At 43.5% G+C, this 57671-nt stretch carries 52 protein-coding genes; 15 read left to right on the top strand and 37 right to left on the bottom strand.

Annotated features, from left to right (window positions below):
- Nucleotides 1-180 precede the first annotated feature (180 nt).
- Nucleotides 181-1893, bottom strand: coding sequence for an aspartate-alanine antiporter (aspT, locus tag ACVA58_RS19785; protein ID WP_446512089.1), 1713 nt, complete (start codon nucleotides 1891-1893; stop codon nucleotides 181-183).
- 300 nt (nucleotides 1894-2193) lie between these two features.
- Between aspT and pdxY the strand changes: the two genes are divergently transcribed.
- From pdxY to ACVA58_RS19805, 4 genes are all read left to right on the top strand, one after another.
- Nucleotides 2194-3051, top strand: a complete 858-nt coding sequence (gene pdxY, locus ACVA58_RS19790) for a pyridoxal kinase PdxY (RefSeq protein ID WP_446512090.1) — start codon at nucleotides 2194-2196, stop codon at nucleotides 3049-3051.
- A gap of 213 nt (nucleotides 3052-3264) precedes the next feature.
- Nucleotides 3265-4503, top strand: a complete 1239-nt coding sequence (gltS, locus tag ACVA58_RS19795; protein WP_446512091.1) for a sodium/glutamate symporter — start codon at nucleotides 3265-3267, stop codon at nucleotides 4501-4503.
- Nucleotides 4504-4535: 32 nt separating this feature from the next.
- Entirely contained in the window at nucleotides 4536-4913 is a 378-nt protein-coding gene (locus ACVA58_RS19800; RefSeq protein ID WP_446512092.1) for a hypothetical protein, read from the top strand.
- Nucleotides 4914-5042: 129 nt separating this feature from the next.
- Entirely contained in the window at nucleotides 5043-5936 is an 894-nt protein-coding gene (locus tag ACVA58_RS19805; RefSeq protein WP_446512093.1) for a LysR family transcriptional regulator, read from the top strand.
- Between the two features lie 241 nt (nucleotides 5937-6177).
- On the opposite strand, the gene ACVA58_RS19810 is transcribed toward ACVA58_RS19805, so the two are convergent.
- The 10 genes from ACVA58_RS19810 to ACVA58_RS19855 all read right to left on the bottom strand — a co-directional run bounded on the left by ACVA58_RS19810 (nucleotide 6178) and on the right by ACVA58_RS19855 (nucleotide 14645).
- Nucleotides 6178-6486: a hypothetical protein gene (locus tag ACVA58_RS19810; protein WP_446512094.1), complete on the bottom strand. Its 309-nt coding sequence runs from the start codon at nucleotides 6484-6486 to the stop codon at nucleotides 6178-6180.
- A gap of 151 nt (nucleotides 6487-6637) precedes the next feature.
- Complete coding sequence (locus tag ACVA58_RS19815) at nucleotides 6638-7513, bottom strand: LysR family transcriptional regulator (protein WP_446512095.1); 876 nt, start codon at nucleotides 7511-7513, stop codon at nucleotides 6638-6640.
- A gap of 49 nt (nucleotides 7514-7562) precedes the next feature.
- Nucleotides 7563-8267, bottom strand: a complete 705-nt coding sequence (locus tag ACVA58_RS19820) for a YrhK family protein (protein ID WP_446512096.1) — start codon at nucleotides 8265-8267, stop codon at nucleotides 7563-7565.
- A 1-nt stretch (nucleotide 8268) separates the two neighbouring features.
- Entirely contained in the window at nucleotides 8269-9012 is a 744-nt protein-coding gene (locus tag ACVA58_RS19825; protein WP_446512097.1) for a hypothetical protein, read from the bottom strand.
- A gap of 136 nt (nucleotides 9013-9148) precedes the next feature.
- On the bottom strand, nucleotides 9149-9652 hold the full coding sequence (locus ACVA58_RS19830; protein WP_446512098.1) for a porin family protein: 504 nt from the start codon (nucleotides 9650-9652) through the stop codon (nucleotides 9149-9151).
- 413 nt (nucleotides 9653-10065) lie between these two features.
- The gene (locus ACVA58_RS19835; RefSeq protein WP_446512099.1) at nucleotides 10066-10569 is read right to left on the bottom strand and encodes a porin family protein; all 504 of its coding nucleotides are present in this window, start codon (nucleotides 10567-10569) and stop codon (nucleotides 10066-10068) included.
- Nucleotides 10570-10808: 239 nt separating this feature from the next.
- Nucleotides 10809-12029 (bottom strand): sodium/glutamate symporter, encoded by a 1221-nt coding sequence (gltS, locus tag ACVA58_RS19840; protein ID WP_446512100.1) that lies wholly within the window; start codon nucleotides 12027-12029, stop codon nucleotides 10809-10811.
- A 103-nt stretch (nucleotides 12030-12132) separates the two neighbouring features.
- Nucleotides 12133-13539: an FUSC family protein gene (locus ACVA58_RS19845; RefSeq protein WP_446512101.1), complete on the bottom strand. Its 1407-nt coding sequence runs from the start codon at nucleotides 13537-13539 to the stop codon at nucleotides 12133-12135.
- A 2-nt stretch (nucleotides 13540-13541) separates the two neighbouring features.
- Nucleotides 13542-14414 (bottom strand): HlyD family secretion protein, encoded by an 873-nt coding sequence (locus tag ACVA58_RS19850; protein ID WP_446512102.1) that lies wholly within the window; start codon nucleotides 14412-14414, stop codon nucleotides 13542-13544.
- A gap of 15 nt (nucleotides 14415-14429) precedes the next feature.
- Nucleotides 14430-14645, bottom strand: coding sequence for a DUF1656 domain-containing protein (locus ACVA58_RS19855; RefSeq protein WP_446512103.1), 216 nt, complete (start codon nucleotides 14643-14645; stop codon nucleotides 14430-14432).
- 206 nt (nucleotides 14646-14851) lie between these two features.
- On the opposite strand from ACVA58_RS19855, the gene ACVA58_RS19860 reads away from it, so the two are divergent.
- A complete protein-coding gene (locus ACVA58_RS19860) occupies nucleotides 14852-15556 on the top strand; it encodes an SDR family NAD(P)-dependent oxidoreductase (protein WP_446512104.1) in 705 nt (234 codons plus the stop codon).
- Between the two features lie 244 nt (nucleotides 15557-15800).
- On the opposite strand, the gene ACVA58_RS19865 is transcribed toward ACVA58_RS19860, so the two are convergent.
- Nucleotides 15801-16607 (bottom strand): AraC family transcriptional regulator, encoded by an 807-nt coding sequence (locus ACVA58_RS19865; protein WP_446512105.1) that lies wholly within the window; start codon nucleotides 16605-16607, stop codon nucleotides 15801-15803.
- 204 nt (nucleotides 16608-16811) lie between these two features.
- On the opposite strand from ACVA58_RS19865, the gene ACVA58_RS19870 reads away from it, so the two are divergent.
- From ACVA58_RS19870 to ACVA58_RS19890, 5 genes are read left to right on the top strand one after another with little or no spacing between them, the layout of a single operon-like run.
- A complete protein-coding gene (locus tag ACVA58_RS19870; protein WP_446512106.1) occupies nucleotides 16812-19250 on the top strand; it encodes a DMSO/selenate family reductase complex A subunit in 2439 nt (812 codons plus the stop codon).
- A 3-nt stretch (nucleotides 19251-19253) separates the two neighbouring features.
- Nucleotides 19254-19877, top strand: a complete 624-nt coding sequence (locus tag ACVA58_RS19875; protein WP_446512107.1) for a DMSO/selenate family reductase complex B subunit — start codon at nucleotides 19254-19256, stop codon at nucleotides 19875-19877.
- A gap of 1 nt (nucleotide 19878) precedes the next feature.
- Entirely contained in the window at nucleotides 19879-20688 is an 810-nt protein-coding gene (locus ACVA58_RS19880; RefSeq protein ID WP_446512108.1) for a dimethyl sulfoxide reductase anchor subunit family protein, read from the top strand.
- Between the two features lie 57 nt (nucleotides 20689-20745).
- The gene (locus tag ACVA58_RS19885) at nucleotides 20746-21366 is read left to right on the top strand and encodes a molecular chaperone TorD family protein (RefSeq protein ID WP_446512109.1); all 621 of its coding nucleotides are present in this window, start codon (nucleotides 20746-20748) and stop codon (nucleotides 21364-21366) included.
- The gene (locus tag ACVA58_RS19890; RefSeq protein WP_446512110.1) at nucleotides 21347-21664 is read left to right on the top strand and encodes an antibiotic biosynthesis monooxygenase family protein; all 318 of its coding nucleotides are present in this window, start codon (nucleotides 21347-21349) and stop codon (nucleotides 21662-21664) included. Before ACVA58_RS19885 ends, ACVA58_RS19890 begins: the two co-directional genes overlap by 20 nt.
- 198 nt (nucleotides 21665-21862) lie before the next feature.
- Here ACVA58_RS19890 and ACVA58_RS19895 read toward each other — a convergent pair whose 3' ends face one another.
- The 4 genes from ACVA58_RS19895 to ACVA58_RS19910 form a co-directional block, all read right to left on the bottom strand.
- Entirely contained in the window at nucleotides 21863-23035 is a 1173-nt protein-coding gene (locus ACVA58_RS19895) for a MalY/PatB family protein (protein WP_446512111.1), read from the bottom strand.
- Nucleotides 23036-23044: 9 nt separating this feature from the next.
- Entirely contained in the window at nucleotides 23045-24523 is a 1479-nt protein-coding gene (gene nhaC, locus ACVA58_RS19900; protein WP_446512112.1) for a Na+/H+ antiporter NhaC, read from the bottom strand.
- Between the two features lie 141 nt (nucleotides 24524-24664).
- Nucleotides 24665-25681, bottom strand: a complete 1017-nt coding sequence (locus tag ACVA58_RS19905) for a LacI family DNA-binding transcriptional regulator (protein WP_446512113.1) — start codon at nucleotides 25679-25681, stop codon at nucleotides 24665-24667.
- A 109-nt stretch (nucleotides 25682-25790) separates the two neighbouring features.
- Entirely contained in the window at nucleotides 25791-26531 is a 741-nt protein-coding gene (locus ACVA58_RS19910) for an SGNH/GDSL hydrolase family protein (RefSeq protein ID WP_446512114.1), read from the bottom strand.
- 651 nt (nucleotides 26532-27182) lie between these two features.
- On the opposite strand from ACVA58_RS19910, the gene ACVA58_RS19915 reads away from it, so the two are divergent.
- Nucleotides 27183-27488: a hypothetical protein gene (locus tag ACVA58_RS19915; protein ID WP_446512115.1), complete on the top strand. Its 306-nt coding sequence runs from the start codon at nucleotides 27183-27185 to the stop codon at nucleotides 27486-27488.
- 72 nt (nucleotides 27489-27560) lie between these two features.
- Here the strand turns inward: ACVA58_RS19915 and ACVA58_RS19920 are convergent, their stop codons facing one another.
- A complete protein-coding gene (locus ACVA58_RS19920; protein ID WP_446512116.1) occupies nucleotides 27561-28379 on the bottom strand; it encodes a RecX family transcriptional regulator in 819 nt (272 codons plus the stop codon).
- Nucleotides 28380-28563: 184 nt separating this feature from the next.
- Here ACVA58_RS19920 and ACVA58_RS19925 point away from each other — a divergent pair, with 184 nt between their 5' ends.
- Nucleotides 28564-29229, top strand: a complete 666-nt coding sequence (locus tag ACVA58_RS19925; protein ID WP_446512117.1) for a YoaK family protein — start codon at nucleotides 28564-28566, stop codon at nucleotides 29227-29229.
- Nucleotides 29230-29289: 60 nt separating this feature from the next.
- On the opposite strand, the gene ACVA58_RS19930 is transcribed toward ACVA58_RS19925, so the two are convergent.
- From ACVA58_RS19930 to ACVA58_RS19945, 4 genes are all read right to left on the bottom strand, one after another.
- Nucleotides 29290-30579: an NADH:flavin oxidoreductase/NADH oxidase family protein gene (locus ACVA58_RS19930; RefSeq protein ID WP_446512118.1), complete on the bottom strand. Its 1290-nt coding sequence runs from the start codon at nucleotides 30577-30579 to the stop codon at nucleotides 29290-29292.
- Between the two features lie 259 nt (nucleotides 30580-30838).
- Nucleotides 30839-32017 (bottom strand): M20 metallopeptidase family protein, encoded by a 1179-nt coding sequence (locus tag ACVA58_RS19935; protein WP_446512119.1) that lies wholly within the window; start codon nucleotides 32015-32017, stop codon nucleotides 30839-30841.
- Nucleotides 32017-32466: a hypothetical protein gene (locus ACVA58_RS19940; protein ID WP_446512120.1), complete on the bottom strand. Its 450-nt coding sequence runs from the start codon at nucleotides 32464-32466 to the stop codon at nucleotides 32017-32019. Before ACVA58_RS19940 ends, ACVA58_RS19935 begins: the two co-directional genes overlap by 1 nt.
- Nucleotides 32450-33232, bottom strand: a complete 783-nt coding sequence (locus ACVA58_RS19945; RefSeq protein ID WP_446512198.1) for a DUF3100 domain-containing protein — start codon at nucleotides 33230-33232, stop codon at nucleotides 32450-32452. Before ACVA58_RS19945 ends, ACVA58_RS19940 begins: the two co-directional genes overlap by 17 nt.
- Here ACVA58_RS19945 and ACVA58_RS19950 point away from each other — a divergent pair.
- Nucleotides 33126-33341 (top strand): hypothetical protein, encoded by a 216-nt coding sequence (locus tag ACVA58_RS19950; protein WP_446512206.1) that lies wholly within the window; start codon nucleotides 33126-33128, stop codon nucleotides 33339-33341. The genes ACVA58_RS19945 and ACVA58_RS19950 overlap by 107 nt on opposite strands.
- 627 nt (nucleotides 33342-33968) lie before the next feature.
- Here the strand turns inward: ACVA58_RS19950 and ACVA58_RS19955 are convergent.
- From ACVA58_RS19955 to ACVA58_RS20010, 12 genes are all read right to left on the bottom strand, one after another.
- A complete protein-coding gene (locus ACVA58_RS19955; RefSeq protein ID WP_446512121.1) occupies nucleotides 33969-34556 on the bottom strand; it encodes an HvfX family Cu-binding RiPP maturation protein in 588 nt (195 codons plus the stop codon).
- Between the two features lie 44 nt (nucleotides 34557-34600).
- Complete coding sequence (locus ACVA58_RS19960) at nucleotides 34601-35335, bottom strand: HvfC/BufC family peptide modification chaperone (protein ID WP_446512122.1); 735 nt, start codon at nucleotides 35333-35335, stop codon at nucleotides 34601-34603.
- 23 nt (nucleotides 35336-35358) lie between these two features.
- Entirely contained in the window at nucleotides 35359-36192 is an 834-nt protein-coding gene (locus ACVA58_RS19965) for a DUF692 domain-containing protein (RefSeq protein ID WP_446512123.1), read from the bottom strand.
- Nucleotides 36180-36506 (bottom strand): hypothetical protein, encoded by a 327-nt coding sequence (locus ACVA58_RS19970; protein WP_446512124.1) that lies wholly within the window; start codon nucleotides 36504-36506, stop codon nucleotides 36180-36182. Before ACVA58_RS19970 ends, ACVA58_RS19965 begins: the two co-directional genes overlap by 13 nt.
- A complete protein-coding gene (locus tag ACVA58_RS19975) occupies nucleotides 36496-37452 on the bottom strand; it encodes an MBL fold metallo-hydrolase (RefSeq protein WP_446512125.1) in 957 nt (318 codons plus the stop codon). Before ACVA58_RS19975 ends, ACVA58_RS19970 begins: the two co-directional genes overlap by 11 nt.
- A 294-nt stretch (nucleotides 37453-37746) precedes the next feature.
- On the bottom strand, nucleotides 37747-37863 hold the full coding sequence (locus tag ACVA58_RS19980; RefSeq protein ID WP_446512126.1) for a cytochrome bd oxidase small subunit, CydX/CbdX family: 117 nt from the start codon (nucleotides 37861-37863) through the stop codon (nucleotides 37747-37749).
- Between the two features lie 12 nt (nucleotides 37864-37875).
- A complete protein-coding gene (gene cydB, locus ACVA58_RS19985; protein ID WP_446512127.1) occupies nucleotides 37876-39012 on the bottom strand; it encodes a cytochrome d ubiquinol oxidase subunit II in 1137 nt (378 codons plus the stop codon).
- A gap of 11 nt (nucleotides 39013-39023) precedes the next feature.
- Nucleotides 39024-40607: a cytochrome ubiquinol oxidase subunit I gene (locus ACVA58_RS19990; protein WP_446512128.1), complete on the bottom strand. Its 1584-nt coding sequence runs from the start codon at nucleotides 40605-40607 to the stop codon at nucleotides 39024-39026.
- Nucleotides 40608-41011: 404 nt separating this feature from the next.
- Nucleotides 41012-41569 carry a ricin-type beta-trefoil lectin domain protein gene (locus ACVA58_RS19995; protein WP_446512129.1) on the bottom strand — a complete coding sequence of 186 codons (558 nt, stop codon included), beginning with the start codon at nucleotides 41567-41569 and terminating at the stop codon, nucleotides 41012-41014.
- 46 nt (nucleotides 41570-41615) lie between these two features.
- Nucleotides 41616-42356, bottom strand: a complete 741-nt coding sequence (locus ACVA58_RS20000) for a DUF1499 domain-containing protein (protein WP_446512130.1) — start codon at nucleotides 42354-42356, stop codon at nucleotides 41616-41618.
- A gap of 108 nt (nucleotides 42357-42464) precedes the next feature.
- Nucleotides 42465-45602, bottom strand: a complete 3138-nt coding sequence (locus ACVA58_RS20005; RefSeq protein ID WP_446512131.1) for an efflux RND transporter permease subunit — start codon at nucleotides 45600-45602, stop codon at nucleotides 42465-42467.
- 3 nt (nucleotides 45603-45605) lie between these two features.
- Complete coding sequence (locus ACVA58_RS20010) at nucleotides 45606-46769, bottom strand: efflux RND transporter periplasmic adaptor subunit (RefSeq protein WP_446512199.1); 1164 nt, start codon at nucleotides 46767-46769, stop codon at nucleotides 45606-45608.
- 214 nt (nucleotides 46770-46983) lie between these two features.
- Between ACVA58_RS20010 and ACVA58_RS20015 the strand changes: the two genes are divergently transcribed.
- On the top strand, nucleotides 46984-48192 hold the full coding sequence (locus tag ACVA58_RS20015) for a phosphoribosyltransferase family protein (RefSeq protein ID WP_446512132.1): 1209 nt from the start codon (nucleotides 46984-46986) through the stop codon (nucleotides 48190-48192).
- A 323-nt stretch (nucleotides 48193-48515) separates the two neighbouring features.
- Here the strand turns inward: ACVA58_RS20015 and ACVA58_RS20020 are convergent, their stop codons facing one another.
- Nucleotides 48516-51065, bottom strand: coding sequence for an Ig-like domain-containing protein (locus ACVA58_RS20020; RefSeq protein ID WP_446512133.1), 2550 nt, complete (start codon nucleotides 51063-51065; stop codon nucleotides 48516-48518).
- 575 nt (nucleotides 51066-51640) lie between these two features.
- Between ACVA58_RS20020 and ACVA58_RS20025 the strand changes: the two genes are divergently transcribed.
- Nucleotides 51641-52042, top strand: a complete 402-nt coding sequence (locus tag ACVA58_RS20025; RefSeq protein ID WP_446512134.1) for a DUF1090 domain-containing protein — start codon at nucleotides 51641-51643, stop codon at nucleotides 52040-52042.
- A gap of 115 nt (nucleotides 52043-52157) precedes the next feature.
- Here ACVA58_RS20025 and ACVA58_RS20030 read toward each other — a convergent pair whose 3' ends face one another.
- The 3 genes from ACVA58_RS20030 to ACVA58_RS20040 all read right to left on the bottom strand — a co-directional run bounded on the left by ACVA58_RS20030 (nucleotide 52158) and on the right by ACVA58_RS20040 (nucleotide 57374).
- Nucleotides 52158-54068: a hypothetical protein gene (locus ACVA58_RS20030; RefSeq protein ID WP_446512135.1), complete on the bottom strand. Its 1911-nt coding sequence runs from the start codon at nucleotides 54066-54068 to the stop codon at nucleotides 52158-52160.
- Nucleotides 54069-54512: 444 nt separating this feature from the next.
- Nucleotides 54513-55205, bottom strand: a complete 693-nt coding sequence (locus ACVA58_RS20035; protein WP_446512136.1) for a TSCPD domain-containing protein — start codon at nucleotides 55203-55205, stop codon at nucleotides 54513-54515.
- Between the two features lie 18 nt (nucleotides 55206-55223).
- The gene (locus ACVA58_RS20040) at nucleotides 55224-57374 is read right to left on the bottom strand and encodes an adenosylcobalamin-dependent ribonucleoside-diphosphate reductase (protein WP_446512137.1); all 2151 of its coding nucleotides are present in this window, start codon (nucleotides 57372-57374) and stop codon (nucleotides 55224-55226) included.
- Nucleotides 57375-57671: the final 297 nt, after the last annotated feature.

Raw genomic sequence — 57671 nt, forward strand, 5'->3', positions numbered from 1 at the left:
ACCGTTTGTGCCACTTCAATCAATTTGTCTTTCAGTTCAAATGGGCTTAGGTCTGCAAATTTTGAAAAGTCGATTGTTGTCGTTTCAGTCGTCATAATTTTATTCTCTTTGAAGAGTGTAATTGGCCGACCCAATTACACTCGTAAGTGTTGAGTTAATGTTTTGTCTGAATAAGCCGGGTTACATACCGGCGTTTTTGGTAATGATGCCGATGATAATTGGGCCCCAGAGTGTCAGTAATACGTTTGCTACAGCGTAAGTTACTGTGAAGGTGAATACGGGTGTTGAGTTCCCTGCTTTCTCTAATAGTGCTGCGAAAGCCGGGTTTGCACTGCGTCCACCAGATACACAGCCAAGTGCTTCAATTGGGTTTCTGATCCTCAACACGTAGTAAGAGAAGAAGAAAGAAACGAGTTGTGGAATCATGGTTACCGCGACACCGAGTAACAATAGGCTTAAACCGTTTTCTTTTACTGCGACTACCGCTTGTGGGCCAGCCTCAAGGCCAACGATGCCAACAAATACAGCAAGACCAAAGTCACGGATAAAGTTCGCAGCCCCCATTGGGAATGAAGCCACTCGAGGGTTACGGCTACGTAACCAGCCAACCATTAGGCCTGAGATCAAACAACCTGCACCAGAGCCGATAGTGACCGGAATACCAGCAATCTTGAAGCTGATCATGCCGATCAGCAGACCTAGTACCATACCTAGGCCGAAGAATACGTAGTCGGTGACAAATGCAGATCCAAGGCGTTTGCCGATGTTTTTCTCGACGCGGTTAATGTCTTTAGCAGAACCAGTTAACTGGATGACATCATTTTTCTTCACTACCAAATCAGGGGTAATGTTGATGTTATTGCCTGCATGCTGGTAACCAGTGATATATACGCCACGGGCGACATCGGCATTGGTTTCATTTTTTACTTGTGTAAGCGTTTTACCAATTAGCTTCGAATCGGTCGCAATTAGCTGGCGGTTTTCTTCGATTAATTCGACACCTTTAGGAACTGGCACCTCACGGCCAATCTCTAGGGCAAATTCACGTACTTGGTCTCGACGGCCTGTAACAATAACGACATCACCATTTTGAATTGGAAGGAAATTGTCGATATCAAGGCTTTTGCCGTCACGCTCGATCACTTCAATAGCGATATCAATCAGCTTTTTATTCGCTTGAGCAACTGTTTTACCTTGCAAGCTACTCTTGGTGTCAACTAGGTAAGCACGGGTCACAAGATCTGTCAGGGCATTGAACTCCCCAGGGCCTAGCTCTGGCTGACCACCTGATACCTTTTCTGCTAATTTGATGGCTTCACCGCGGATATCCCATTTCATAATGGTTGGAATAATCCAAGTAACCATCAGAATAGGGCCCAATGAGCCGAAAATGTAGGTGACGGCGTAACCAACTGCGACGTTAGTCTGCATCAACTGAATAGCGTCATCAGATAGGCCTGCCAGCTTGGAAATAGCGTCACCGGCTGTACCAATAATGGCTGACTGGGTTAAACCACCTGCAGCAAGGCCTGCTGCTGTACCACGATCTAAGTCGAAGATATAAGCTGCAGCAAGCACACATAATAAACCGGTCACTGTCATGACTACTGCCGACATAAGAATATTGACAGTTCTGAAGTTGAGCGCGCCGAAAAATTGCGGGCCGCCCTGGAATCCAACAGCGTAAATAAAGAGAGCAAAGAAAATGCTTTTTACGCCCGGGTCAATGTGTACACCAAACTGCCCAATCAATACACCTACTAATAGGGTACCTGCAACACCACCTAGTACAAATCGGCCAATTGTAATTTTACCGATTAAGTAACCAAAAGCTAATGTTAAAAATAGGGCGATAAATGGTGAGCTACTAATTAAGTTTTGAATAATACTCATCGCTTTTACCAATTAAATTGTTTCAAATTAAATATTCAGTGCTATAGAGCTAAGAATAAAAGGAGGAGCGAATTAGACATTGTCCTGTGCTCCGGTTCGTGAAAGATAATATACGTGGTTTTGAAGTATCAATAATCTCTTTTGATGGATGGCACCCTACAATAATTACTCTCACTAACAGTGAAGGGTTTAATCATTCAAACACGATTATTACAATATTCATTAGTTAACTAATCTATGCCCATTCAAGTGAGGGCTGATTTAAGCGTCTCAAAACTTAACGTATATATAGGTGGTAATATGTCTGGCATTCTTTCTATCCAGTCGCATGTTGTGTATGGAAAAGCAGGTAACAGCTCTGCGGTGTTTCCACTTCAGCGGATGGGATTTGATGTTTGGCCTATTCATACAGTGCAATTTTCTAACCATACCCAATATAAAGAAGGCTGGACGGGAAGAGCGTTTAACGCCAATGACATTACCCAATTGATTGATGGAATTGAAAACATCGAAAAACTACAACAGTGTGAGGCGGTACTTTCAGGCTATCAGGGAAATTCTGAGCAATGTATGGCTGTGATGGAAACGGTAAAAAGGGTTAAGCGTCACAACCCTAACGCTATCTATGTTTGCGACCCTGTCATGGGCGATCCTGAAAAAGGGTGTATTGTCGCGCCCGGTGTTGCAGAAGCGCTCATTAATGATGTGATGCCGACTGCTGATGTCATCGTGCCAAATCAATATGAACTGGCACAATTCGTTGGTTTTGATATCAACACAATTAAAGACGCAATTCGAGCTTGTCAGTTGACTCTAGAGAAAGGGCCAAAGGTTGTTTTGGTTAAGCACTTAAATAGTGGCTCAGCAGATATGTTCACTATGATGATGGCAACCGAAGGCGGGGTGTGGTTGGCTGAAAGGCCATATTTGCCATTTACCAAGCAACCAGTGGGTGTTGGTGATCTGATATCTTCATTATTTACGGGGAGTTATCTTTCTACCCATGATGCTCGAATGGCATTTGAACAATGTAACAATGCGAGCTACGCGGTTTTAGACAAAACGTATCAGTGTAATGAATGGGAGTTGCAAACTATCGCCGCACAAGATGGGATTGTCAATCCAAGCAAGAAATTCAAAATAAATAAAATAGCCTGATTAAACTAAATGAAAATTATAAGTACTTTATCAAAACAAACTATACCTGTTGTCATCTTCTCTTTAATGACGTTTTTATTCGCGAGTATAAAACCTTTTCAAATTGTTACTGGTTTTCAATTGATGAAAGTCTTCATGTAAGCAGGTATGCCGGAAAATTATCGGCATATTAATGTGCTTACAAATTATGAGTAGTTAACAGGCTAATGTAATATGGAATCAATTATTTCTATCGGTGTGCTTGAATCCTTTCTGATCGCAATTTGTGTACTGATATTGGGTTTGATTATAAATAAACATGTAACGATGCTTCGTCGTTTTAGTATTCCTGAGCCAATAATAGGCGGCTTAGTTGTTGCCTGCATTATCACTTTCTTGCATTTCCAAGGGGTTCAAGTTGACTTTGAACTTCCATTGCAGAATACCCTGATGTTGATGTTTTTCAGTACTGTTGGGCTGGCAGCGAGCTTCAAGCAACTCGCTAAAGGGGGCGTGAAAGTGTTTTTATTCCTGGCTGTCGCCTCTGCATATATCGTTGTACAAAATGGTGTAGGCGTCGGTTTGGCTGCAATGTTAGGTTTAGAGCCTTTAATGGGGCTGATTGCAGGCTCTATCACACTATCTGGGGGCCATGGGACGGGGGCTGCTTGGGCACAGACGTTTGCCGATAATTTTGGTATTGAGCATGCATTGGAAATTGCCATGGCTGCTGCAACTTTTGGCTTGGTCATGGGAGGGGTAATCGGTAGCCCTGTAGGGAAGCGCCTGATCCAACGAAACCACTTAATCAGTGAAGAAGTAGGGCAACAAGATAGGGAGCAAAACGGTAGCGAAAAGCAGTCAGACATAATCACATACATGGATACCAAGCTAGACCGTGTCACCGCGCAAAAGGTGATCATGAACCTGTTTATGATCATGCTTTGTGTCACAGGGGCAAAATATCTCCATCAATATGTCACTGAACTGGCCATTGATTGGCTGATGATCCCTGATTTTGTTTACGCGTTGTTTATTGGTGTCGTGATAACAAATGTTTTAGATGGAGTTAAAGCAAACCATCTTGATACCGAAACGACAGATATTATTGGAACCGTGTCACTGTACTTGTTTCTTTCTATGGCATTGATGAATCTCAAGCTTTGGAACATCTTTGATTTGGCTATTCCATTTTTGATCATCCTTATCGTACAGACGGTGATATTAGCGGTATTTACCTATGTCGTTACCTTCAAAGTGATGGGGAGAAACTATGATGCAGCGGTTATTTCGGCAGGGCATTGCGGTTTTGGGTTGGGCGCAACACCAACAGCGGTAATGAACATGGGCACGCTGGTTAATAAGTATGGGCCGTCCCCACAGGCATTTGTTGTTATCCCTATTGTAGGGGCATTTTTCATCGATATGGTAAACCTCATTATTTTGCAGGGTTTTATCAGTTTCATTCGCTAGAAGACAACATGAAGTAACGGGGAGGTATAGCTATGATTGATTTCACGAATGATGATATCCAGCACTATGCGAAAGGCGTGTTTCTATCTCAGACCATTGTCGGGTTGGGGACTGTGTTTTTGAGTCTTGTTATAGGTAGCGATATTCATATTAAGTCAGTACTGCTAGGTGTTATTTTGACCATCTTGCCAACTCAACTTGGCATGCAAATGGCGAGTTATAGGGCAAAGCAGTTAGGTGATTTTGCACCTAGTTCTTTAGCGAGAACCAATATCATCACTAAGTGGGTATACACAGCGTGTTTACTTGCATCAATTATTCACTTTTCATCCGTTGATTTAACTGAGTTATTTGTAGCTTATATTGTGACCACTTTTGTCCCGATAATAGCTGCTAGGTTAACCTTGTAAGAGCGAATATCAAATGAAGGTTATACGCCCAGAGTTGGAATCAACTCTGGGCGTTTTCATTGAAGGTGATAAAGCGAATATGAAAATTGGTGCTACTGTTAAAAAATGATTTGAAAAGGGAAAGCAGTTGTGACCTTTAGCATAGAACAACTTACAACCTTTGTGGCAGTCTTTGAAACGAAATCGTTCAGTAAAGCGGCTACTCAGTTGGGAAAACATAGAACAACAACCAGCCAGGTCATTGGTAATTTGGAAGATGATTTGGCTATCCCTCTCTTTGAGCGTGTTGGCCGTAGTGTTGAGGCTACAGATGCAGGAAAAATGCTATATCATTACGCCAAATTGGTGGTTGAGCAAGCGTCGGCATTGAACAAAGTAGCAATGAGTTTGTCCTCCGGTCATTTGCAAGAAATCAGTATCGCATACACCAGTTTTGTTCCTAATAATGTGCTTGTTGCGGTGCGTGATGCACTCGCAGAGGAGTATCCCCTACTTAAAGTGAATTTTTTTATTCGGGCAAGAGAAGAGATTAGGGAAGGCATAGAGAACGGAAGCTTTCATATTGGTTTCGTTAATGTTGACGCGCGAAGGGTCATCACAAACATGGATGCTACGTTTTTAAGAAATATCAGTTTTTCTATATATTGCTCAAAATATAGTGATTTGGCTGATACCTCAGCAGACTTGATATTTGCCAAGCTGAAAACAACACGTCAGTTGGTTCTTAAATCTTTGATTGAAGATGACATGGCCCAGAAAATCATTTTATCCGCGAATTATGATTTGGTGGACAGCATGGCGCTGATGGTGAAACTTGTTAAGGAAGATATTGGGTGGGGGATATTACCCAGAGTGTCAGTGAATGAGAGTTCGATTGATGGTTTAAAAGAACTTAAGTTTGATGAGTTCAAGGATGATATCGTGGTTCCTATTGCAATGTGGTGTACTTATTCCAACGAGATTACAGATATTAAAGAGTCCATTCAAACGGCAATCGCTGAATTTGTTAAAATGTACCAATGAGAAGTAAGACGTCGATGAGATAAAAGTCTTACCAAGAGCGATTGCGATAGAGGTTTGGCTGCGCGTAAGTTTGCTATTGACTGTCTTATTGCAAAGAGAAATAAAGAACAACAATATGATATTCAGATATAATCTGTGTTATCTGGGGGGGGCTATGGTGAGGAATGTTGTTGTGGATTACGCTGGCCTTTTACCATTCAATGAAAAGTTAAATGGCGAAAAGGCCTTCGTGTGTTTTTTGTTACTTTTCTTCTTTTATATAATGTTTCTTTGAAACCGTTTGTCCCTTCATATCAACGGCAGTGAAATCAACACTGCTTGAATGAAGAGCATTGATGAAGATATATGTTTTACCCTCTTCATCAGTAATGAACTCATTATCACCAGTATAATCAGTTGTAATGGTTGCATTTGCGACAGGTTGACCATTATCGGTGACTTTCACCCAAGTCGCATCTTGCTCCGTTGCAAAATGTAAGTCTAACGAGGCGAATGCTGATGTGCTTGCAATGAGTAGAGCTGGAATAATAAACGTTGACAGTTTTTTCATGTTTAATCTCTTAACAAAGAATTGAATTAAAGAAGCCCCCTTGGCTTGATATTGATATTATCAATGCTAGCAAATACTGGTTAATCGTGTTTGTAGGATGGAATCATTCATACGTCAATATAAAACGATGCCTTAAGGAGCTAATATTTAGTTATTCAATCAATTTTATCAGGGAGCGTTTGATGTTACTGATTTGCTTAGAGTGGGGGCAGAGAAGCACAAGTGGCACTTGAGGTTCTAGCTTTATTTCATCCATGACTAACTCAACAAAACAATCAGTGGCGTAGGCCGACTTTATGACTGATTGAGGTAGAAATGCCCACCCTAGACCTTCACGAATAAATTTGATAATTAATGATAATTGCTCAATTACTTCATAATCTGGCGAAAAAATAGTGCTGCTTCCAAGTCCTTCGTCGATCAGTGATTTCAGGACAAACTGGCGACTGGTTTTCAGTTCACTAAGCACTTTTTCTTTTGGGAGCTTGGCCAGCTGGCTATCTTTATGAACAAATGCCTTAAACCTTGCGTAGGTTAAAAAGGTGTAGTCCAAGCTGTCTATGGCCTGAGAGTTCTTACCTAGGGTTAAACCGATATGGATAGTTCCATCATGCAGTGCGTGAACGATTTCGTGTTTGTTCATCACCATAAAATTAACTTTCATCGTTGGAAAATCTGCAAGCAATTTGGCCCGGACTTTTGCCAAAGCCGGATGTGGAATGAAGCTGGTATAACCGATAGTGATGTTTTCGAGCCCACCAAATGCAAGGCTTAGTGCTACCTTATTGAACGTTTTTGCTTGTTCAACGGCTTGCTTAGCATATAGGTATAGCAAGTTACCATCGTCTGTCGGTATCACTGAACGACCTGCTCGTTCAAACAGCGCTATTGCGAGCTGATCCTCAAGGTTTGTGATCACCTGTCCGATGGTCGTTCTATGTTTTTTTAGACTCACTGCTGCTTTACTGAATGATTGGTGTTCACAGACGGAGACGAAAGCTTGCAGTTGTTCATAACTAAAATTCATTGGGCTAATGTCCAAATAAGGAATGTTGTGTTGGTATAAGGTTTTTCCTTCATCTTGATATAGCATCCTGTATCAAAAGATATGAACGGAAGTAATTGAATATGCCACCTAGAAAAAATAAGCTACTTCCCAGCATGTACTGCCAGGCGACGAAGTTGAATATTGTTAGTTGATCCTTTGCAGACTCAAAACGCCATAGGTAGGGGATAGTCGCTAAAGCAAACAGCAAGGAGCCTATAACAAAGCAAATTGCTGTGAGGTTCATGAGTTGTAACTGTTGTACAGAGCTCTCCTTAATAATGAGCAAGACATTTGATAGTGCTCCGAACACAAACAAGATACTGCCACTGATGAAAAGCCAAGTACCAGTAACAGATAAGCCAACAGTTGAAAATGAGCATATCCTGCCACAAACGAAACAGAGTGTGCCGAGTAGGTAGCTGATCCCCGCAAAATACTCCAATTTTAACTGCAGATTGTGAGTTGGTTGTGATTTCCAGTATCGCCTGATTTCAAGCAAATCATGTACGTTCACAATTAAGTAAAGCAGTGAGGCGGTGAGGAAAATGGCGCCTCCTGTACTTGCGTGTTCAGAGCGAGCCGGAAATAAGAAAAAACTACCAATAACAAAGAGGAGGCCGCCAATTTTATACGTGATAGCATTAATCGTGTCCCAGCGAAACTGTTTTTTTAACTCCTCTTTATTTGTTGTTAGATCTTGTATTCTGTATCGATTCGAAAGAATATGCGCCATATCATTTGCGTTTTATAAATTTTTTCAAAATGGGTATGTTATGGTTTTTATAGCTGTTGTTGGTATTGAAATACTTTAACTCATCAATTTCAACCTCATGTTCATGCAGAAGGTTATATTGAAATTGGAACTTTTGGCTCAGGCTGTTAACAACATTATTAATATCCTCTGCTATCTCAATGATATTGTTGTGATAAATTACACTGACCATCGCATGTTTATCTATAACAACCTTGTTGTTAGCCATTTTTACATCGCTATTGTGTTCGGTTTGAATACTAACATCTGCAGTTGTATGCTTAGTGATTAGCGTTGAGAGTCGACACTCTAATGCGGTACAGATATCATTTGAATCAAAAGGTGTTTCAACATAATCAATTTTGATGACAGAACTTGAAACTCTGATATCCAACAGTGATACTTCGAACAAACTATGTAATTCACAGTATAAAGAGGGCGTCGTGATACCGTTAAAATTGACATTGTAATCTTTAATCATTGAGTATTGGTGATTAAAAATAGGGTCGTTAAGCATTTCAAAGTCATTTCTATATTCAATTTTATTTTTATGGGAGCATTTGAGGGTATCAATGCTTAAGTCTGTCATGAAGTAGCTTAGTAAGTTGTCTGTATAACTTCTTTTATACTCAAAACCCTCGTTTTCTACATGTTGATGAAAGACTGAAGATAGGTTGTTATAGTCTTCAGAATCAAGATTATATTCAAATGGATAAATAGAATTCATTTTATCTACCTTTATTTTATATCATTTCATAAATTTATTAAGATAAATTGGATAAACATTATATTAGTGTGTTCATCTGTTGGTTTTATGAAGATAAAAAAGAGGGAAGCATTGCTTCCCCATTTATCATTCTGTCTTAGAAGTGGTAGTCAACAGAGAGAACTACTTGCTGGGAGTTATCGACCTTAGTGTCATTCTTGTCGTAGTCTTGGTCTAGGTAGCGGTATGTTAGGTCAGTAGACCAGTTCTCATTGATTTTATACATCGCACCTACCTGACCACCATAAACAAAGTCAGTAGAGCTATGGTGATTGATATGGCTGTTCGCAACACCTGCTGAAACACCGGCAAAGACATTGATATCTTTATGTACAGGGACCAAGTAGTCATAAGATGCAAGTAAAGTGTTTTGTTTTGACTTGTCCATGTAGCTGTATGTCGCCATTACACGGTGATGTTCATTAATAATCGCACCACCACGAAGTTGAGTTGTTACATCTTCACCATTTTGGTCATGAGAGATATGGTCATTTTGGTAACCTACACCTGCACCGATAAAGTAATCTGTATCAGCTGCGAATACAGGTGATGCAGCCAGAACCGTAAGGGCAAGCGTTGATGCTACAGTAAACTTTTTCATTATCTATCTCCGGAAATTTTCATAATGTATATTGAGCTAATGTTTGAAGCGTTTATTTAGTGAATGACTGCGCTTCGTTGGAATCTATAATATGATGAGTTGATGAATATTCTTAATCGCTTATGTAGGACTGAACCCATCATTAAAAATATATCGAGACAGTATCTGGTTTTTGATAGGGTGATATTTTGTTACTTCATGTTTTATGGCTTGTTTCTGTAGCGTGTTTTAAGTGGATTGTATTGTTGATTCTTATAGGATTTTACTAAATTTTATTTTGACTTAATAATAAAGGAAGGGAAGACAAGAGCGAGGTAAAAAGCAATGAAGAGGGAATGTTATAGGATGGGAATAAGAAAAGGAGAGCCGAAGCCCTCCTTAGTGGTGTTAAATTCACAGTCTATGTTTCGCTGTTAGAAATGGTAGTCAACAGAGAGAACTACCTGCTGGGAGTTCTCGACCTTAGTGTCATTTTTATCGTAGTCTTGATCTAGGTAGCGGTATGTTAGATCAGTAGACCAGTTCTCATTGATTTTATACATCGCACCGACTTGGCCACCGTAAACAAAGTCAGTAGAACTTCGGTGGTTGATATGGCTGTTCGCAACACCTGCTGAAACACCGGCAAAGACATTGATATCTTTATGTACAGGGACTAAGTAGTCATAAGAAGCAAGTAAAGTGTTTTGCTTTGACTTGTCCATGTAGCTGTATGTCCCCATGACACGGTGATGTTCATTAATAATCGCACCACCACGAAGTTGAGTCGTTACATCTTCACCATTTTGGTCATGAGAGATATGGTCATTTTGATAACCTACACCTGCACCGATAAAGTAATCTGTATCAGCTGCTAATACGGGTGATGCAGCCATAACAGCAAGGGCAAATGTAGATGCAACAGTAAACTTTTTCATTATCTATCTCCGGGAATTTCAGAATGTATATTGAGCTAAAAATTGAAGCGACTTTTTGGAGTGAATCACTGCGCTTCGTTGGTACATATAATATGCTGAGTTCAAAAAATAACGTAATCGCTTATGTAGGACGGTATCCACCAAATATTTATGGCGAGATGAATATCAAGCTTGTTTTTAATACTTATAAATAAAAATAGGCCGTTAACAACGACCTATTTAATATTATGTATTAGGACTTAAATACCGACAAAGAAGCCGATCATTAAGGCATTAATAATGTCAATGAAAAAACCACATACAAGAGGTACGACAATAAATGCCTGTGGGCTGGAACCATACTTTCCTGTTACAGCAGTCATATTGACTATCGCCGTTGCTGTTGAGCCCAGAGTGATGCCGCCGAAGCCAGCACAAATGACAACTGAATCATAGTTTCGTCCCATCAGGTAGTAAACGGCAGTGGCAGTGAATGCTATCGATAGCAGGATTTGTGCGGACATAATCACTGAGATATAGCCAAATAGTCCTTCCAAGTCCCAAAGCTTCAGGCCCATTAGTGCCATGGTTAAAAACATACCTAGGCAAATGTCAGAAATCATAGCTAAACCTTTCTGACCTTGAGCAATCTTAGCCTGGGTTTTATTTTTGGTAAACAACACTCGACCGATGTTACCTACGATGATCCCTGCCAGCAGACAACTTACGAATAAAGGAAGATTAGCCCCGCTAGCCTTGAGAAGTTTGTCGATACTGTAGCCAATAGTGATCGTGACATTTAACCATGCCCAAGCCCACAAAACGGCATAATGGCTCAGTTCTACTTTTTGCGCTTCTTTCAGCTGCGAGCCTATCGTCAGGTCTGTATCTTTTGATGGTGCAAGTTTGTGTTTTTTCAGCAGGTAATTTGCAATTGGGCCGCCAATGACACAGGCTGTAATCAAGCCGACGGTATTTGAGGCTACACCCAGTTCCATTGCGTTGGCAATGCCCAGATCTTTGACAAAAGTTGGTGCCCATGCCAGCGTTGTGCCTATACCGCCTACCAAACTGACAGAGCCAGATAGCAGGCCAGCTTTAGGATCAAGACCGAACAGAGAAGCAACACTCATACCGACAATATTTTGCAGAAAGATAAAGCTGGCGGCAAGAATGAGCAAGAAGAACAGAGGCTTGCCACCTTTCAATAAGGTGTTGATTTTTGCCTGTAGGCCAATGCCCGCAAAGAAATACAGTAGCAAGAAATCCCGAACTTCGAGCGAAAAAGACACTTCGATACCGACTAGGTAATAGAGTAGGGCAACCGAGGTTGCACATACGAAGCCACCGATCACTGGTTCTGGGAAAGAGTATCTTTGCAATATTTCAAAACGTTCAATTAGGCCTTTACCAATAAACAAGAGTAAGATCGCAAACGTGAACGACATTAATGTCGAAATTTCATAGGTAATAATATTCATAGTTAATGACTGCTATATAGAGCTATGGTGAGTGCACCAAATTTTATGATTGGAAAATGAGCAAAGTTGAAAGTCAGTATTTTCAACTTATCAAAATAAATATCTATGCTGCTTCAAATTTTAATGATGAGCTAATCTCTTCAGTTAGCAGGGTATAAAATCGAACAATAGCTAAAATGATGAATATAAATATCAGAGTGTTGAGTGACTGAGTAATGGTGTACACAGGCGATAAATACATTGCCGACATCGTCATAACCACTAACAAGTTGCCTCCTAATACTCTTAATACGCTAAGTTGTGGGCTGGAAAATAACTTCCAAATTACAAAGATATTGATAAAGTAAAATGTCGCAAGTTCATATATCTCCGTAAATGCAGGCATCAAAAATATGAACTCAAGTAAAATTACAGCACTGAAAATTAAAATGCCAATGAATGTATATTTGAAATACATTGAGGGTACGTCATACAGTGCATTAACTAAACTTGATGCAATCAGCGGAAACAATATTCCTGCTGGTGTCGGTAAATAAATCCACATTGCATAGCTTGTTATTAATGTAGCTTGTGCTCGCAAAACATATATTATGCGCTTGCTGTAATCATGACATAAGGAACGCTTAACCTTGGCAAAGAATGTTGTTCTGATCGAAACAGGTTTCATGTTAGAAACGGCTTCTATCTCACTGATATATTTCATATCACCTGACAGCAGGCTGTGTCTGAAAGCCTTAAGTACCCCATAGTGATGTTTGAGTTCGTTGGCTTTTTCCTCTGTGGTTTGGCAAGGCTGAAGCTCTTTGTTATCAGTTAGGTAAGCAACAGATTTACGCCATGTCATCCCTTCTGAGTAAATCCGAGGGCTGTCATTGATTGCTTGGGTCACCAGTTGTTTCAGGTTTTCGCTACGAGAAATATCAAAACCCGAGGATACGGGTGACTGACCCAAGTACAGTGCTGCTAATTGGGACTGTGTTTGTTTTATCTGAGAATCAATCTCTTGTTGTATCTGGCTTATCAAAAACGTCTCTGTATTCTTTGGCCAGATTACTTGGAATACGACAGAATAGACCAATACGCCAAGCATTGTTTCCTGAATCCTCAATACCGCAAAGCCAAATGTCGCTGTATTGTTGAACTGTCCCATCGCAGCAATGATAACGCCGACGGTAAACGCCATTTTAAAGGCATAGCCATAGCGCTCACAGCCAGACATATAAACACAAAAGGCAGAGAAACCGAGTAGGGATAGAATAAAGAACTCTCTATCCTGGGCAAAAAAGTGTACAGTCAAAACTGCATAAACAATTCCCAATACTGTTCCTAGCAGTCTATTCCGACCGTGTTTTATTGCCGTGTTGTAGTTGTCATTTGCGGCAACGACGACAACGGTTATTGCCGCCCAATAGGGTTTCTCCCACCCAAAGGCAATGGCGAGCGCAATGGAAAATGTAAACGCAATTGCAACTTTGAGTGCTTCTTTAGATGCCGCATTGAGTTTGAACATAGCTACTCTCTCTTGTCACCGACAATTTTTACCGATGCTGTTGTGCCAACTCGTAGCTGGATGCCACTATCTGGAATTTCGAAATGAAACTTTACTGGTATACGCTGGGCAAGACGAATCCACTCGAAGTTGGGATTCACATTAGGTAGTAAGGCATTGCCTGTACTGCCATCTTGCTGGGATATACCATATCCAATGCTGGAGATTTTGGCTTCAAAAGGCTGATCAGGATGCATCATTAGGGTAATTAACCCCGTGTCACCTTGATTAATATTTCGTAGGTCGGTTTCTTTAAAAAAGCCTTCAACCCAGAAGCTATGTTTGTCGATTAGCGCGACCGAAGGTTGGTTAGCTACGACTTGGGTACCTTCTCGAAGGTTTAAGTTGGTGATATAGCCATCAGTTGGGGCAACCACTTTGGTGAACCCTAAGTTGAGCTTGGCTTCGTTCACTACTGCTTTTGCAGCTGCTAGGTTAGCTTGAGCTGTTTTTACCGCAATGTTCAGGTTATTGAGATTCAATACGGGTACTGACCCAGGCTGTCGACGAGATAAAGCCAGAGAGCGGCTCTCTTCATTCTTAGCTTTTTTTAATTGTGCCTGAGCTTGTTGTTCTTTGGCTTGTGCTTGTTCTAGATCTGCCTGATAGATGCTTGGATCGATTTCGAATAACACATCGCCTTTCCTCACCTCGCTATCATCATAAACGGCAAGATTTATAATAGGGCCTGTTACACGTGGGGTAATCTGAATAACATGCGCACGTACTTGAGCATCTCGGGTCCAAGGGGATTGGCCTCTTTGGTCAATGCTGTTAAGTAAGATATATCCCGCAAACGCAACTAAGGGGATCGTAAAAAATAGTTTTTTAAACATAATAAGACCTGACTGTTATACGATTGCGATGAAATTGCTGAATAACTTGACAAAAATAACCATAAGAGAAAATTCAGCGATCGCTGGTGAGTAAATATATTTGTGCCAGCCAAGCTTTCCGAAGAATTGTGATACGGCAATTGCCATTAAATATGCCAGTGTCATGACAACAAGTAACGGAGGCAAGTAAATTTCACCAAACGATATTTCATGAGGTATTGATAGCATCATCTTAATTCTTCTTTATAGTGAAGTTCTTCAGCTCAGTAAGTGGGCATAAATTTATCATTGGTGGTGTGATTTCAGATATCCGGTTTGTAGGATCGTATCCTTCATCACCTTTACGTGCATTGGTAACCTCACAGCACAGAAAGCAAAATAGCTTTGCGGCCTTAGCAAAAGCGAATCATATATACTGCTGAAAAAAAGGGTATAGCATGATTAAAACAGCAACAGTTGCAGCGCCATTTTCTGAAGTGGCAACAAAAATCATTGAACAATTGATTTCAGAAGGTACAAAACTTGTCGGTTTCGCAAGAGTTGGTGATGAACAAAGAGCGTCAGCTTTAGAGGCAAAATATCCAGGAGCCATTAAGATAGTCTTTGGTGATTTGGCTGCCCCCGAATCGGCGATAAGTATGGTTGGCTCAGCGATTGAATACCTGGGTAGTATTGAAGCTCATTACCATTGTGCAGGTGTTTTTTCTTGGAATCACTGGGTACATGTAGAGCCCGAAGAGGTGGCACGTTTGTTTAATGCCAACTTCCAGACTGCATGGAGTGCGTCAAAAGCACTGGTACCTGTTATGCGTGGTGAAAATCGCCGTAGTATCGTGTTTGCTTCAGCGAGGGATACATCACGCTTTATTGGTGCAGGTTTTGGTCCATATATGGCTTCAAAAATGGCGTTGAATGGTTTGGTTGAAAGTCTTGCGGCAGAATTAATTAATACCAATATTTCTGTTAATGCCGTATTACCGACCATTATCAATACCGAAGTAAATCGCAAGGGGTTACCTGATATCGATCCTGCCAATTTTGTCGACCCAGCGCAAATGGCGGGCATTATGATTGATATCAGCCAGCCGACAAGGCACCAACTTTCTGGTGCGTTGATTCCGATTAATAGTGGTTTGATTTAACTGATAAACATTAGCATGGAGCAACAAGACGCATAAACAGATTGATACTGATAATGCGTCTTGCTTATTCAATGTAAACCAATTATCCAAATAGCAGTAAAGCGGTAGGAATCACTAGCATCAAGCTTAGGAAGGTTCTCACAAACTACACAAGCGAAGAAGCGTGCCACAATTTCGTAACTATCATAGTGATGGCATACCATGTCACTGCTAAGGCTCGTTTTGAGGTAGGTAACAATATGGTCTAGTGGGATACTTCGGCTGAGTAGCGTTTGGGGGTAATACCAAACTCTTTCCGGAATGTGGCAATGAAAGCACTTTCACTAGAAAAGCCGACATCCATAGCTGTTTGGCTAACTGACTGGCCAGTTGCTAATTTTTCCAAAGCGACAGAGAGCCGTATTTGGGTTCGCCAATACCTGAACGGTTGGCTTATGTCTTGCTGAAAGCGCCTTCTCAGGGTTCTACTGCTGGTACAGAGAAACTCGGCCCATTCCTCGAATGTCTTGTCATTTTGCGGGTTAGCCAGTAGCTCTTTTTCAATCCACCGGATACCAGCATCGCTTGGTCGAGGTAGTGTTACCTGTAAGCCGTGGACAATGTCGATTTGTTCAAGTATCACATCCATCAGTCTTTCTTCAGCACTGCCTTCGCAATAGTTTTGATTTAGGTTGACCGCATGTCTCAGCATTTCTCTGAGCATGGGGGCTACCTTGACAAGGCTAAGCGAGCTGACGTCTTTATTGCGCATAAAGAGACTGCGCATTTCTACATTCCCATTCATCTTCACCCGATGTGAGATACCTGCAGGAATAAGAAGAGCCTGCCGCGGTGTTAGTACTGTGACAGTATCTTCCGTTCTCACGGTGATCACCCCAGTTGAAGGGTAGAGGAGTTGGACATAATCATGGATATGCCAATCCAATAAATAATTGTTGGAGTAATCCCACATAAGGGCAACAACATTTTTATTGAAGGCTTTGATAAACGCCTCTCTTCGATCATGTTCTTCTGGCGATACGTTATCAATTTCCAGAAACTCTTCTTTCATTCCTATACCCATACTTTGAGTGATGACAATCACTGTTTTTCTTGTCTGTCCGCTCAGCAACATATTTTGGCACAGAACGCAGTATCACGCTCCCACCATTATTAATACATTCATCACCAATAAAGACTTTATCTTGATCCCAATTATTGGGCTTAAGAGCACAAATCTATTTGACTTCAATCAAAAACTAAATGGTAAAAAGCCGTGAGCAATAAACATGATTTAAACCCCACGCTAAGTAGACGCTCTCTACTGAAAAACAGTGCCGTATTAGGCGGCTTGGGGGCTATTGCAGGAGGGATATCGTTGCCTTTTTGCAGTGTTGCCAATGACAAGGTGGCGAATTCGCCCCATCAACCTAGTAAGACGGTATGGAGTAGTTGCATGGTGAATTGCCAATGCCGCTGTCCGTTGAAATACCATGTTGAAGGCGGGATCATTGTCCGTTCTGAAACGGATAACCAAGGCAATGATGACTACGGGGACCATCAGGTGAGAGCCTGTTTGAGAGGTCGTTCAAGCCGGAAACGTATATATAACGTAGATAGATTGAAATACCCCATGAAGCGTGTTGGTGAGCGCGGTGAGGGGCGTTTCAAGCGTATATCATGGGAGGAAGCCTTAGACACCATCGCCGAAAAGTTGGTTGAGGTTAAGGAGACCTATGGCAACGAAGCCATTTATATAAACCGCGCGACTGGCTTGATGGGAGCCACGTTGGCATCCTCTTCGCCACCGGCGACATCGCAGTTTGCACGCCTAATGAACCTTTGGGGCGGATGGCTTGATCATTATGGCACGTATAGTACTGCACAAATAAGGACAGCTTTTCCTGCGATGTTTGGCCAGCGTACTGGCAATGGCATCACCGATGTTCAAAATACTAACTTGTTAGTGATCTTTGGCCATAACCCGGCAGAGACCCGCACTAGTGGTGGTAGCGTTATGTACCACCTAGAGCAAGCAAGGCGAACCAGAAAGGTTCGTATGATCGTCATCGATCCGCGCTATACCGATACCTGCCTAACCAAAGAAGATGAATGGGTTCCTATCAGGCCCGGTACCGATCCAGCCTTTATTGCTGGTATGGCACATGTGATGATCACTGAAGACTTAGTCGATCAAGGATTTCTTGATACATACTGCATGGGCTATGACTCAAAAACATTACCTGATGGCGCTCCTGCTAATGCCGATTATAAATCCTACATCCTTGGTAAAGGAGAGGACGGTATAGAGAAAACACCCAAATGGGCTGAAGCTATCACGGGGATCCCCGCAGATAGGATCGTAAAACTGGCTAGAGAAATTGCTCAGGCAAAACCAGCATATATTACCCAGGGTTGGGGCCCGCAACGACAGGCCAATGGGGAGCAAAGTTGTCGTGCCATCGCAATGTTGGCCGTGCTTACCGGCAATGTTGGCATCAAAGGGGGAAATTCTGGGAATACCGAAAGTAACTTTAGGAGTGGTTACCCTGAGTTTCCGACCCTGACAAACCCGGTCAAAGCCAAAATCTCCGTCTTTACCTGGATGCAGATGATCCAGGATGGTGTGAATATGACGGCAACAAAAGATGGCGTACGTGGTAAAGATAAGCTTGGTGTACCGCTGAAATTTTTCTGGAATTATGCTGGTAACATCATCAGCAACCAGCATTCGGATATTAACAATACTTATAAGGTACTCAAGGATGACACTCAGTGTGAAATGATTGTGGTTATTGAAAACCACATGACACCTAGCGCTAAGTTTGCCGACATCCTATTGCCAGATGTGACCACGGCAGAGCGGGAAGATATCGCTGCGCCTGGTAACTCGGGAAATATGGATTACCGCATATACTGCAGCCAAGTGATTAAGCCGATGTTCGAATGTAAGAACATTTATGAAATCTGTACCGAGCTTGCCAAACGTCTTGGGATCGAAAAGGAATACACCGAAGGTAAGACAGAGCGGCAGTGGCTTGAGCAGATTCACAAGAATGCTGCGAAAACGCTCCCAAATCTACCTGATTTAAAGACTTTCCAGCAACAAGGGATCATTAAATTCCCGAACCCAGGCGAACCACCGATTGCCTTTAAGTCATTCCGTGAAGATCCGGTTGCTAATCCCCTAAAAACGCCTTCAGGAAAAATTGAAATTTACTCGCAGGAAATGGCAAAAGCGGCGGAGACTTGGGAACTGCCAGAAGGGGACGTGATCAAGCCTTTACCAGAATACGTGAGGAACTACCGGGGATACGATGATCCTCTAGCAGAGAAATATCCACTGCAAATGGTCGGGTATCACACGAAATCACGTGTTCACTCTAGCTATGACAATGTCGATATTTTACGTGAAGCGTTGCCAGACAAAATTTGGATTAACCCTATTGATGCCAAAGCTAGGGGGATTCAGCATGACCAACAGGTAGAAGTCTTTAATGATAAAGGACGTCTATTGATCCCCGCCAAAGTCACGTCACGCATGATGCCGGGTGTCTGCGCCATTCCAGAAGGCTCCTGGTACCGACCGGATAAGTCCGGGCTGGACCGTGGCGGCTGTATCAACGTTCTAACCTATTATGGAAGGCCGTCACCTTATGCCAAAGGGAACCCTCAACATACGAACTTGGTAGAAATTAAGGTATGGAAGGGTTAATAGATGAAAAATAAACAATATGGTTTCTACATTGATACCAGTAAGTGTACCGGGTGCAATACTTGCAGGATTGCGTGCAAGGATTTTTATGATTTAGACCTAGGTGTTAATTTTCGCCGTGTTAATGAATATGAAGGCGGTAATTGGGCGAAAACGGGAGACGGATGGCACCCGGATATTTTTGCTTACTATTTGTCCATTTCTTGCAACCATTGCGAGAAGCCAGCATGTACCAAGGCGTGTCCTACAGGCGCTATGCACAAGCGCAAAGAAGACGGTCTAGTCGTGGTTGACCAGAATGTCTGCATCGGTTGTCGATATTGTGAAATGGCTTGTCCATACGGTGCACCACAATATGACACCCACAAAAAAGTGATGAGTAAGTGCCATGGCTGTTTTGAGCGTATTCCATTAGGTCGAAAGCCGGTGTGTGTAGAGGCGTGTCCGATGCGGGCCATTGAGTTTGATACCGTTGAAAATTTAAGAGAAAAATACGGAAATTTAGCCGGCATTGCGCCACTGCCTGAACCAGAGAAGACTAAGCCGTCACTGATAATTGGCTCGAACCGAAAGGCCAGACCTTGTGGTGATAATACAGGCAACTTACAAAATAAAATGGAGGTGTAGGGTGGAAGAATTATCTTTAGTTTTCTTTACTGTTCTTGCACAAGCCGCCGCCGGTACGGCCTTGATGTTGGCTTTATTAGGGTGTTACTTAGGTAACCATGATAGACAGCGAATATTTCTACCGGGTTATATTAGTGTGCTTACCTTACTGGGCATTGCCGGGATAGCTTCTTTAACCCACCTAGGGCAGCCAATTCGAGCAATGAATGTGATATCTGGTCTGTTCCATGGTTCGCCATTGAGTATTGAGATCGTAACCGTTTCATTATTCGGTGCGGCTATCACGTTGCTGATTGGTTTGAAACTTAAAGAGCATCCATTATCGACAAAGCCAATGATGCCTATGATCAGCGCATTGAGCGGTATGTTGATGGTGTATGCCATCAGCCGTGTCTATAACATTCAGACGGTTGAGGCATGGTATCACGTAACAACACCGCTGCAGTTTTTCGCTACGGCTGGTGTAATGGGGGTGGGCACTGTGAGTTTGCTTACTGCTTTTTATGACATAGAGAGTGTTTTGCTACGGATTATGTCTGCTGTAAGCATAATTTTGGTATTTATCGTTATCGGCAGTCATCAGCAACACATTGGTACTCTGGCTAACATGGAGGATGTTGCGAGTACGCAATATCTAATGTGGCTGAGGTATGGGCTGCTGGCGTGTGGGGGCTTCTTGTGGTTGTTCCCGATGCTGGCAAGGCCAAAAGGTGGCACAGGCTATATAGCTTCAGGGGTCGTGATGATCTTGTTGTCCGAGCTTGCTGGTCGGGCATATTTTTATGAATTGATCCATCAACGTCTCTTTTAGCAACGCTGCCAGTTGAGTGACTGGCAGCACCTAAGTATCCCACTACATGGTAACAAAATGGAAAACCTAGCTTTTATCTCAAGAATTATTGGCGCACTGTTTTATTACTCTCCAGCAAGCGATGAAGTACAAAATATCGTTAAACGTAGTATGTACCACCTTGATTCAAATGATTATGAAGAGTTGCAAAGAGTAATCGGTTTGTTTGCTGCAACCAAAGCTGATGAGCTCGAGAGCGACTACTTAACCCTATTTGCCGGGGCGGGTGAAATGCCTGCCCCACCGTGGGGTTCCGTATACCTTGGTCAAAATCGAGAACTGTTTGACGAGTCGACGGCGCTGTATCGCTCTTTTCTTAGGAGGCACAATTTGTACATTGGCACAGGTCAATTTGAGCCTGAAGATCACTTTGGTTTGATGCTGCTGGTGGTTTCTCAATTACTGGAAGAGCGAAATAGGGCATCGACGAAAGAATTGCTTGAAAAGCACTTACTTATTTGGGCTTTGCATTACCTTACTCTTGTTAAGAAAAATGCCAAAACAGACTGTTATATCTCATTGGCTGAGTTAGCCATTACTTGGTGTAAAACGTTGCAGGACGAACTGCTTGTTATTCCACAAGAAAGACATATTTATTTCCCAATAGAGAACACAAACAATGATCGCTGTAATTTTTGAAGTTCATGTATTTGAGGATAAGAAGGACGACTATATCGACATCGCCGCTTCAATTAAGCCGATGCTAGAACAAATCGACGGGTTTATATCTGTCGAGCGGTTCAAAAGCCTGAGTGATGAGTCCAAGATACTCTCGTTATCATTCTGGCGTGATGAAGAGTCGGTAGCATGCTGGCGTAATCTTGCTGAACATAAAGAAGCGCAGCACCAAGGAAAGGAAGCATTTTTTGACAAGTTCAGGATCCGTGTCGCCAGTGTTGTGCGCGATTATGATTTTCAATCTAATCGGAAAAGTTAGCCATTCAGGCAGCCGTTAGCGGACTTGCTTCATGAAAGTAGGCCGACATTTTAGTCGGCACTGAAAGTATACGGATAGTTTTTTTCGAACACATATCGTAGTTATTCTATCTGCCATAAAAAAGGATCTGACTTGGTCAGATCCTTCATCGGGTTTTGCTGATTATGAGAATGATTACGCTATAGGTAGGGTAAAGGTTTACTCAACCAATGCCGCTTTCAAACGATGGCAAGCTTCAAGCAAGGTGTCACGCGGACAACCTAGGTTCAAGCGAATGAAGCCGGCACCTTCAGTACCAAACGCAATGCCCATGCTAGGAACGATACCTGCATCAACCAGACGTTTTTCCAGCGCCGCATCATCCATACCTAGTTGGCTGCAGTCCACCCAAGCTAAGTAACCCGCTTGTGGCGGCTGGAACTGAAGCGCCGGCAGCTCTTGCTCAATAAAAGTCGCTAAAGTATCGATATTGCCTTGCAGATAAAGCTTGAGTTCGTTTAGCCAATCACTTGAAGTTTGATAGGCCGTAGTCGCTGCGCACATCGCCAAACTGTTGTACACATCCATGCCATGGGCATCGAGCCGTCGAACAAATTGAGCTTTAACGTCGCTATTTGGGATCATGAAGTTGGAGATCCGTAACGACGACAGGCCAAACGTCTTGCTCGCTGCGGTGGCAACGATAAGTCGTTGCTGCAAATGCTCAGGTAGCGATAGTGCTGAGTGGTATTGATGGCTCGGCATGGCTAAGTCACCCCAGATCTCGTCACTCAGCAACCATACCTGATAGCGATCGCATAGCTCTGCAAGTGCCACTATTTCATTTTGCGACCAGGCTTTTCCCACTGGGTTATGCGGATTGCAGAAGATCATCACTTTACAGCCTTGCTCAAAGCACTGCTCAAGGTGGTTGAGATCCATCCGATACTCGCCCTTGTCATTGACTAGCGGGTTGGTCACGATCTCGCGATCATTCAGCTCAGTGATTTTACGGAACGAGCCGTAACCTGGTGTTTGCATGACGACTTGCTCGCCGGGTTTAGTCAGCATTTGGATCAGCATCGATAAGCCCGGGAGCACCCCGTGTACTGATGTGATCCAATCCTGATCAATGTTGATCCCGTGCTGCTGCTGGTACCAATTGATGATCGCTTGGTAGTACTCGTTGTTACGCTCGGCATAACCAAAGATACCATGATCAATGCGCTGACTTAGGGCCTCCAGTACCGCAGGTGGGGCTTGGAAGTCGTAATCTGATACCCACATTGGAAGGCGTTCTTCGGAATCGAGCCCTAGTTTTTCAGTCATGAAATCCCATTTTAGAGAGCCAGTAGAACGGCGGTCATGAATCTGGTCGAAAGTAATTGTCATGGTGTTACCTTATTTCGCTTCAGCAACGGCTGAATGATTTTCTGCTTGTTGTTCTTTATTCTCTGGCGTTTCATTCACAGGCGCTTTAGCGATACCAAAGCCAGTGAAACCGTAAATGATGGCGAAGATCACGCCGGTATAACACTGAATAGCCCATGGCAGGTAATCCAAGGTTGATACACCCAAGGTGCCAGCCATATACACACCTGCTGCTGTCCAAGGTACAAGCGGTTCAATGATGGTGCCGGCATCTTCGATAGTACGGGAGAGGTTCTTGGTATCTAGCCCCATCTTGCGATAAGCATTCTGGAACAGTTCACCCGGGATAAGCAGCGCTAACTTGCCATCAGAAGTCGTGAATACAACGGTTAGGGTGGCAATGACGGTAGAAAGAATTAGTTGGCCTGTGGTGCGGATCTTGTGTAGGAAGTGGCCCAGTACAACATTGAGTGCACCCGTTAGGCTTAGAATACCGGCAAACGCGAACGCACAGAATACCAGTAGGATTGTGCTCATCATCGAGAACAAGCCACCACGGTTTAGTAGTTTGGAAACATCAGGGATGATGGTATCAATAGCGTGGCCATTGGCACTGAACATGCTGATATTAAATCCATCAACATAAGCTTGGAAGCCTTGTTGTAGACTAAAGCCTTGGAAAATCATGCCTAGGCCAAGTGCGATAGCCGATGCGGTTAGCATCAGTGGGATCACCGGTTTTTTAGTTAACGCTCCCCATAGGATCATCACCGGTGGGATGACAAGCAAGATGTTCAGGTTATAGAGGCTTTCAATACCCGCTAAGATCTCGACCACTTTTTGTGGCTCGGCAACACCAGTAACATCACCATGCTGTCCAGCAAAGAAGAATACGACTGAAGCGATAACAAAGCCCGGTAGTGTGGTGTAGAGCATGTGTTGAATGTGCTCATAAAGCGTGGTGCCAGAAACAACCGGTGCAAAGTTAGTGGAATCTGAAAGTGGGGAGATTTTATCGCCAAAATAAGCGCCAGAAACCACTGCACCCGCCGCTGCAGCTAGGGATACATCCAAGCCCGCAGCAACACCCATCAGTGCCACACCAACAGTACCTGCAGAGCCCCATGATGTACCGGTACATACTGATACGACACTGGTCACAAAGAAGGCTGCAATCAAGATATATTCAGGGCTGATGACTTTTAGGCCCCAGTACACCATGTAGGGGATGGTACCACTGACCATCCAGCTGGCAATCAGGCCACCCACGGACACTAAGATAAGAATAACCGGCATGGCTTTAGCGAGCTTTTCAACAATCGCCCCCATGATGTCATCCCAGTTATAGCCCATGCGATAAGCGATGAAGCCTGTAAAAGCGGCAGAGACAAGAAGTAGTGGTTCGATACGCAGTCCAAGCATGCCGTAACCAATTGCCAGTAAGCCAAACATTACTGCGATAGGAGCTATCGCCAGTGAAAGTGATGGCAGAGGCTTTGTATTTGTCATTGTGTTGTCCTCTTCAAGTAAGTACACGTCTGTTTCAATGACACAATGTTAAGAGCAGGCCAAATCTTAAAGTGAGACCTAGATTCTGGTTTCATGTAAGCGCTTACATGGCGTGTGTACATTTGAGTTACTTCACAGTTTTTAGGCGAAATGGGACTTTCTTGGGCTTGCAACCGTTTGCCGCTCAACCAACGTTGCCTCAAATTGGTGTTCGCTAGGGGGATTTAATCCTGTCGCTTTGAGCTTCAAGGCCAAATTAGCTGCATGCGTCGACATCTCGTCAATCGGGTTGTGCATAGTTGATAGGCGAGGGTAGAGGTAGCGGGCGAGCAATACATCATCGAAGCCGACAATCGAAATATCATTAGGGACGTGCAGCCCCTGCGAATGAAGGCTTGCCATCAAACCTGCAGCCATCACATCATTGAAAGTGACAACGGCAGTCACTTCCGGACACTGTGTGACTAGCTGCTCACCAGCTAATTCGCCGCCATGCTCGCTGAAGTTTTGATTTATGATCCAGTTGGGCTGAATGGCAATGTTGGCTTGCTGCATAGCATCGCGATAGCCCTCTAATCGGTCGGTTCTATCTTCTATGGGTAAATCACTGGTGACGCAGGCTATCTTGCGGTGGCCCTGAGTAATTAAATAGCGGACAGACTCGGAGGCTCCCTTGCGGTTATCGACCCACACCGAACGATTGGCAATTTGCGGTATGCTACGGTTGAGCAAGACCATCGCTGGTAGCTGTGCGCTGTACCTGAGCAGGGTGTTATCGTCGAGCATTTTGGAATGAACCACCATGGCTTCACAGCCTTGGCTAATCAGAAAGTCCAAGCCCTCTTTTTCCCGCTGAGCGTTATGACCCCCACTGACCACAACCAGTTGGCAGCCATTTTGACGGGCCACTTCTTCTACGTGCTTAGCGATAAGGGCGAAGAAAGGATCGGCAAGATTACCGGTTAGTAGGCCAAGGGTATTGTTGGAGCGACTGGCTAAGGCGGTTGCTCTTGCATCACGTTGGTAATTCAAGCTTTTAATTGCTTTCTCAACCCTTTCCAGAGTTACTGGCTCAACATAAGCCGAGCGGTTAATCACGCGTGATACTGTCGCGGTGGATACACCCGCTAATTGGGCGACATCTTTAATGGTTGCCATAATTCTACACGTTGAATATGTGCTATAGGAATTAATTGCGCGGAGTGTAGCGGGATTGCGACTAGAAAGATGTTAGGTGGGTCAAAGGTTGGTGATCCTTGATGAGTCGCTATGGAGACCATTTCGCCTCGATGAGTTTTGCTACAGCTTGCCCCCATTGTTGGTATATCTGGGGCCCAGGGTGAAAACCATCGGTGGCCATATGCACAACATCCAGTGGTCCCCCTATATTGACAATTTCGCAATCAGGTTGCGTATTTACCCATTTGGACAGCCTTTTATTAAAAGCTTTTGCTTTGCTGCCTAAATACCAGCGAAGAGGATGGGGAAGGGCTGGAAACACTTCCATTGGCGGGATTTCATTGAGAATAATGTGCTGGCATGAAAAGTGACTACGTAACGTATTGGTGAGCATCTGCTGTTGCTTAATCCACTTTGCGGCGCTGGTGGGCTTGGTGACATCATTGACGCCGGCTGATACAACAACGACGTCATACATTTGTTTGGGGTGTAAGAGAGCCGATTGCAGCACTTGTTTCGTGGTAAAGCCTGTCTTAGCGATCAGTTGCCACTCCACATGAAATTGATGTTGCAGGGCCGAAATGAGCTGGCCTGATAGCGCTTGTGATTGATGCTCTGCACCCACGCCGGCAGCCGCAGAATCCCCAAGCAGCAATATCCGAAGCGGCCTTTTGATTGAAACTCTCTTCCCTTGCGTATTGACTGCTTTCTTACTTTGTCCTAGGCGTGGCCCCTCTGCTTCTTTGAGGCACGGAATTGACTTACGAACATGCTTCCCTTGCGCCCAAAAAATGGGTGCCATCACGACTAGGATAAGTTGATGTAGCATTGGAAACTCCCAGTGGCTTCTTTCTATCACTTTAGGGTTAATAATAGAATCGTTCCTGCTGGGCTGTAGGCTCAGTTATAAGAGAGGCTACCGATGAGGTTTGAGTTAAAACTGCATGGCTTTTTTCATTACCTCCCTTCCTTCTGTTTTAACATAGCTAAGAAAAACCTGGGCTATGGGAGATAGGTTTTCCGCTTTTTTCCATGAAAAAGGCCATGTTGATTGGATGGGTAACCCTTCGACATGGATCTTTTTACTCCGTATATTTCACCAAAGGCGAGTGTATGAGCGGATAAAATGGAAACGCCTAGCCGTGATAGCACTGAATGAATGATGGCTACATTACTGGTGATTGGCCTCGGCAATGGCGACAAGATCATTGGACATGAATTCGCTCACATCGGGATCGAGTCCTTCGGATAGGTGACTCGTCGCTGGTGAACAACTGTCAGCACTGAAGAGGAACAGTCTGTTCTGGGTATCACTTTCCCGTTTAATGTTTTACTCGGGTACCTTTCTTTATCGCTCTCGGTCAATATTTACCGCTGTAGCAGATAACAAATCCCCGTCTTAGTGTTACGGGCTTCACTGGTGGGAAGTATTATACTGGAAGTGAGATTTGCTTTCCCTAGACCGAGAGAGGATAGGATCATGTCAGCACAAGATAAGTTAGCTGGTTATGCCAATGGCTTTTCAAGTTTGGATGCAAACGTGATTGCTGCAAATGTGACATCAGAATACATGCTTCTTGATAAAGATGGTGCCGTTCATCAAAAATCTGATCTTCTTGACTATATCGCTGAGCTTAAAAAGTATGGAGATACAATGGAAATCACAGAAGTGATGGTTGATGGCGATAAGGCTTGGTGTAAGTGGCAGCTCGGTGACATTGTCGGGGCAGGGTTAATCAGCTTCGGAGACGATGGCGTCACTCAAGAGCAGCTATTTTATCTCTAGTAAGAAGACCTCTGTAAATTGCAGTTGAAGGGGCGAGAATTAACGCTTAGCGTGGATTACGCCCCTAATTATTTACTCTAAATGATGCTCAAGTGCATAATTAGCATCAGCAAAGCTAAATCCTTTTCGTACCAAGAATGCCGTCGCTTTCTTCTTATCGGCGAAGTCGGTAATAGGGGATTTATACTTTTTGTTAAGAAACTCCAACGCTTTACGTTGATCGTCACTCACACCGTCTTCTTCGACTTCTTCATTGAATAACAGTTGATCGATGCACTCTTGACTGATCCCTTCACTACGCAGCTTTTGGATAAGGCCAGTTCTTCCCATTTTATTTTGGTGTTTATTTATCAGCCTTTCTGCCAGCTGCAACTCATGCTCGCTATCAAGCGACTGAGCCAGTATTTCTTGTACTCTTGAAGCACTGACCCCCTCTTGGCGTAAGCGTAAGCTAATATCTTTGGCACTCTTTTTACCGGCATATTTATTGATGACCCGATTTATCAGCTCATCTTGCCCAGATTCATCGATGGTCAGTAAGGCGTTATCTATATCGGCTTGGCTGACACCCTGTAGTTTAAGCTTTTGAGCCAACTTTGCAGGACCATAAGAGCGGCAACGAGAATTGACATAGGTTTCGGCATAGCGTTGATCGCAAAGGAAACCTAATTCAAGCAAACGGTTGATGACTTGATTTATCCACTCGGTATTCGTTGTTTTTCGAGGTAGCTTTTCTTTGAGCTTCGCGACTGAATAACTGCGTTGGTTTAGCCACCAGATAGCGTACTCGTAGACGTCTTCAACCTTTTGAGCAGGTTTAGGACCGGCAGGCTTTGGTGCCGACTGCTTTCTATAGGCTGTTTGTTTCTTCGGTGGATGCTCAGAAGTCATATTTTCCTGATCGTTCGTTTCATGTTAGGCGTAATTGCCAGAACAGTTTAGATAGTCGCTTATAACAAAGGGGGAATGCGGAAATCAAGGTGTTTGAAAAAACCTTATCGTATGTCATGCCATAACATCTGTTTTGTGCTAGAATTCCGCGCTTCAGTTTTTCTTACTTCGCTTGGTTTAACTTATGGTCACTCGTATTCCGTCCTGGATATTGCTGGGCGCTATTATGCTTGCATTTAGTGCTGGTGCACTTAACGCTATGGCTTTGCTGACGTTTACCAATAATGCCGTTTCGCATGTTACCGGTACAATTACCCAAGCGATGAGCGCACTGACGGTTGAGAACCATCATGCATCGGTTTATCTCTTGAGCATTGTCGGCTGTTTCTTTTTAGGTGCCGTAACATCTGGGATGATTATTCATAACGAAGCACTCAGGCTGGGACGCAGCTATGGCACTGCTTTGTTTATCGAAGCTGTGGTGCTGTTTGCCGCTACATACTATTTCTATCACCACAAAATGACCGGTGAATTACTCGCGTCATTTGCTTGTGGTCTTCAGAATGCAATGATTGCCACTTACAGTGGATCAGTTATCCGAACTACCCACCTTACCGGAATCGTTTCTGATTTAGGGGCGGCATTGGGGCATATGATTAGCCGACGAGCCTTGAACTTACCGCAGCTCGTCATGCAGGGAAGTATTCTGGTTGCTTTTAGCGCCGGTGCATTTGTTGGTACCAAGATGCTTAACGTTGTGGGCATGGTCGCAATGTTATTACCAGCAACTATCGTCCTGTGTGCCAGTATTGGCTATATGCTGATGCTACGCAGGCAAAAGGCAAACTAATACCAATAACACTTAGTAAATAATGTTATTGGTATAAAGTGCTGTTCTTCCAATAATGTCCTAAGCTCGGCGCTTTCTAAAGGCGTATATACCTGCGCTTGCCAACGTCTTGAATACAACGCCCCAAGCATTCAAATTGGGTTTTGGATCGTTTCCTTTCGCCATGCGCCACAATTGCTGCTCATACCAAGTAATACTGAGCATGCCTAAGCTGTCCATGGATTTGTTACCTGTTGTCGGATTGGTAAGCGGCATACTGTATTGATTGTCCGTCAACAGTTTATTGGGGAATTCTGCATCGACAGCAGTGGTTCGTGCCAAACCGATGAAGTCTGTTGCTCCGCTCTCAAGAGCTTCTGCCATGGCTGGTGCACTTCGAAAACCGCCAGTGACGACTAACGGTGTATTCACGAGTTTGCGTACTTTTTCCATATATTCGAGGAAATAGGCTTCACGCTTTATCGTGCTCTCTTTGGCTTTATTTTCTGCTTTAATGCCTTTTTTACTGCCCATCATGGAAGGGCTTTCATAGGTGCCGCCTGAGATTTCAATCAAATTAATACCAGCGTCAGCGAGTGATTGTACAACTTGCATTGAGTCTTCTTCAGAAAAACCGCCTTTCATGAAATCGGCACTGTTTAGCTTGATGCCAATAGGGAAGTCATTGCCCACCTTTTCACGAATAGCCTTATAAACCTCGAGAACAAAACGCATACGGTTAGCAAGGCTGCCACCCCATTGGTCATCGCGTTGGTTATGTCGAGGAGATAAGAATTGGCTAACCAAATAACCATGTGCACCGTGAATTTGTACCCCAGTAAAACCAGCTTGTTTTGCTAATTGAGCGCTAGTGGCAAATTTTTGAATGATGACAAGGATTTCATCTTCGGTCAGCGCTCTTGGTGTATTGAAACCTTTCTCAAGTCCTCTTGATAAAGCGATCGCAGATGGAGCAACGGGCTCTTTGGACAAAAAGCTAGGAATTTGTTTTCCTGGGTGGTTAAGTTGAGGCCAGATGTGAGAGCCGTTTTGCCCGCCAGCCTCAGCCCATTGTTTGAATATGGTTAAATCACTCTGTTCATCCAAGACGACATTCTTAGGCTCACCGAGCGCATCACGAGCAACCATAATATTACCGGTTACCGACAGCCCAATCCCACCTTGAGCCCAGCGGCGGTATAGCGTCGCTAAACCCGGCTTCGGGTTATGGCGAGTGTCGCCTAACTGCTCACTCATTGCCGATTTGAACAGGCGATTTTTAATGGTTGTGCCATTCGCAAGAGTAAAAGTGCTATCAAGAGATGGCGTGGTGAGCACTTCTATACCTTGTTGTAGTTCTGCGTGCGCCATGAGTATTTCCTTATTGGCTATGTCGACATAGGGTATAAATAAGAACGATCGTACTTTTATACCACTCTACGTGTTGGCTAGATACATTTACCGTCGCATTGTCTTAAATTGTTATCGCGATTTTTTATGATGGGGGCTGGTGGTATGAGTCGGGGGAGATGTTGCTGGTACTTAAATAAGCAGGTCCGGCGCTGTTACGCCAGACCTTTAATTTTACTAAATGGTTTTTACTAAATAGTTATGGCGAAATGGTCATCGACTAGCTAGTCGCAAGATTGATGAAAATTTGTGCGCCAACAAGCGGTGCATGCTCATCAACATAGTAAGGGTTCGCGTGAAGGTAGTTACAAATCCCTTTCTCTTTGTTTCCTGAGCCCAAGAAGAAGAAAGCGCCGCGCTTATCTGCTGTTGCATTGACCATGTAGCTGAAGTCTTCACTACCTGTCATTGGAGAGCCGTTGATATTCATCATATCAGCAGGCACAGCCTCACCAGCAGCTTTAATCACACGCTGGTAAGCATCAGAGTGGTTGATAATTGCAGGATAACCACAGTAAGTCATTGTGGTATTGAATCCGCGTAACTCACTTTGAGCCACGATAGATTCAAAGCTATTGCGCAGCACTTCATCTGTCTCACTGTCCATAGAGCGAATGGTACCGCGAGCTTGCACATTAGCTGCTACTGCATTAGGTACTGTGCCGCCATTGAACATACCGCAGACAAAAACAGCAGGTGAAAACGGATTGGTTTGCTTGGCAACAATGTAGTCCATATCTTCGACAATACGTGCACCTTCACGAATGGCATCAAGCCCTTTATGCGGGGTTGAGCCGTGCGCGGATTTGCCTTCGATATCTAAGGTCCAGGCACTACCGTAAGATGACATGATCCCGTTGTTGATGCTAACAGAGCCACACTCTTGAGCGGCGTCGTTGTGCAAGGCATAGACTTCGCTTACGCCGTCCATACAGCCAAGCTCGACCATTTTGTTTGCGCCATCGACACGCATATCTTCTTCAGCCATCTGGAAGATAAATCGCACGTTGTGCTTCAACTCAGTGGTGTAGGATGACAGATATTTTGCTGCTGTTAGTGCTGTTGCCATATGTACATCGTGGCCACAGTTATGCGCTTTACCTGCGTGCTGTGAGGTAAATTCATTCTCGGTTAGGTCATCCATTTCAAGGGCATCCATGTCTGCACGGAATGCGACCATCTTGAAAGAGTCATCAACGATCAAGTCAGCAATAAAACCGGTATAGCCTTCATAAATCGTAATTGAATAACCACATTCATTCATGATTTTTTGACAGAATGCCGACGTCTTGAATTCTTGACCAGATAGCTCAGGGATCTTATGTAGCTCTTGGCGAGCATTGATGCTGAATGACGATAGTTCAAGTAGCTTATTATCAATGTTAAACCGTGACAGCATTAGATAATACCTTTGATAGAGAAGCCGAACTGTGCAATAAGTGATGCACCAAGGAAACAGCTAGTTGAAACAACAAGGAACAGTACAATGACTTTCCACGATAGTTTTTTCAGCTCTTCCATCTTTCCGCCAACAGACAAACCAGCGAAGGCCAGAAGAGGTACTGTACAAGACAAGAACTGAACCTTACCGATTGAATCTAAGAAAAAGGTTCTAACGCCAGTCTCAGGTAAACAAATTAGAATACCGATGATAGTCGCATAAGCAAAAGTTGGTAATGGCGACTTGATGTAGTTCTTTGCAACCAGTGATAGGAACACAACAATCGACATTGCGATGAAGCTATCCCACATATTAAAGAAGTTGATTCCAGACGTTAGTGTTTGTGTGAACATGGCTAGCAAAAGTGCCAAGAACACAAACTTCATATCATTAAGCACCGATTGCATTGTTGACCTCTTTTTTCTGACAAATTTTGTAAACGAATTCTGCTAGTGGGATACCGATGAATGTTAGCGATAGTGCCCCTAATACAGATGAAAGAAGGTTAGATGCCGCTGCAATACTCAATGCTTGCTGGGCCATCTCTGGTGATAGGCTACTTACTAAAGAGCCAGATGCCGCACTAAGCATAGAGCCACTGCCGACACCGGTACCTGCTGCAAGAGCAAGAGGGTGAATACCTGTTAGTGGACCAACACTACCCAGAACACTGAACCACAAAGTACCGATGACAGAACCACACAGATAAATTGCCAGTACGCCAATATATTCTTTGGTGCCTGTACCATATTTACCCTGAATAACCGCAATTGACGGTTCACGGCTGATCGATGAACAGGCACCGATAGCTTCGCGTCCCATGCCAAACTTAACAGCCAGCGGGATAGCGATCAAAATTGGCAGTAGGTTGCCAAGTTCTTGGAAGATAAGTGGAATACCTGCATCAATAATGATGTCGAGGTTCGGAATTATCATTCCCGCATATTGTGTTCCTAGAACCAATAAACAGAAGCCAACCATTTTCGATGAAAATGATTCTTCCTCTTCTGTAAACGTTTTTCCCCACGCGCTAATTTTATTTCGTACCGGATTCAAAGAAATAATCATGCCGATTGATACTGCAAATAGCATCGGCAATATAGCAATATTTATTTCACCAATTGATATGGACTTTGTGCCTATAACAACTTGTGCAATGAATATTACAGCCATCGCTATAATAGTTGTTATTGCAACTACTTTAATAGGTGAGCGATTACTCATAGGTGTCTACCTTGTTAGTTATTTTTCGAGGGTGATATTACTGTTAGTAGAAATATAAAGTGTGATTTAAGTCGTCTTTGATGAGACTAAAAAGTTATTACATATTTTATTTTTTCGCACTTAAACTAAATGCTAACAAAAGCCACCACCTAGACAAACAAACAACATCGATAGAGTTATTTATTAACGTGAAATTAACGCAGGAATGATGATTACAGGTGGGAGGCTCAATAAATTAACACCTTTGCAGTGTTTGCGTGCTCATTTTGTTTACTGTTGTGAAACAAAAAGGCTTGGTATTAGGTTATTGATAAGTAATATACTTCAGTTAATAAAGGCCCAACTTAGATAATTGATGTTAGTCAAATTACGGACATTTAAATTTATTGAACATGTTGGAAAAATTAACGATATACTGATTAATTCAATAACATCCTTTACTGACTTCGGTAGAAAGAGACTTAGTCTGGATACTAAACTGGTATCAAAATAACTTATGAATTCCATAAAATAATTCATTATAAATGAAGTGGCATTAATGGATTGTCTCTTCTATCAGTAGATGTTGAGTTTCACTTTGGTTTTGTTTCCTGGCTGTACGATTTTTATCACCTACACAAAAGCCGTTGGTATACAACGGCTTCCTTTTTATGCTGACTGTATTTTTATTATCTTTTTTATGGTGTTACTTTTTATTGATGGCTTTGTGCAGCCAGTAGTCTGCACTGACATAACGGCCACCACCAAAGAAGAACAGAACTAGCAGCATCACGAAGTAAGTGATTGAGAACTCCATACCATTGTTAAGAATCACCGGGTCACCAAGCTCTGTGATGTAGTTGTATCGACCAGGGAAGTTTTCAGCTAACCACACAATGAAATGGTTAAAGCGAACTGCTGATTCCATGTCGTTAGAAGCAATTGCCAACCAGCCATGACTCAAGTGCACCATGGCACTCGCTACCGTCATTACAACCATCATTGGAATGGATATTATGCGAGTAAATAGCCCTAGCGCGATACAAATCAAACCAGAGACTTCCGTTGCAGTGGCTAAGAAGGCTAATAACTCAGGAAAGGGTAAATTTAAGCCACCTTCCGCTTTTGATGAGGCGAAAAACTCGACGGTGCCGCTGAACCCCATTACTTTTGAATGCGCACCTTCATAGATCACTGGCAATAAGAATAGACGGGCACCTAGCAGGGCAATAAAGTCAAAGCGTTTACATTTTTCAAAGATGCCATCAAAGAAGGCTGTGATTTTTCGGATCATGGTAGATCTCCTGATAATTTATTAAGAGTGTTATTAGGATTTCGCTATTTTTCAGTGGCGTTAGCTCTAATTAGCTCTGTTTGATGGAAGTGCTGAATCCAATTAATAATCTGTTCGGTTGATATGTTGATACTTAACTCAGAGCACAGATAATCAAAAGAAAGTCGTTGATGTTGGCAAAGTGCTGCCAGTATCAGTCTGTCGATCATATTCAATGGTTGAGACAGAACTTGGTGCGACGAATTTCTATAAACAGCATATGCGACCAATAATTCATGCTCATTGATAAATTTAATATCATTGTTTGCAACGAGAAACGGAACTTCAATAAGCTGCAGCGTCGGGTTTATCTCAATGTCACAGTTTGAAAGCATGGTTTCTGATGTAATATTTGAAACTGCGAGCTTCGTGACAGGAACAACCTCAGTATTTATTTCTGCATTGAAGATAACCCATTCATATTCCAGTAAAGCAATGAGATGCGGAGTGAGCGTATGATTACCTGACTGCATGAATCGAACAAACTCAGTGGCAATATGGTGAAACTCTGGCTCTAATGCATGGCTATTTAGTAAGAAGTCACGGCACCATACTTTTAGTTCAGTTTCCGAAGCATATTTACTGAATAAAGGAAAAGTTTGGCTGATCACGCTGCTGATATTACTTTTTATCAAGTCATGGTATTGCGAAATGCTTTTTACATCAGGTGTGCTTATCTGACGCACACCATCGGCAAAGATCTGCATTAATGCTTTCATATTATTCGGGGGACGGTGCATATTGCTCCCTTTTTACCTCAGTGTTACTGGCTAATTAAAGCCATTGCACAGTGATGAATGCTGCCTAGTTCTTGCGTTAGCTCGTCAAGAGAGGGGACAAAATGATCTCTCTCTAATAAGAGTGCTCTTGGTCCGTGATAATCAATAACGTTTTTTGCAAGATTGATGACACTGTCGGTGACTTCTTTTCCGTGGGTATCCAGTAAAGAGTTGTCATCTTGCTTAAGGTGTCCTGCAATATGAAAATAGCAAATAGCCTCAGATGGTAGCCCCTTAATCATCTCTAAAGCATCATAGTGATGATTGGCAGCATTAACATAAGCGTTGTTAATATCGAGTAATAACTCACAGTTTGTTTTTTCAACTAACAAGGAAAAAAACTCTGCTTCAGGCATCTCATTCGGATAGTTGTAGTAATAAGATATATTTTCCAGTACCAAAGGACGCTGTAAAATATCCTGCACTGCGTTTATGCGATCGGATAAATACATCAGGTTCTCTTCGTGTCTTGGTATCGGCAGCAGATCGTAGAGATAGCCGTTCTGGTCGCGAGAAAAACTTAAATGTTCACTATAGATATCAATATTGTAGCGGTCTAGAAAAGCACCAACTTGCTTAATGAAATCGACATTCAGCGGTTGTGCGTCACCGATAGATAAGCTCAACCCATGTGCAACTAAAGGGTATTTTTCTGCGATACACTCAAGTGCTTGCTGTTTAATGCCACCGATATTCATCCAGTTTTCCGGTGCCAATTCGAGAAAATCAATTCCATTATGGTTTGGCTGTTGGCAGAGAACATCCATATGCTCGTTGCGAAGACCAATCCCTTTTGAAAAAGTCGTTATTGTCCGCATAGTCCACCTGCACACTTGCCTGGTTGAGCGACACTGGCTTTCGCTGGCACTAAACCTTGTCCGGATAGACCGCATTTTCCATCGCGTGCGCGAACGAGTTTGTTCTGTGGGTCTGAGTTAAGCTCAACTTTAGCGAAGATTTTTTCAGTACCACATTTCCCACTGGCGCACTTACCACCGTTATTACTGCTTGGTGCGCTAACGACGGGCTTATTTGCATCACTAGCACCATCTTGAGGAGAAGCTTGCACAGCGGCAGTATTTAAAGCCAGCACAGATGTCATTGCGATAGAAAGGGCGATTTTATTGTTCATTGCTTTGCTCCGTAATTGCACTCATTGGGTAACTTGATAGATCGCGACCTGCGTACACTGGACCGCTGTAGTATTTTTTAACAATCTCGATGTCTTCGTCTTTTAATGCTAAGCCTCGACCCATCCAGTGGTTAAGCACCAACATTTTGGGGTTCACCGCTTGAGCGATTTTGCCAACAGCTGAAGGGGTGGCATGCATAAATGCTGAGATTGCGTCAGCTTTTTCATCGATGGCCATTGGCATCACCAGCAAGTCGGCACCTTTGGCGAAATCGATAAAGCTCTTATCGGTACCGTTTTGGTCGGCAGAGATCACCATGACATCTGTGTCGGATTCGATACGGTAGGCGACAGTGGGTACATCACCGTGAGGGATCCCTTTGGCGTAAACGGTCAGGCCGTCATCTTGGTATACTTTCGTTGATGTTTCTTTTGAATAATCGACATCTTGAATGGATACGGGGAACAAGCCATCACTGCCATCGTAGATCCCGTTGAGGTAGGCATATGCCCCAGAGTCATGATTGAATTGTGCATCCATGTAATCGGTTAGGCTTGGAAATGGCTGGTGGCCTGTTGGGCCAGCTATCGCCAACGTTGAAGAGCGATCAAAGAAGTAACCACCTTTGAGCAAGGCGGGTAGGTCGGTAACATGGTCAGTATGGAAGTGGGTAACACCCAGGAAGTCTAATTCTTCCATGCGTGAGCCTGATTGGCCAAAGCGTAAATACACGCCGGCACCAGCATCAATGAGGATCTTCGATTTACCTTTCCACCAAATCACTTCACCGGAAGAAGCACGAACATCATCAGTAATTGGACCGCCAGAGCCAAGAAGTTGGAGGGTGAAGTCAGTGTCGACTGGTTTAAGGGGAATAGCGTAAGACATGCTTGATGCGATGGATATACCTGTCGCAACAAGAAGTGTTTTCAGTTTAAATTTCATAGCGTATACCTTTTAGTCAAAATGGCTTTGTATAGGCATACAATAAATATGTTTTTATTGATGCTGGTCAAAGCGTGGAGGTAAGATAAGAGATATGAGGATTTAAGTATATTTGATTGTATTTAATGCTTGGTTAACATCGTCTTAATATGTAGAGCGTATTAACAGTGCTGATATAGCTAGGTTTTCTATCTTCAGGACAAATAAAAAACTCGCCTGTTATAGCGAGTTTTTAGTGCTAAATGAATACCAAACTCATACACCATCAACACACTGTACGAGTAATGTTTTCACTTATTTCTTGGCTTGATTATCTTTCCAATGACGCTCATTGCGTTCCATGCGAAAACCATTTTTGATACCAAAATAACTGGCAACCGCTAAGCCTATAATCCAGATCAAATACCACATGATAAGTTCCCCTTAATACAAACTTGATTTGTTGTTCTCAATATATTGTTTATCCAACCGGCCAAACATTTTGCGGTAACACCACAAGGTGTAGGCCAGGATAATTGGTACCATGATAAGAGAGATCAATGTAACAATACCGAGCGTTTTCTCACTGGATGTCGCATCCCATATTGTGAGGCTTTGAGCTGGGTGTAGGCTTGATGGAATGATGAATGGGAATAACGCAATACCTGCAGTCAGTATGATGCTGGTAACCGTCAAACTCGACATCAGAAAAGCGCTACCGTCCTTTTGGTTTTTCGCTGAAATTGCGGTTATAACCGGGGCAATGACAGCCAATGCAGGGATGGCCCATAGAACAGGGTAGTGATTGAAATTCCTAAATAACCCGTGTGCGACGATACTGACCTGTTTATTTAGAGGGTTAGCAGCAGCATCCGCTACAAGGTGACTTGTGATCATATAGCCATCAAGGTTGTATGCCCATATTCCAGCCAGCGCAAAGAGTACGGCTGTCGCAATTGAAGACAACTCACTAATGACACAGGCCCTTTTATGCAGAGAGCCTCGGGTTTTAAGCTGAAGCCATGTCGCCCCTTGGGTCAAAATCATACACAGGCTGACCAAGCCACACAGCAGTGCAAAGGGGTTTAATAGCCCGAAGAAGCTGCCTTTGTACGTTGTGATCAACAAGTCATCCAGCTCAAAAGGAACGCCTTGCAAAATATTACCGAAGGCAACACCAAAGATGATTGTCGGTACCAAGCCTCCTACACATAGGGCTTTATCACAAACCTCACGCCAGATTGGGCTATCAATTTTTGAACGGTAGTCAAAGCCAAGCGGGCGTAACCACAGGGCCGCCAGTGCTAATAACATTGCGAAGTAAAACCCGGAAAAAGATACCGCGTAGACTAAAGGCCAAACCGCAAAAATAGCACCGCCAGCGGTGACCAACCACACCTGATTGCCATCCCAATGGGGGGCAACTGAGTTGATCATGATTCGGCGATCCGTGTCACTTTTGCCCAGTATCGGTAGTAGGACGCTGACTCCCATATCGAAGCCATCCGTAATGGCAAAGCCAATAAGCAAGAGGCCAATTATTATCCAAGCCATGCAACGCAGTGTTTCGTAATCAAACATAATATCATTCCTTAATGGCTAGTAACTGAAGTTAGCGCTTTGTCTTTGGACTGGGTCTCGAAGTGGTAACGACCTGTCTTGATAGCACTTGGCCCAAGTTTGGCGTAGCGGACCATGAGGAATGTTTCAATGACTAGGAATAAGGTGTACAAAACGTAAACCATGACGATAGACAGTATGATTTGACCGGGTTCTAGTTGGGAGGCTGCCATATTAACCGGCAGAATTTCACCAACAGCCCAAGGTTGACGGCCATATTCGGCGACAATCCAACCGGCTTGGCTTGCAATCCATGGCAGCGGCATCGAGATAAGAGACAGTTTGAGTAACCATCTTTTTTGAGTGAGTGATTCACGGCAGCTATACCAAGTCGCTAAGACAAACAACAGCGCCATTAGCATGCCGCAACCGACCATAATTCTAAAGCTCCAGAATAGCGGGGCAACTTGTGGAATGGTGTCTTTGGTTGCTTGTTGAATTTGGGCTTCCGTTGCGTCAACGACAGAGTTGGTGTACGACTTCAATAGCAAACCGTAGCCCAAGTCTTTTTTGACGTCATCGAAGGCTTGGATGTCGGCTTCAGTATGGTAATCGCTTCGCAGTTTCTCCAGCAGACCATAGGCAATCATACCATTGCGGATCCTTGCCTCGCTCATTTTCATCAGATCATCAATACCCATCACTTGTTCGTCAAGCGAACGGGTTGCAATGATACCCATGACATAGGGGAGCTTAATGGCGTAGTCTGTTTCCATGGTTTCTTGGTTGGGGAACCCAAATAGGGTGAAGGACGCGGGGGCCTCTTCGGTATGCCATTCGGCTTCGATAGCGGCAAGTTTAACTTGTTGAACATCACCAAGCTCGTAGCCTGACTCATCACCCAGTAGTAATGTACCTAGGATCGCGCTAAGACCAAACGCTGCCGCAACCGCAAATGAGCGACGAGCGAAGGTGATATCTCTCCGCTTCAATAGGTAGTAGGCACTGATGGCCATAACAAACATGGCACCTGTGGTGTAACCGCCGGCAACTGTGTGAAGGAACTTCACTTGGGTTACAGGGTTAAAGACCACAGCGGCAAAATCGGTCATTTCCATTCGCATGGTTTCAAAGTTGAACTCGGCACCCACAGGGTTTTGCATCCAGCCATTGGCCATCAAAATCCATAGCCCCGAGAAGTTCGAGCCCAAGGCCGTTAGCCAAGTTATGGCTAAGTGCTGGCGCTTTGAAAGGCGATCCCAACCAAAGAAGAATAGACCCACAAGGGTTGATTCCAAGAAAAAGGCAACGAGTGCTTCGATAGCAAGTGGTGCACCGAATATATCCCCGACATAGTGGGAATAATACGACCAGTTCGTCCCGAACTGAAATTCCATAGTGAGGCCGGTGGCGACACCGATAGCGAAGTTAATACCAAATAACTTCCCCCAGAATTTTGTCATGTCTTTGTATATTTGCTGATCAGTAATGACATACATCGTTTCCATTACCGCGATCAACACGACTAACCCTATCGTTAAGGGTACGAAGATAAAGTGGAACAGTGCCGTAGAGGCAAACTGTATCCGTGATAGTTCGGCTACTTCATTGAGCATGATTTCCTCCCCGCCAGGCTGGTTGACGGAATATTTCTTTATAGTTTTGGGTTTGGCTCTATCGTTGAGCGATAGATAGAGCGGAGGAATGGTAATGCTGGCTTTATGTTAAGGGTAGTCAAACCTATGTAATGTCTGGTTAAGAACAGCTTAACTTAGTGTTTTTTGGGGCGAGTTTAAATCCAATCTCACCGCATCGTATAGGTTCTGAATAATGAGGGTAAACCTGACCCCATTTGCAGCGACTGACTTTAGGATACGGGCTTGAAGCGACGTTTTGGGCAACACCGAATTAGCCGCTTTAATTGAGGTCTACCTTTAAGATTAATCTTGGAGCCTAAGGCTAAATGATCAACGCTTTCTAGCTTTGTTCAAAATTAAGGACGCTTAATAAAGCATTTACTTTACATTGATACAACGGTCCACTTCATAAGGATCTCTTCTGCTTCGTCACACTGAGCCAATTCAAGAGGTCGTTTCACCCACGGGCCTGCTTCTTGAGTTTCCGATGTAACAGCCAAACAGTAGCTTGTATCAGCTTTAAGCCTAAAGGTTTGATCTTCTTTATAAACAAAATCTTGGTGTTTTGCATCACTACACTCGAGTAACGCCAGCTCGCTTTTACCTTTCGCTAAAAGGCCCTGCATACACAGCCCCTCAAACGCATAAGATTGAATTTTGTTGGTTTTACTATCGTACTCAAATCTCACATCATGCCCAGAATAGTTGCGAGGGGAACCTTCAGGGGCTTTAGGTTTACAAGTGTGGGTTTGCATTAATTCTGATTGGCCTGGGCCATATGTGTCAATGCAGAATCCATAGCCGTTTGGTTCATCCAAGTTATCACTTAGGACAATATACGGCGGCTCTGTAGGTACATTTGGCTCTGCTGCGAAGAGGAATGAAGGAGCAACAATTAAGCTAGATGTAACAATGAATTTGGTCATACTTTTTAGGTTCATATCTATTTCATCCTTTAAAAAATGTCGGTATCGTGACTAAAACGGCTTACTGGTTAAAACTTTCGGTGAACTCTACAATTCTAGTGGCATTGACACCTTTGTCACTGCGCCCGATTCGAGACACACTACGAATATCTACGCGGCTTTCGTTGTTTATCGGGGTGACTTTAACGACCACGTCGTCCATAAAGCCAAAGAAGGTGGTTTGAGCGGTTGCTTCAAAGCATAATGCCTCTTGGGACACTGCAACAATGTCCCAACCTTTGTTCTGCGCAACATCCAGGGCTTTTGCGTACGCATCTCCAGCAGAAAGGTTCGACTGAATAGGTTGAATGTGCGGGTACAATTTTTTCTGTATTACAGCGACTTCCTCTCCTGCATAAATCAGAGAGTTTTTGGCACCTGCACGCGTCTCATCCAGCACAAAAAATTCAGGTGGGTTTGTGGTATCGGTTGTAATGTCATGAATTGCAGGTCCACGTTTCACGGGGTGTATCATGCCATGGATCATTGGCGCGATGAGGCCAAGCCCTATGAATGCAGCAACTAGAGATTTGATCGCCCCAGTGCGATTACGAGTAACCCATTGGTAGATGAGCCCGAGAGTACTTAAAGCGAGTAAAGAGAGCCCGATAGGGTTGAGGTAGTTTCGAATGTAGCTAAAGCCAACAATGGGATCCCACAAACCCAAACGAGCCCCAAAGATCATCACGGTTACGGCTAACACAGCGGCAAAAGCGATGGCCAATAATAATGTTCCAATACGAGATGTACGGTTGTTCGTCATTTTCTATCCTTTGAAAGTGTTCAGCGAGTAATGATGAGCCATTCCTAGGCTCACCATATCTTCATTTTGTTAGCACTCGGTTTTATTACTACTTCGTTTTGTTATTGCTCAGTTTGGTTGTTCGGCGTTATTTGCTATTTCTGCTTTGTCTTCTGACTTGAACAGTTTGCAGATCAACACAAAAAACAGCGGCGCAAAGTAAAGCACCAGTAGTGTCGCAGCCATCATGCCACCCATGACCGAGGTACCTATTGCATTACGTGCATTAGCACCAGCCCCCGTGCTGAGTACTAAAGGTAAAACACCAAGCCCGAACGTTAGTGACGTCATGATGATCGGGCGCAGACGCATCTCACACGCTTGAACTGTTGCATCGATAATGTTCATCCCTTTGTCGTATAGCTCTTTAGCAAATTCAACAATCAATATCGCGTTTCGAGCCGTTAAACCAATAGTCGTCAAAACGCCGACTTGGAAGTAAACATCGTTCTCTAACCCGCGCAACATGATCGCAGCCAGTGCGCCTAGTATTCCAAGTGGAACAACAAGAATAATCGCAATTGGAATGCTCCAGCTTTCATACAAAGCGGCTAAGCACAGGAAGACCATTAAGATGGAGATCGCATACAGAATTGGCGCTTGGTTGCCTGCTTCGATCTCTTGATAGGACATTCCCGTCCAGCTCACTTGTACATCGTTTGAAATCTCTGCGGCTAATCTATCGATTTCATCCATCGCGTCACCAGTACTGTAACCAGAGGCGGCTTCACCGACAATTTCAACAGCAGAGTTACCGTTATAACGCTGTAGCTGAGGAGAGCCTTGACCCCAATGATAAGTACTGAAAGCAGAGATTGGCACCATCTCACCGTTGTTATTACGCACAAACCATAGGTTCAGGTCTTCTGGTGTCATCCGATATTCAGCATCGGCTTGAATGTAAACCTTCTTAGAGCGGCCACGGTCAATAAAGTCATTTACATATGACGATGCCCAAGCAATCGAGAGTGACTGGTTAATGTCGTCGATCTCTAAACCGAGCACTTTGGCTTTTTCATAGTCGACATCAAGGAACAGTTGCGCCGTATCTTCAAGGCCGTTTGGTCGTGTTCTTTGCAATATTGGACTTTGTGCCGCTGCGCCTAATAGTTGGTTTCTGATTTCAATGAGCTTGTCATGGCCCACTGCACCGACGTCTTCTAGGTAAAAATCAAAGCCTGTTGAAGTACCAAGCTCTCGAATTGCTGGGCTACTAAAAGCAAAGATCTGTGCGTGTTTGTAGTTTGAAAAATTGCCCATAACACGGCCGATAATGGAATCCACATCGGTTCCAGGTTCCGTCCTTTCTGACCAATCTTTCAAGCCAATGAATGCCATTGCTGCATTTTGTCCTGAGCCTGAAAAGTTGAACCCAGACACGGTAAACACGTGGTCGACAGTGTGTGATTCGTTCTCTTCAAAATAATCTTTGATATCCAACATCACTTCTTGTGTCTTTTGTAATGTGGTCCCCGTTGGTGTGGTGACCATAACCATGAAGTCACCTTGGTCTTCATTTGGCAAAAATGAACTTGGCAGCATGTTGTACAGGTAAGCAGTACCTGCAAACAGCATTAGGTAGATAAATACGAAGCGCAATGGACGCTGTAAAGCGTGTTTAACGGAATAACGGTACTTATCTGATAGCTTGTCAAACATCCTATTAAAATGAACAAAAAACTTAATGTTAGACTCTTTATCGACAGGCTTTAATAGTGTTGCACACAGTACTGGCGTGAGAATCAATGCAACGATAACGGATAGCACCATCGCCGATACAATAGTCAATGAAAACTGCTGATAAATAACGCCCGTTGAGCCTGACATAAAGGCCATAGGTATAAATACAACTGACAATACTGTAGTGATACCAATTAAAGCACTGGTAATTTGCACCATTGACTTCTTTGTGGCTTCAAGAGGTGAAAGGTTCTCTTCATGCATCAAACGCTCAACGTTTTCCACAACTACGATGGCATCATCAACCAGTAGACCAATTGCCAGCACCAAACCGAACATGGTGAGTATATTAATAGAAAAACCAAGTACTGCCATAACCCCAAAAGTACCGAGCAGTACAACTGGAACGGCGATCGTCGGAATCAAGGTTGCTCGTAAGTTTTGCAAAAACAGCAACATCACGATAAATACAAGCCCAACCGCTTCAAAGAGGGTTTTGACCACTTCACTGATGGATAAACGGATAAACAAGTTGTTATCGGTTGTTTTAACCAGTTCTAGTCCATCCGGGAACCCTTTTGAAAGTTGTTCCAGTTTTGCATCAACCGCATTTTGTGTGTCTAACGAATTCGCGCCTGTGGCGAGGGTGATGGCAATACCTGAAGAGTCCTTACCCATGTAGGCAGGAATGGATGAAGATTCTTCACTGGCTAACTCTACACGGGCTACGTCTTTGAGCTTAACTTGAGAGCCGTCACTATCGACTTTAATTAAGATATTCTCGAACTCTTCAACGCTGGTTAATAGGCTTTGCGCTGTGATACTGGCATTAATTAACTGAGAATCAACGGCTGGCGTTCCGCCCAATTGTCCAACGGTAACTTGGCTGTTTTGAACCGATACCGCATTAGAAACGTCAACAGGCGTGAGGCTATAGCTATTTAATTTTGCAGGGTCTAACCAGATACGCATCGCATAAGATGGGCCGAAAATGGTCACTTCTCCCACGCCGTTCACACGGCTTAAGATATCTTTGATGCTTGAGTTTGCGTAATCTTGAATGTCTCCCGCACTCATGCTGCCGTCAGGAGAATATAGGTTGGTCACCGACATAAAACCTGATGTACTCTTGGTCACAGAGGTACCCTGATTTTGTACCGCTGTCGGCAGGCGATTACTTACTTGTTGCAAGCTATTCTGTACTTGCACCTGAGCAATATCGGGATCGGTGTCTGCACTAAACGTTAAGGTAACACTTGCACTACCAGAAGAGTCACTTTTAGACGCCATGTAAAGCAGGTTATCCAACCCTGTCATGCCTTGTTCGATGACCTGAGTTACGCTGTCTTCAATTGTTTTTGCTGAAGCGCCAGGGTATGACGTTGAAATAGTCACTGCTGGTGGCGCAATCGTTGGGTATTGCGCGACAGGCAAAGAGACGATTGCAGCAATACCCGCAAGCATAATGACAATCGAGATCACCCAAGCAAAAATGGGTCTGTTAATAAAAAAATTCGATAAGGACATGGTTTATTCCTCACTTGCCAAAGCAGGAACGGCACTGTCTGTGCCGCTATCGACAACAACAGCAATATCATTTTTCATGTTGATGATATTGGTGATGACGACTTGCTCACCACTGACAAGCCCTTCTTTGACCACCCAACCGTTACCAATTTCATTGCCGAGAACCACAGGCTTTTTCACCGTTTTATTATTTTGACTAACCACAAAGACTGAAGGTTCTCCAGACTGGCTTCTTACCACGGCCGATTGCGGTACAACGAGGTAGTCTCGAGCTTCAGGCATAGAGATATGAGCACGTACGTACATACCACCTAATAATAGGTTGCTCGGGTTTGGAATAATGGCTCGCAGCGTTACTGTACCTGTCGAGTCTGAAACTAGCGTGTCTGAAAACTCTAAATGACCCACTTCATCATAAGCACTACCGTCTTCTAGCGTGATCGACACTGGGATCTCAGCATTTTTTTCCGTAAAGGTAGCAAACTCTTTTCTGATTTTAGTGATCGCTAGCGAAGATTGTTGCATATCTACATAGACGTTCGAGGTTTGTACAATCGTCGTTAGGTAAGAAGATTGTTCTGCGGTCAATAAAGACCCCTCAGATACCAAAGAGAGTCCCGCCTGACCTGAGATAGGGGCTTTGATTTTGGTATAAGACAGTTCAACATTTGCATAATCTAATTCTGCTTGGCGGATCGCGACTTCAGCTTGGGCTTCTTTGTAAACGGCATCGGCATCGTCAAAATCTTGCTGACTGGTCAGTTTTTTTCTTAATAGCTCCTGATATCTAATTGCCGTTTTTTGAGCGGTATCTTCACTCGTCAACGCTTTTGCTAATTGAGCCTGTGCGCTATTAACATTTGATTGATAGGTGGTTGGGTCAAGTTCATAAAGTACATCACCAGCTTCTACCTGAGAGCCCTCATTGTATAAACGGCTTTTGAGAATACCCGTCACCTGTGGTCTTACTTCTGCCTGTTTAAAGGCTGTAATACGCCCTGGCAACTCGGTAGTTAATCGCAATGTCGTAGGTGTTAAATCTATTACGTCAACATGAAGTGGCCCCGGTGCTGGCCTTTGGTTTATGGCTTGTTCACCACAGCCCAGTAATAAAGTGCTAGAGAGAAGTAGACACAGAGGCAGTTTTAACGAGTTGGCTAGATACATGATGAGACCTTGTCGTAGAAGCATAATTACGACCATATTTAGCAGGGAAGTGGTTAAGGCGGGGTTAAGACTCAGGTTTTTTATTCCAATAAATCATGAACCATCTGCAATTCTGAGGGGTTTGATGAGAGGACTGATGTTTGGTTCTGTCGTTTTGTACATTCTGTAATAGAATACACGCAACCAACTCTCTTTCTTATTGATAAGGAATGCCATGCGCAGCCAGAATGCACAGTCAGATGATGTAGTGATTGTCAGTAACTCTTCCGACAACCCTTTTGCGATCGATGTCGCATATGCAATGGGGCAGGATGAAGATATCTCCGATGTAATCAGCATGAAGCACTTCATGAACTCTGAGTTTTGCCCACGCTTTATCTCTGATGAAAATGACATGGAGAATATCGGCAATAGCTTAGAAGGCAAGATTGTTGTTATTGTCAGTACCGGTAATCTGGTTACAAGCCGCCAGGAATTGGCCATGCACAACCTTATCATCGCGCGAGCAGCTAAAGAAAATGGTGCTAGCCGTGTGGTATTGGTTGAGCCTGATCTATTTTTTTCAGCTCAAGACCGTGGCCCTCGTGCAGATTTGGGTGATCCCCTTGTTGAGAGAGATGTAGCCGACATTAAGAAGTTTGATGGCCAACCCTTTACTTCTAAGCTTTATGCACAGATGCTAAAGCTTGCTGGCGTTGATGATGTCGTGACGGTGCATAACCATTCTGTTTCCGTTCAGAAGATGTTTAGCGAAGTATTCAGTGGCCGTTTCTACAACCTCATTCCTTACAAAATTTACGCTCACTACTTGTTGAATTCAAATATATTGAGTTACGGACCAGACGGTGAAGGGCTTGTTCTCTGTGCGCCAGACAAAGGTGCTCGCGACTTCGTAAAAGAGATGTATAACACACTTGGTTTAACCAAGGCTAAGTTCATCATGTTAGACAAAGAACGTACTGCCGAACGTAAGGTAGAAATTACTCTCCACAAAGAAAGTGAAGACACATTCGAAGGCCTGAACAACCCTAGCATTGTGTTATTTGACGATATGGTGCGTACCGGTTCAACAGTAGTAAAATCCTGTCAGTTCCTTCAGCAGTTAAAACCTGAGCACATGGTATTTACCGTCTCACACTTCTACGCAAGTACTGAAGGTCGTGAGCGTATGTTTAACCCTGCGCTAGGTGAGATTCTGACACTGAATACAATGCCAACTATTCTGAACCGTGATGAGCAAGGTCGTTTGCGCAAAAAAATGGTTGTCCTGAAAATTGAGAAATTTTTGGCTCAAGAGTTGTGCAAGATCCTGAACATACCACAGCGCTCTGAAGAGACTAACCCTTACAAAATTGACATGTCATCGAAGAATCCTCGCTTTCAGCGTAAAATTTGGTTCTCTGATCAATTGTCCGAACTGTAATCGTTAATATGGTTGCTAACGTAATTTTAGCTTTCTGTGCAGAGTGACGACGAAGGTAGAGATTCCAAATGTCTTTGCCACGAAATATGATGCCTCTATGCTCATAGACTGTTGATTAAATTAGGGAAACAGGCTGTTCCCCCTAAACCTTCAACAAGATGTTGGACTAGTTATACTATCTGCATAGTAAGCGGTAAAACTATCTTATTTTTGTCCAAATGAGTGTTAGACGGGAGTTGAAGTCATAAACGTGACCTGAGTTAAATCAGGTCACGAATAATTTTCAGCCCGGCTAAAAGCCGTTGTTTTTCACCAATTGAACGTTAGCGTTGATTCAACTCGCTTAACTTAGCACCGACACCTTGTGAGTAGGTGCGCTTATAGTATTCGTCCCAGTTGATTGACCAGAACATCACGCCACCAAAGTTGTCGTAACGCTTTGAAGGAACAACAGTGCTGCAGCTTGTTCCTAGCACCAAACAATCAAGTGCTTTATTGGTATCTTCAATGGTGGCTTGGCCGCTACCTGCCGCTTTGGCACCCGACGGTAAGCCAATGGATACTTGATCATCTCGCAATGCTTCGAAGCTCGGGCCATTGCCATAGGCCGTTTGGAAGCCTTCTATCAGCATCTTCTGGGCGGCAACCATCATATCAACAGAGCCTGCAGGGGCTGTTCCGCCGTATGGGTGTTCTAATCCACCATTGTTATAGAGCTGAACATGAAGCAAATCAAGCATATCACGCGTCTCGTCGATCACTGGTAAGTACGCTCCCCATACACTCCCGTTAGCAATGCTGACGTAGCCGCCCTGAACATACGGATGCTCTGGGGCCATGGTGAGGTATAAATCTCGGCCCAGTTTATCTTGGATGCTACGTAATGCGCGAGGTAAGCGCTTTTGAATTTCTGAGCCATTTACGAGACCTGAGCCACTTTCGTAGTCAACGTCCAAGCCATCAAAGCCCCATTCTTGAACGATTGCCGTCAGGCTGTTCACGAAGGCTTTTTCTGATGCATCATCGTTCAAAATGATTGTTCCTTCTGCGCCACCCAGAGACAGGACGATTTTACGTCCATCTGCTTGCAACATTTGAATGTCTTGTTTGAAACGGGCTTCATCAATGGCAGAGCAACCACCGTCACCGGAGAATAAGTTGAAGTAGTTGGTACCTGGCGCAGAGTGGTTTGTATCGGCAAAGGCGATGTCGATGATATCCCATTCTGCTGGGATATCACTTAGGTTCATCGGGCAAACTGACCCGTTCACGAAGTTATGCCAATAGCCAACCAGCTTGTGTGTGTTCTCCGTCGACAATGTGACGCTGAACGGTACAGCACTAGAAAGTTCCTCATTACCGCTACCATCAATGGCTTTGGCCTGCACTTGGTAATCACCGGCTGCTTCAGAGACCCACGAAGCTGCGTAAGGAGCCTGTTGATCAGTGGCAATCACCTTACCATTCACCAAAAACTCAACGCGGTCGATGCCTGATTGGAATGATTTTGCGTCTGCCGTCATTTCAACTGGTGTACCAATGCTAAAGCGTGAACCTGCGGTTGGCTTGGTAAGATCAATGACCAGAGCCTGATCGGTCACTGTCACTTGCTGTGAAGTCTCACCCTCAGCATTGTCTTCATCGGTAGCGACGGCTTTTAATGTGATACTGCCCGTATTGATCGGGGTCCATTCGAGCTGATAATCAGTGCCATCGACAACGCCATTACCAATCAATTGGCTGTTGGCAAAGAACTGAACTTTTGTAATATCAAAGTCACCAGCGGTTGTTTTCACGACGAGATCGGTCGGCATGCCAGCTAACAGAGTTTCACCGGTTGCTGGAGAGGTAAAGCTGATCTCAGGTGCCGTGCCACAGTCCCCTTCAAGTTTCCAAGCATCTTCCCAGTGTGAGCCAATGCCCGGTTCGTAGGCCCAGGCTGCACCACCACACCAGCCTGGAATCTGGCAACTATATTGGCTGTCATTATTGGTAACGAGTTGGCCTTGGGTGTAGCTTTCGCCTTCAGCATAGCTTGGGAGATCTTTACAGCTGCCGCCCGGTTGTTTGCCGTTGACGGTAAAGCTGACCGATTCTGTTTTGGTGCTCTGCTGGTTGTTGTCAATTGCCTTTGCATAGACTGCGTGGTTACCTGTGGTTGATGTCCAGCGGTGCTCGAAGGGTGTGCTGGTGTCATTACCGACAAGGGTATCGTTGAGATAAAACTCAACTCGCTCGATGTTGCCGTGCTCGCTGCTGGCATCAGCAGAGAGTGTCACGATATCACCTTCGTCAAATGTGCTGCCAGAACCTGGCGAGGTTAGGCTCACTTCAGGTGGCAGAGTAACATCGCTGTCGACAATGGTGATATTCGCCAGACTGGATTCAGTCATGTTGTCTATATTGGTCGCTGTTACGGTAATACCTGTTTGGCCGAGTAGGGCCGGTGTCCATTGGGTCAAGAAGGGTTCTTGCTTGATAGTGGCGATAGACTCACCATTTACCAAAAACTCAACTTCTTTGATTTCCGAGTTTTTACTACTTACTTGGGCTGCCAGTAAAATGGGCTTATCTAAAACAAATTGGCCGCCGTCTTGAGGGGAAGTAATGTCAATGACTGGAGACTGCGGCTCACCGGTTTCACATTGTCCGAGTAAGCTCCATTCTTGATATTGACCGGAGAACTCATCGGGTGCACTACCTCGTGACCACCAATTGGCGAGGTAGGCATGATCTAAATGTTGTACATTGGCACCGCCATTATAAGCTGTGTCACTATTCCATACTTGTAGTCCAGTGCAGTCATACTCGGTCGCGAAAACATGGGGAGATAATAAGGAGGCGATAATGCCTACCAAAGGGATTTTTCTCATTGGAAGTCCTTTTGAAAAAGTGGCTGAATTCATCATTCTCACAGTTAAAAATGAAAATTAATAAACTTTATCAGATGTTTACAAGGATATTTTTATACGTTTCCATTCATCAATGGAAGCGCTATTTGGCTGTGTGTTGATTTTTGTAAATATTATTTAGTGATGTTGTGATCTGCTACCAAAAATAAAATTGATTGTGGTTGGTTTAAATATAATGGTTCGACCAGTGGTAGTGGTTTTATGTGTTGTGAATGTCCTTTAACGACAATTCTATTAATTGTTTCTATGAAGATACTTTTAGAAGAGTTGACTCCATCGATAGAATTAAGATGGATTTAACGTTCAGATATATTAATTTAATTAATGATGATATCTATTTTTGTACATTTTGGGGATTGTTCGTGGTTTTAATATATCCACGGTGAATGTGTTAAGGGCTGTGTGTAAATTAAAACTAAGCTGGGCTGTACGTAGAGAATGAAAGATAAAGCAAAAGTGAGAGGTTGTTCACATTCAGTGCGCCGTATGTTGATAGAATTGTAAGACAAATAATTAGAATATGAGGAGTAATTTCAGTGAAGTCTCTCTACGCATTGAGTATTAGTGTTCTTTTAGGCTTTTCAACAAGTGTATTAGCTGCAGGTTGTGGTAGTTTGAAAGGGTGTGAAAGGAAATTTTGCGAAATAGAGCATAAATTATCAGTCGCCCAATCTGAAAACAACGAGTATAAGATCAATGGGTTAAAAAAAGCGCTTTATCACGCCAAAAAATACTGCACAAATGAAGGGTTACAAGAAGAGATACAAAAAAATATTGATGATGCTTTGGAAGATATAGAAAATTATAACGAAGATCTTGATAAAGCAAAACGAGATAATAGAGTTGATAAAATTGAAAAGTATCAACGTAAAATTGATGAGAAAAATAAAAAAATATCAAAGCTGAAATCTGAACTGGCTGAGTTAGACGGTTTATAAATATTAGTACTGTTTCGGCGTTACTAACATTTATAGCTAGCCAAAAAGAAAGCTACCAGTGGTAGCTTTCTTTATCTGTGTAATGAGTCATTATGTTGTGTGGTAGAGCTCGTTGCTAATACTTCCAAGGTGAAGAATATGAACTTTTGAAGCCAGAGGACTGGGCAAAAGCAACGCCTTCAACAGCCACATCCTCTTCGTCGCCATAGGTGATTTTGGTGATATCCTCTGCATCTATCCATATTGAAAGGTGACCAGCAGGGGAAAGCTTGAAGATATTTCCACCTTTATCATTGTCATTATCATTGTGATTACTTACATATAGGTAGCCTTTATTATCGTATGCCAAACCACCTTCGATGTCGACAGGCCCTTTGTTAGCCAGAATGAACTCCCATTCGGTGACGAGAGTCGACACTTTGCCGCGAGGGTCAATATTATATAAGAAATGCGCACTTGAATCGTCTTCAAGGGTAATGTACGCATCATGCTTTCTTGTCATAAAGCCATCTGGGTCGTCAAAGGCGCGTGCATCTTGAATTGTACCTGTCCTGACATCTTCCTCTTGTATATATTCGTACCCATTAAAATTAAACTCAATTTCCGTACGATTAAAATCTCCTTTAAATTTAAAAATCCAAGGTGATTTAAGTGTGCCATGCCCAGTGACATCAACATCGTATTGACTGAGCAGTGAATTTTCGATTATTTTTGTTTTAACTGAAGCAGCACTTTCACCCACCTCTAAATCAAATTCATCACTAATTGTTTCATCATCATCAGCAATACGAGCTGTTATTTCAATATCCTTGAGGGTGCCGTATTTGGCGTCAATCGCAAGCGCTTCGATGTGGCTATTTGCTTCATTAGCTTCTCTACCGCCGTCATCATCTCGTTCATTTTGGATCGACGCACCATAAATATAATCATCATTGATGCCATCGATGTCATACCCGTCCGGTAAGTCAAATGTCCACGGTTGCCCTGGTGTCCCACGTCCCATGACTGCTACTTTTTTTCCTATGGCCTTAGAAATTGCTTTAGCAACAATGTTAGGCTTGGCATCCCATGGGATAGGGTATGTTGTCTGGTCATAGTCTCCGTGACTTAGGGTAATAGTAAATTTCCCTGAAATGTTCGTAGGCTTAAATGGTGCATCTTTATCTTTCGGGTAGTACTTTTTATTCGATAGATATGGATTGTAATCGTTATTCTCTAACCAAATGAAGAACTCCTTCTCTAGTGAGTGTGGGTTAACATTTGGACCAACGGCAAATATTTCTGCTCTACCATTTTTGTAAGCTTTTCTGAAAACAGCATTAGGGGTATCATCAGAAGCGACATAGATATATCTATCATCAGCAGTAATCGCAGGCTGAATATCAAAGTCGAAATCTTTACCTAAGGCATCAAATTCAGCTTTGGTTGCAAAAACAGAGGAATAGCCAGAGTAGGGATTAATCCGATAAATATCATCAAGGAAATTAGTCTGATTTTCTTCATTGTTAGATTGGCCGTCGACGCCTAAGTAAAGATTACCGTCAAAACCTAGCACAACCCCTTCAAAATCAAAATCGATAGCATCAGCAGGGTATGGCGGTTGGTCGACATCATCACTGTCAAAGAGTACTGTTAAATTGCCATATGAATCTAGTTTGAGTAAAAATTCTTTATCCGTATCAGGGTCACCATTATTATCATCATTTTCATCGTCTTCAAATGCACCGACAGGGAAAATAACAGAACCATCTTTTAAGGTTACTATGCCTCTATTAGAGAAGGTTATGTCTTTGTAATAAGCATATCCGTATTCATGGTTATTGATGGCTTTAAGGATGTCATACTCTTCAAGCAACTTGGAAATTTTCTTATTTGGCGTAATTTCTAATATGCACTCACAATCGGTTTCTATCGCGATTAAGTTTCCTGTAACTGCTGGAGGAAGTAGAAACCCGCTAGCCCATATTGGTGTTGAGAGTAGCCCCAGCATAGAGGCCAAGGCTAACTTTTTATTTTTATAAATCATATGCTTACCTATTTTTTATTTATTAGATCTAGCTATAAGATTGATTAACGCAACCATGGTGCTAGATGTTTATCTAGCACTTTGTGATTGGTCCAAAAATATTCCCTAAATTTGACATCAAGGCTGAATTTTTTTGCCCTTATCTCTTGTGTCAGCTTTTAATGTAATAATGATAGATTTTACAGCTTGTCTTGCTTTCTAAATTCAGATAACCATGAATAACATGAACAAATAAGTGGGTGAGGATTGTTTTAACTATATGAAAAAAGGTGTTTTTTTATTGATTGGTTTTTGTTTTTTGTTTTTTTGGTTTAGTTTTTTACATATGATTATTCTTATTGAACTGAATATGTTTTTTATAAATACATAATTTCTTTTTTAAGAATATACGGGTATAAAAAAACTGCCATTTGGCAGTTTTTTGTCATGACGACTAACTATTTGTTAGCCACATTTAGAGTCGCCGCAGTTTAAGCATGTCTGGCAACCATCTTTGATGATCACTGACTTGTTGTGGCACTTATAACAAAGTGTCGCGCTTGGCGGGAAGCTACCAGACTCTTCTACAGCCTTATCTTCTTTTTTGCCTTCAAGCTCCGCTTTCTTAGCATCAAGGAAGGCCTGCTGGTGCTCATCAACTTCTGGTTTGCCTAGCATGCCAATTTCAGTCAGGTGTTGTTCGATCACATTGCCGATTTCAGCAATCAGTGAAGGGACATACTTGCCTTTGTTCCAGTAACCACCGCGAGGGTCAAATACAGAACGTAGCTCTTCAACCAAGAATGTGCAGTCGCCGCCTTTACGGAATACTGCTGACATGATGCGGGTGAGCGCAACAATCCACTGGAAGTGCTCAAGGCTCTTAGAGTTGATGAACACTTCGAATGGGCGACGAACTTCATGCTCGGTTCCTTCATTCAGTACAACGTCATTCACTGTGATAAACAGTGAATGCTCAGAGATATGCTCTGGTGTTTTCAACTTGTAGGTGGTGCCAAGCAGCTTATCTGGACGCGGCATGTCTTCATGCATGTGCTGTACTTCATATTCAGGTACAGCTGGAGCAGCTTGGACTGTTTCTTGTTCTTTACTTTTCACTTTGAAGGCAACAATTTTGCCGTCGATTTTCTTTGTCATGTGTTTTTAACCTATACCTTAAAATTTACCGTAGTAGCCTTCTTTCAAGGCATCATAAAGGTTTGCTGCTGAGTGAGTTTCGCCATCGTATTCGATTTGTTCATTACCCTTGGCCTCAAACGTCGAGCCATCTTCAAGGGTGAAAACATAGGTGGTGTTTTCGAGATCTTTCTCTTTCACTAATACGCCTTGGAAGACTTCTGGATTGAAGCGGAAGGTCGTACAACCTTTTAGTCCCTTGTCATAGGCATCCATGTAGATGTCTTTGAAGTCTTCAAACGGGAAGTCGGTTGGTACATTTGCCGTCTTCGAGATAGAAGAGTCAATCCAGCGCTGTGCGGCAGCCTGTACTTCTACGTGCTGGCTTGGCGTGATGTCATCAGCCGTAATGAAGTACTCAGGTAGCTGGCAGGCTTCATCGGTCGTGTAGGGCACGGCTTTTTTGTTGACCAGCTTGCGGTACGCCAACAATTCGAAGCTGTAAACGTCGACACTTTCTTTGGTCTTCTTGCCCGGAACAATCACGTTACGGGTATAGTGATGCGCAAAGCTTGGTTCAATACCGTTGCTGGCGTTGTTGGCTAAAGACAGTGAGATAGTACCTGTCGGTGCAATTGAGCTGTGGTGGGTGAATCGGCAGCCATGCTTAGCGAGATCGTCAACCAGCTTAGGCTCTATTTCACCGACCTGCTGCATGTAACGGCTGTATTTAGCATGAAGGACTTTACCTTTCACCTTGTCGCCAACCTTAATCCCGTCATTTGCCATCTCAGGTCGTAGGCGTAGCATTTTGGCAGTGATTTCGAACTCTTCCTCCATCACCGGTGCCACACCTTTTTCTTTGGCGAGCTTCAGGCCTTCTTTCCAACCCGTGATCGCCATTTCTTGCGCTACCTGCTCGGTAAAAGCAACAGAGGCTGAACTTCCGTACTTGTGCTTGAGCATAGTTGTGGTTGATCCCAGACCCAAGAAGCCCATACCGTGACGACGTTTGTTGGTGATCTCATGGCGCTGCTTCTCAAGTGGAAGCTGGTTGATTTCTACCACGTTATCGAGCATGCGGGTAAAGATAGCGACAACCTTACGGTAGCCATCCCAGTCAAAGTGCGCATTATCAGTGAAAGGTTCGCGGACAAACTTAGTTAAGTTTACTGATCCCAGTAAGCAAGCACCATAAGGCGGTAGTGGTTGCTCACCACATGGGTTTGTCGCTCGGATCTCTTCACAGAACCAGTTGTTGTTCATCTGGTTCACTTTATCGATAAGAATAAAGCCGGGTTCAGCATAGTCATACGTGGAGGTCATAATGACATTCCACAGGTTACGGGCAGGAAGTGTGCGGTAGATTTTACATGCTACACGGCCTTCTGCGTCTTCAACCAAGTTTTCTTTGCTTGGCCAGTCAGCCCACAGGATAGTGTCATCGTTCTCAAGATCTAGCTTATCCTGTTTCGCTTCTTTCGCTGTAATTGGGAAAATAAGTTGCCAAGGTGCATCATTCTTAACGGCTTCAATGAAGTCTTCATTAATCAGCAGTGATAGGTTGAATTGACGTAAGCGACCATCTTCACGCTTGGCACGAATAAATTCGATAACATCCGGGTGGCGGATATCCATGGTACCCATTTGTGCACCGCGCCGGCCTCCGGCAGAAGAGACGGTGAAACACATCTTGTCATAGATATCCATGAAAGAAAGCGGGCCAGATGTGTATGCGCCAGCGCCAGAGACAAAAGCACCGCGTGGACGCAGGGTAGAAAAGTCGTAACCGATACCACAACCCGCTTTCAGGGTTAGGCCGGCTTCATGCACTTTACCCAGAATATCGTCCATAGAGTCTTCAATGGTGCCTGATACGGTACAGTTAATGGTAGACGTTGCAGGTTTGTGTTCGAATGCGCCTGCATTTGACGTGATACGCCCAGCAGGAATAGCCCCGTTACGGAGTGCCCAAAGAAACTCGTTATACCAATGATCTTTAGCGTCATCTTTTTCTAGATCTGCCAATGCGCGGGCAACGCGTTTGAAAGTATCGTCAAGCGTGACATCAATAGCTTCTCCGTGCTTTGATTTCAAACGATACTTAGTGTCCCAAATCTCCATTGAAGTGGATTGGTACTCGATATCGACGGCTTGAGAGACTTCCGAAGCGGTTGGGGATTTCGCCATTATGAATGCACCTTACTGTTATTTTGTTGTGTTGCTGCTTGCTATGAACTGAAATATACAATTCTATATATAGCTTATTCACCCTGTTGAGCATTAAAGGTGAAACTCAGCAAGGCGCAGATCAAACCACTAACCCAGCTGATCTTCAAGTCTTGACAAGCCGATTAGTGGCCTTTGTAACCAATCGTTAATACCAGTCGTTTTTATAGATGGATTGGTTGTAAACAAGGTTGGTGAAATGTGATCGGAACGCTCGACGGGAGTTAATTTCACCATAAATCAAAATTCGTAGTATGT

The sequence above is a fragment of the Photobacterium sp. DNB22_13_2 genome (genome assembly GCF_052873915.1).

Bases quoted from the DNA above. Each gene is read 5' to 3' on its own strand.
- aspT (WP_446512089.1), bottom strand. From the start codon at position 1,893: ATGAGTATTATTCAAAACTTAATTAGTAGCTCACCATTTATCGCCCTA.
- pdxY (WP_446512090.1), top strand. From the start codon at position 2,194: ATGTCTGGCATTCTTTCTATCCAGTCGCATGTTGTGTATGGAAAAGCA.
- gltS (WP_446512091.1), top strand. From the start codon at position 3,265: ATGGAATCAATTATTTCTATCGGTGTGCTTGAATCCTTTCTGATCGCA.
- ACVA58_RS19800 (WP_446512092.1), top strand. From the start codon at position 4,536: ATGATTGATTTCACGAATGATGATATCCAGCACTATGCGAAAGGCGTG.
- ACVA58_RS19810 (WP_446512094.1), bottom strand. From the start codon at position 6,486: ATGAAAAAACTGTCAACGTTTATTATTCCAGCTCTACTCATTGCAAGC.
- ACVA58_RS19815 (WP_446512095.1), bottom strand. From the start codon at position 7,513: ATGAATTTTAGTTATGAACAACTGCAAGCTTTCGTCTCCGTCTGTGAA.
- ACVA58_RS19820 (WP_446512096.1), bottom strand. From the start codon at position 8,267: ATGGCGCATATTCTTTCGAATCGATACAGAATACAAGATCTAACAACA.
- ACVA58_RS19825 (WP_446512097.1), bottom strand. From the start codon at position 9,012: ATGAATTCTATTTATCCATTTGAATATAATCTTGATTCTGAAGACTAT.
- ACVA58_RS19830 (WP_446512098.1), bottom strand. From the start codon at position 9,652: ATGAAAAAGTTTACTGTAGCATCAACGCTTGCCCTTACGGTTCTGGCT.
- ACVA58_RS19835 (WP_446512099.1), bottom strand. From the start codon at position 10,569: ATGAAAAAGTTTACTGTTGCATCTACATTTGCCCTTGCTGTTATGGCT.
- gltS (WP_446512100.1), bottom strand. From the start codon at position 12,029: ATGAATATTATTACCTATGAAATTTCGACATTAATGTCGTTCACGTTT.
- ACVA58_RS19845 (WP_446512101.1), bottom strand. From the start codon at position 13,539: ATGTTCAAACTCAATGCGGCATCTAAAGAAGCACTCAAAGTTGCAATT.
- ACVA58_RS19850 (WP_446512102.1), bottom strand. From the start codon at position 14,414: ATGTTTAAAAAACTATTTTTTACGATCCCCTTAGTTGCGTTTGCGGGA.
- ACVA58_RS19855 (WP_446512103.1), bottom strand. From the start codon at position 14,645: ATGATGCTATCAATACCTCATGAAATATCGTTTGGTGAAATTTACTTG.
- ACVA58_RS19860 (WP_446512104.1), top strand. From the start codon at position 14,852: ATGATTAAAACAGCAACAGTTGCAGCGCCATTTTCTGAAGTGGCAACA.
- ACVA58_RS19865 (WP_446512105.1), bottom strand. From the start codon at position 16,607: ATGAAAGAAGAGTTTCTGGAAATTGATAACGTATCGCCAGAAGAACAT.
- ACVA58_RS19875 (WP_446512107.1), top strand. From the start codon at position 19,254: ATGAAAAATAAACAATATGGTTTCTACATTGATACCAGTAAGTGTACC.
- ACVA58_RS19885 (WP_446512109.1), top strand. From the start codon at position 20,746: ATGGAAAACCTAGCTTTTATCTCAAGAATTATTGGCGCACTGTTTTAT.
- ACVA58_RS19890 (WP_446512110.1), top strand. From the start codon at position 21,347: ATGATCGCTGTAATTTTTGAAGTTCATGTATTTGAGGATAAGAAGGAC.
- ACVA58_RS19895 (WP_446512111.1), bottom strand. From the start codon at position 23,035: ATGACAATTACTTTCGACCAGATTCATGACCGCCGTTCTACTGGCTCT.
- nhaC (WP_446512112.1), bottom strand. From the start codon at position 24,523: ATGACAAATACAAAGCCTCTGCCATCACTTTCACTGGCGATAGCTCCT.
- ACVA58_RS19905 (WP_446512113.1), bottom strand. From the start codon at position 25,681: ATGGCAACCATTAAAGATGTCGCCCAATTAGCGGGTGTATCCACCGCG.
- ACVA58_RS19910 (WP_446512114.1), bottom strand. From the start codon at position 26,531: ATGCTACATCAACTTATCCTAGTCGTGATGGCACCCATTTTTTGGGCG.
- ACVA58_RS19915 (WP_446512115.1), top strand. From the start codon at position 27,183: ATGTCAGCACAAGATAAGTTAGCTGGTTATGCCAATGGCTTTTCAAGT.
- ACVA58_RS19920 (WP_446512116.1), bottom strand. From the start codon at position 28,379: ATGACTTCTGAGCATCCACCGAAGAAACAAACAGCCTATAGAAAGCAG.
- ACVA58_RS19925 (WP_446512117.1), top strand. From the start codon at position 28,564: ATGGTCACTCGTATTCCGTCCTGGATATTGCTGGGCGCTATTATGCTT.
- ACVA58_RS19930 (WP_446512118.1), bottom strand. From the start codon at position 30,579: ATGGCGCACGCAGAACTACAACAAGGTATAGAAGTGCTCACCACGCCA.
- ACVA58_RS19935 (WP_446512119.1), bottom strand. From the start codon at position 32,017: ATGCTGTCACGGTTTAACATTGATAATAAGCTACTTGAACTATCGTCA.
- ACVA58_RS19940 (WP_446512120.1), bottom strand. From the start codon at position 32,466: ATGCAATCGGTGCTTAATGATATGAAGTTTGTGTTCTTGGCACTTTTG.
- ACVA58_RS19950 (WP_446512206.1), top strand. From the start codon at position 33,126: ATGCCGATTGATACTGCAAATAGCATCGGCAATATAGCAATATTTATT.
- ACVA58_RS19945 (WP_446512198.1), bottom strand. From the start codon at position 33,232: ATGGCTGTAATATTCATTGCACAAGTTGTTATAGGCACAAAGTCCATA.
- ACVA58_RS19955 (WP_446512121.1), bottom strand. From the start codon at position 34,556: ATGATCCGAAAAATCACAGCCTTCTTTGATGGCATCTTTGAAAAATGT.
- ACVA58_RS19960 (WP_446512122.1), bottom strand. From the start codon at position 35,335: ATGCACCGTCCCCCGAATAATATGAAAGCATTAATGCAGATCTTTGCC.
- ACVA58_RS19965 (WP_446512123.1), bottom strand. From the start codon at position 36,192: ATGCGGACAATAACGACTTTTTCAAAAGGGATTGGTCTTCGCAACGAG.
- ACVA58_RS19970 (WP_446512124.1), bottom strand. From the start codon at position 36,506: ATGAACAATAAAATCGCCCTTTCTATCGCAATGACATCTGTGCTGGCT.
- ACVA58_RS19975 (WP_446512125.1), bottom strand. From the start codon at position 37,452: ATGAAATTTAAACTGAAAACACTTCTTGTTGCGACAGGTATATCCATC.
- ACVA58_RS19980 (WP_446512126.1), bottom strand. From the start codon at position 37,863: ATGTGGTATTTGATCTGGATTATAGGCTTAGCGGTTGCCAGTTATTTT.
- cydB (WP_446512127.1), bottom strand. From the start codon at position 39,012: ATGTTTGATTACGAAACACTGCGTTGCATGGCTTGGATAATAATTGGC.
- ACVA58_RS19990 (WP_446512128.1), bottom strand. From the start codon at position 40,607: ATGCTCAATGAAGTAGCCGAACTATCACGGATACAGTTTGCCTCTACG.
- ACVA58_RS19995 (WP_446512129.1), bottom strand. From the start codon at position 41,569: ATGAACCTAAAAAGTATGACCAAATTCATTGTTACATCTAGCTTAATT.
- ACVA58_RS20000 (WP_446512130.1), bottom strand. From the start codon at position 42,356: ATGACGAACAACCGTACATCTCGTATTGGAACATTATTATTGGCCATC.
- ACVA58_RS20005 (WP_446512131.1), bottom strand. From the start codon at position 45,602: ATGTCCTTATCGAATTTTTTTATTAACAGACCCATTTTTGCTTGGGTG.
- ACVA58_RS20010 (WP_446512199.1), bottom strand. From the start codon at position 46,769: ATGTATCTAGCCAACTCGTTAAAACTGCCTCTGTGTCTACTTCTCTCT.
- ACVA58_RS20015 (WP_446512132.1), top strand. From the start codon at position 46,984: ATGCGCAGCCAGAATGCACAGTCAGATGATGTAGTGATTGTCAGTAAC.
- ACVA58_RS20020 (WP_446512133.1), bottom strand. From the start codon at position 51,065: ATGAGAAAAATCCCTTTGGTAGGCATTATCGCCTCCTTATTATCTCCC.
- ACVA58_RS20030 (WP_446512135.1), bottom strand. From the start codon at position 54,068: ATGATTTATAAAAATAAAAAGTTAGCCTTGGCCTCTATGCTGGGGCTA.
- ACVA58_RS20035 (WP_446512136.1), bottom strand. From the start codon at position 55,205: ATGACAAAGAAAATCGACGGCAAAATTGTTGCCTTCAAAGTGAAAAGT.
- ACVA58_RS20040 (WP_446512137.1), bottom strand. From the start codon at position 57,374: ATGGCGAAATCCCCAACCGCTTCGGAAGTCTCTCAAGCCGTCGATATC.